Annotated in this window: 48 protein-coding genes; 33 read left to right on the forward strand and 15 right to left on the reverse strand. The window is 40.7% G+C overall.

Annotated features, from left to right (window positions below):
- The first annotated feature begins 328 nt into the window (after window positions 1-328).
- From BV372_RS10075 to BV372_RS10100, 6 genes are all read left to right on the forward strand, one after another.
- Window positions 329-547 (forward strand): hypothetical protein, encoded by a 219-nt coding sequence (locus BV372_RS10075; RefSeq protein WP_086686369.1) that lies wholly within the window; start codon window positions 329-331, stop codon window positions 545-547.
- Between the two features lie 281 nt (window positions 548-828).
- Window positions 829-1,878, forward strand: coding sequence for a class 1 fructose-bisphosphatase (gene fbp / locus BV372_RS10080; RefSeq protein WP_086686370.1), 1,050 nt, complete (start codon window positions 829-831; stop codon window positions 1,876-1,878).
- 322 nt (window positions 1,879-2,200) lie between these two features.
- Window positions 2,201-3,346, forward strand: a complete 1,146-nt coding sequence (tal, locus tag BV372_RS10085; RefSeq protein ID WP_086686371.1) for a transaldolase — start codon at window positions 2,201-2,203, stop codon at window positions 3,344-3,346.
- Window positions 3,347-3,465: 119 nt separating this feature from the next.
- Entirely contained in the window at window positions 3,466-4,995 is a 1,530-nt protein-coding gene (gene zwf, locus BV372_RS10090) for a glucose-6-phosphate dehydrogenase (protein ID WP_086686372.1), read from the forward strand.
- Between the two features lie 165 nt (window positions 4,996-5,160).
- The gene (gene opcA, locus BV372_RS10095; protein WP_086686373.1) at window positions 5,161-6,540 is read left to right on the forward strand and encodes a glucose-6-phosphate dehydrogenase assembly protein OpcA; all 1,380 of its coding nucleotides are present in this window, start codon (window positions 5,161-5,163) and stop codon (window positions 6,538-6,540) included.
- A 219-nt stretch (window positions 6,541-6,759) separates the two neighbouring features.
- The gene (locus BV372_RS10100) at window positions 6,760-8,253 is read left to right on the forward strand and encodes a cobyrinate a,c-diamide synthase (RefSeq protein ID WP_086686374.1); all 1,494 of its coding nucleotides are present in this window, start codon (window positions 6,760-6,762) and stop codon (window positions 8,251-8,253) included.
- 150 nt (window positions 8,254-8,403) lie between these two features.
- Here the strand turns inward: BV372_RS10100 and BV372_RS10105 are convergent, their stop codons facing one another.
- A complete protein-coding gene (locus BV372_RS10105) occupies window positions 8,404-8,847 on the reverse strand; it encodes a cyclic nucleotide-binding domain-containing protein (protein WP_086686375.1) in 444 nt (147 codons plus the stop codon).
- A 248-nt stretch (window positions 8,848-9,095) separates the two neighbouring features.
- Here BV372_RS10105 and BV372_RS10110 point away from each other — a divergent pair, with 248 nt between their 5' ends.
- The 3 genes from BV372_RS10110 to BV372_RS10120 all read left to right on the forward strand — a co-directional run bounded on the left by BV372_RS10110 (window position 9,096) and on the right by BV372_RS10120 (window position 13,839).
- A complete protein-coding gene (locus BV372_RS10110; RefSeq protein ID WP_086686376.1) occupies window positions 9,096-12,113 on the forward strand; it encodes a UPF0182 family protein in 3,018 nt (1,005 codons plus the stop codon).
- Between the two features lie 161 nt (window positions 12,114-12,274).
- Window positions 12,275-12,904, forward strand: coding sequence for a hypothetical protein (locus BV372_RS10115; protein WP_086686377.1), 630 nt, complete (start codon window positions 12,275-12,277; stop codon window positions 12,902-12,904).
- A 401-nt stretch (window positions 12,905-13,305) separates the two neighbouring features.
- Complete coding sequence (locus tag BV372_RS10120) at window positions 13,306-13,839, forward strand: CAP domain-containing protein (RefSeq protein ID WP_256973148.1); 534 nt, start codon at window positions 13,306-13,308, stop codon at window positions 13,837-13,839.
- Window positions 13,840-13,894: 55 nt separating this feature from the next.
- On the opposite strand, the gene BV372_RS10125 is transcribed toward BV372_RS10120, so the two are convergent.
- A complete protein-coding gene (locus BV372_RS10125; protein ID WP_086686379.1) occupies window positions 13,895-14,323 on the reverse strand; it encodes a hypothetical protein in 429 nt (142 codons plus the stop codon).
- Between the two features lie 777 nt (window positions 14,324-15,100).
- On the opposite strand from BV372_RS10125, the gene BV372_RS10130 reads away from it, so the two are divergent.
- Both BV372_RS10130 and BV372_RS37500 read left to right on the forward strand, forming a co-directional pair.
- Window positions 15,101-15,505: a hypothetical protein gene (locus BV372_RS10130; RefSeq protein ID WP_086686380.1), complete on the forward strand. Its 405-nt coding sequence runs from the start codon at window positions 15,101-15,103 to the stop codon at window positions 15,503-15,505.
- Between the two features lie 400 nt (window positions 15,506-15,905).
- Window positions 15,906-16,103: a hypothetical protein gene (locus BV372_RS37500; protein WP_086686381.1), complete on the forward strand. Its 198-nt coding sequence runs from the start codon at window positions 15,906-15,908 to the stop codon at window positions 16,101-16,103.
- 50 nt (window positions 16,104-16,153) lie between these two features.
- On the opposite strand, the gene BV372_RS10140 is transcribed toward BV372_RS37500, so the two are convergent.
- Window positions 16,154-16,654: a thioesterase family protein gene (locus tag BV372_RS10140; protein ID WP_086686382.1), complete on the reverse strand. Its 501-nt coding sequence runs from the start codon at window positions 16,652-16,654 to the stop codon at window positions 16,154-16,156.
- A 202-nt stretch (window positions 16,655-16,856) separates the two neighbouring features.
- Here BV372_RS10140 and BV372_RS10145 point away from each other — a divergent pair, with 202 nt between their 5' ends.
- Window positions 16,857-18,929, forward strand: a complete 2,073-nt coding sequence (locus tag BV372_RS10145) for a CHAT domain-containing protein (RefSeq protein WP_086686383.1) — start codon at window positions 16,857-16,859, stop codon at window positions 18,927-18,929.
- A 435-nt stretch (window positions 18,930-19,364) separates the two neighbouring features.
- Here the strand turns inward: BV372_RS10145 and BV372_RS10150 are convergent, their stop codons facing one another.
- The 3 genes from BV372_RS10150 to BV372_RS10160 form a co-directional block, all read right to left on the reverse strand.
- Window positions 19,365-19,709 (reverse strand): DUF1815 family protein, encoded by a 345-nt coding sequence (locus BV372_RS10150; RefSeq protein WP_086686384.1) that lies wholly within the window; start codon window positions 19,707-19,709, stop codon window positions 19,365-19,367.
- Between the two features lie 949 nt (window positions 19,710-20,658).
- Window positions 20,659-20,874 (reverse strand): DUF2839 domain-containing protein, encoded by a 216-nt coding sequence (locus BV372_RS10155; protein WP_086686385.1) that lies wholly within the window; start codon window positions 20,872-20,874, stop codon window positions 20,659-20,661.
- Between the two features lie 245 nt (window positions 20,875-21,119).
- Window positions 21,120-22,679, reverse strand: a complete 1,560-nt coding sequence (locus BV372_RS10160; protein ID WP_086686386.1) for a helicase C-terminal domain-containing protein — start codon at window positions 22,677-22,679, stop codon at window positions 21,120-21,122.
- Between the two features lie 146 nt (window positions 22,680-22,825).
- On the opposite strand from BV372_RS10160, the gene BV372_RS10165 reads away from it, so the two are divergent.
- Together BV372_RS10165 and BV372_RS10170 are read left to right on the forward strand one after the other, a co-directional pair.
- The gene (locus tag BV372_RS10165; RefSeq protein ID WP_086686387.1) at window positions 22,826-23,788 is read left to right on the forward strand and encodes a M48 family metallopeptidase; all 963 of its coding nucleotides are present in this window, start codon (window positions 22,826-22,828) and stop codon (window positions 23,786-23,788) included.
- A 187-nt stretch (window positions 23,789-23,975) separates the two neighbouring features.
- Window positions 23,976-24,386 carry a hypothetical protein gene (locus BV372_RS10170; RefSeq protein ID WP_086686388.1) on the forward strand — a complete coding sequence of 137 codons (411 nt, stop codon included), beginning with the start codon at window positions 23,976-23,978 and terminating at the stop codon, window positions 24,384-24,386.
- Between the two features lie 5 nt (window positions 24,387-24,391).
- Here BV372_RS10170 and BV372_RS38345 read toward each other — a convergent pair whose 3' ends face one another.
- Window positions 24,392-24,496, reverse strand: coding sequence for a hypothetical protein (locus BV372_RS38345; protein ID WP_373270758.1), 105 nt, complete (start codon window positions 24,494-24,496; stop codon window positions 24,392-24,394).
- A 311-nt stretch (window positions 24,497-24,807) separates the two neighbouring features.
- Window positions 24,808-26,439, reverse strand: coding sequence for a GUN4 domain-containing protein (locus BV372_RS10175; RefSeq protein WP_086686389.1), 1,632 nt, complete (start codon window positions 26,437-26,439; stop codon window positions 24,808-24,810).
- 400 nt (window positions 26,440-26,839) lie between these two features.
- Here BV372_RS10175 and lysS point away from each other — a divergent pair, with 400 nt between their 5' ends.
- From lysS to BV372_RS10205, 7 genes are all read left to right on the forward strand, one after another.
- A complete protein-coding gene (gene lysS / locus BV372_RS10180) occupies window positions 26,840-28,525 on the forward strand; it encodes a lysine--tRNA ligase (RefSeq protein ID WP_086686390.1) in 1,686 nt (561 codons plus the stop codon).
- 171 nt (window positions 28,526-28,696) lie between these two features.
- A complete protein-coding gene (locus tag BV372_RS10185) occupies window positions 28,697-29,101 on the forward strand; it encodes a type II toxin-antitoxin system RelE/ParE family toxin (protein WP_086686391.1) in 405 nt (134 codons plus the stop codon).
- Complete coding sequence (locus BV372_RS10190; protein WP_086686392.1) at window positions 29,101-29,811, forward strand: helix-turn-helix domain-containing protein; 711 nt, start codon at window positions 29,101-29,103, stop codon at window positions 29,809-29,811. The genes BV372_RS10185 and BV372_RS10190 overlap by 1 nt, the downstream gene beginning before the upstream one ends.
- A 14-nt stretch (window positions 29,812-29,825) precedes the next feature.
- A complete protein-coding gene (locus tag BV372_RS36160; RefSeq protein ID WP_179198039.1) occupies window positions 29,826-29,978 on the forward strand; it encodes a hypothetical protein in 153 nt (50 codons plus the stop codon).
- A gap of 398 nt (window positions 29,979-30,376) precedes the next feature.
- Window positions 30,377-33,121: a CHAT domain-containing protein gene (locus tag BV372_RS10195; protein WP_086686393.1), complete on the forward strand. Its 2,745-nt coding sequence runs from the start codon at window positions 30,377-30,379 to the stop codon at window positions 33,119-33,121.
- 153 nt (window positions 33,122-33,274) lie between these two features.
- A complete protein-coding gene (locus tag BV372_RS10200; protein WP_086686394.1) occupies window positions 33,275-33,970 on the forward strand; it encodes a hypothetical protein in 696 nt (231 codons plus the stop codon).
- Window positions 33,971-34,014: 44 nt separating this feature from the next.
- The gene (locus BV372_RS10205; protein ID WP_086686395.1) at window positions 34,015-34,494 is read left to right on the forward strand and encodes a hypothetical protein; all 480 of its coding nucleotides are present in this window, start codon (window positions 34,015-34,017) and stop codon (window positions 34,492-34,494) included.
- 308 nt (window positions 34,495-34,802) lie between these two features.
- Here the strand turns inward: BV372_RS10205 and BV372_RS10210 are convergent, their stop codons facing one another.
- A complete protein-coding gene (locus BV372_RS10210; protein WP_086686396.1) occupies window positions 34,803-35,399 on the reverse strand; it encodes a glyoxalase-like domain protein in 597 nt (198 codons plus the stop codon).
- A gap of 197 nt (window positions 35,400-35,596) precedes the next feature.
- Here BV372_RS10210 and BV372_RS10215 point away from each other — a divergent pair, with 197 nt between their 5' ends.
- Window positions 35,597-36,223, forward strand: a complete 627-nt coding sequence (locus BV372_RS10215) for an RNA polymerase subunit sigma-70 (protein ID WP_086686397.1) — start codon at window positions 35,597-35,599, stop codon at window positions 36,221-36,223.
- A 104-nt stretch (window positions 36,224-36,327) separates the two neighbouring features.
- Window positions 36,328-37,464, forward strand: coding sequence for a tetratricopeptide repeat protein (locus tag BV372_RS10220; RefSeq protein ID WP_086686398.1), 1,137 nt, complete (start codon window positions 36,328-36,330; stop codon window positions 37,462-37,464).
- Between the two features lie 58 nt (window positions 37,465-37,522).
- Here BV372_RS10220 and BV372_RS10225 read toward each other — a convergent pair whose 3' ends face one another.
- Together BV372_RS10225 and BV372_RS10230 are read right to left on the reverse strand one after the other, a co-directional pair.
- On the reverse strand, window positions 37,523-38,341 hold the full coding sequence (locus BV372_RS10225; protein WP_086686399.1) for a hypothetical protein: 819 nt from the start codon (window positions 38,339-38,341) through the stop codon (window positions 37,523-37,525).
- 615 nt (window positions 38,342-38,956) lie between these two features.
- Window positions 38,957-40,363 (reverse strand): cell wall metabolism sensor histidine kinase WalK, encoded by a 1,407-nt coding sequence (locus tag BV372_RS10230; protein ID WP_086686400.1) that lies wholly within the window; start codon window positions 40,361-40,363, stop codon window positions 38,957-38,959.
- Between the two features lie 268 nt (window positions 40,364-40,631).
- Between BV372_RS10230 and ppk1 the strand changes: the two genes are divergently transcribed.
- Window positions 40,632-42,842 (forward strand): polyphosphate kinase 1, encoded by a 2,211-nt coding sequence (gene ppk1 / locus BV372_RS10235; RefSeq protein ID WP_086686401.1) that lies wholly within the window; start codon window positions 40,632-40,634, stop codon window positions 42,840-42,842.
- Window positions 42,843-42,999: 157 nt separating this feature from the next.
- A complete protein-coding gene (locus BV372_RS10240; protein ID WP_086686402.1) occupies window positions 43,000-43,404 on the forward strand; it encodes a response regulator transcription factor in 405 nt (134 codons plus the stop codon).
- A gap of 157 nt (window positions 43,405-43,561) precedes the next feature.
- On the opposite strand, the gene BV372_RS10245 is transcribed toward BV372_RS10240, so the two are convergent.
- Window positions 43,562-43,744: a hypothetical protein gene (locus tag BV372_RS10245; protein ID WP_086686403.1), complete on the reverse strand. Its 183-nt coding sequence runs from the start codon at window positions 43,742-43,744 to the stop codon at window positions 43,562-43,564.
- A gap of 224 nt (window positions 43,745-43,968) precedes the next feature.
- Here BV372_RS10245 and BV372_RS10250 point away from each other — a divergent pair, with 224 nt between their 5' ends.
- Window positions 43,969-44,517, forward strand: a complete 549-nt coding sequence (locus BV372_RS10250) for a DUF2854 domain-containing protein (protein WP_086686404.1) — start codon at window positions 43,969-43,971, stop codon at window positions 44,515-44,517.
- Between the two features lie 59 nt (window positions 44,518-44,576).
- On the opposite strand, the gene BV372_RS10255 is transcribed toward BV372_RS10250, so the two are convergent.
- Window positions 44,577-44,837 carry a chlororespiratory reduction protein 7 gene (locus BV372_RS10255; protein WP_086686405.1) on the reverse strand — a complete coding sequence of 87 codons (261 nt, stop codon included), beginning with the start codon at window positions 44,835-44,837 and terminating at the stop codon, window positions 44,577-44,579.
- 1,492 nt (window positions 44,838-46,329) lie between these two features.
- Here BV372_RS10255 and BV372_RS10260 point away from each other — a divergent pair.
- Window positions 46,330-47,352, forward strand: coding sequence for a PleD family two-component system response regulator (locus tag BV372_RS10260; protein WP_086686406.1), 1,023 nt, complete (start codon window positions 46,330-46,332; stop codon window positions 47,350-47,352).
- Between the two features lie 113 nt (window positions 47,353-47,465).
- On the opposite strand, the gene BV372_RS10265 is transcribed toward BV372_RS10260, so the two are convergent.
- Window positions 47,466-48,671: a histidine kinase gene (locus BV372_RS10265; RefSeq protein WP_179198040.1), complete on the reverse strand. Its 1,206-nt coding sequence runs from the start codon at window positions 48,669-48,671 to the stop codon at window positions 47,466-47,468.
- A 127-nt stretch (window positions 48,672-48,798) separates the two neighbouring features.
- Here BV372_RS10265 and BV372_RS10270 point away from each other — a divergent pair, with 127 nt between their 5' ends.
- From BV372_RS10270 to BV372_RS10290, 5 genes are all read left to right on the forward strand, one after another.
- Window positions 48,799-50,313 carry a hypothetical protein gene (locus BV372_RS10270; protein ID WP_086686408.1) on the forward strand — a complete coding sequence of 505 codons (1,515 nt, stop codon included), beginning with the start codon at window positions 48,799-48,801 and terminating at the stop codon, window positions 50,311-50,313.
- Between the two features lie 126 nt (window positions 50,314-50,439).
- The gene (gene hpsE, locus BV372_RS10275) at window positions 50,440-51,438 is read left to right on the forward strand and encodes a hormogonium polysaccharide biosynthesis glycosyltransferase HpsE (RefSeq protein WP_086686409.1); all 999 of its coding nucleotides are present in this window, start codon (window positions 50,440-50,442) and stop codon (window positions 51,436-51,438) included.
- A 76-nt stretch (window positions 51,439-51,514) separates the two neighbouring features.
- Window positions 51,515-52,402: an LPS biosynthesis glycosyltransferase gene (locus tag BV372_RS10280; RefSeq protein ID WP_256973147.1), complete on the forward strand. Its 888-nt coding sequence runs from the start codon at window positions 51,515-51,517 to the stop codon at window positions 52,400-52,402.
- 109 nt (window positions 52,403-52,511) lie between these two features.
- Window positions 52,512-53,927, forward strand: a complete 1,416-nt coding sequence (locus BV372_RS10285; RefSeq protein WP_086686410.1) for an S-layer homology domain-containing protein — start codon at window positions 52,512-52,514, stop codon at window positions 53,925-53,927.
- Window positions 53,928-54,324: 397 nt separating this feature from the next.
- Window positions 54,325-55,461, forward strand: coding sequence for an SGNH/GDSL hydrolase family protein (locus BV372_RS10290; protein ID WP_086686411.1), 1,137 nt, complete (start codon window positions 54,325-54,327; stop codon window positions 55,459-55,461).
- On the opposite strand, the gene BV372_RS10295 is transcribed toward BV372_RS10290, so the two are convergent.
- Complete coding sequence (locus tag BV372_RS10295) at window positions 55,403-56,179, reverse strand: class II aldolase/adducin family protein (protein ID WP_086686412.1); 777 nt, start codon at window positions 56,177-56,179, stop codon at window positions 55,403-55,405. The genes BV372_RS10290 and BV372_RS10295 overlap by 59 nt on opposite strands.
- Window positions 56,180-56,249: 70 nt before the next feature.
- Between BV372_RS10295 and BV372_RS10300 the strand changes: the two genes are divergently transcribed.
- The gene (locus BV372_RS10300) at window positions 56,250-57,293 is read left to right on the forward strand and encodes a M42 family metallopeptidase (RefSeq protein ID WP_086686413.1); all 1,044 of its coding nucleotides are present in this window, start codon (window positions 56,250-56,252) and stop codon (window positions 57,291-57,293) included.
- Window positions 57,294-57,671 lie beyond the last annotated feature (378 nt).

Here is a 57,671-nt window from a genome sequence, read left to right on the forward strand (position 1 = left end):
ATGATTTTTTCCCCTCAACACTTGCAATTTTACCTGTTTTAGGGAATGAAACAGCCCTGCTTTTCAAGGGGGGTAGGGGGGATCTAAATGTGCTTAAAAACACTACAAACCACTTTTCAAACAACCTCTAATCTCTGCCAGCATTATGAGCGAATGACGCAGCTATTTTTTGGCGATACTGAGTTTCATAATGGCAGCGCTTGATTACCCATTTCTTAGCGCTTCAGCAAGTATTTGTATAGTTTACTACCAATAACCTGATATTACTTTCCAAGTTACGATCAATAAAGAAGTAATAATTTTCTAAGGCAACACTAGGAGAATTTTAATGTTCATTGATGAATTGTCACCAATCTTTAAGGAATTTACTCAACATCCAGTCTCATTTTTGGGTGGATTGTTTTCGGGTGTGTTTCGACTCAACCTTGCAGACGATCCCGTAAAAAGCTGGCTAGATAAACAAACAGGTTCAACCAGTTATACTTCGGCTGCAACTGAGGCCAATAATGGTAAAGCTGCTGGCCCTCAACAAATTGCGATTGAGTAATAGTTAGATAGGTTTTAGTAACTTGAAGGTCTGCCGCTCATGGGCAGACCTTTATTTTTAAAATAAATGTACCAATAATCCTAAGTAGATTTGCTCAAATGTATTACCGTAACTTGGCGATTACCCTAGGCATAACAGCCATAAAATATTCATTTCTTTAGTTTATCTAAAAACACATCTAGGTTATCAAATTACCTTTCTAAGATAGAGGCAGCGACCATCATAAATTGCCATAAACGGCATCAGCAGAACCAACACACAGTCCTAGGGAGAACAACACAATGACTCAAGCGCCTGAATCTTTAAATTTGTCTAACAACTACGCTGGAGATAAGACTTTAGATAGAGATTGTACAACGTTATCCCGTCACGTCTTACAGCAATGTCAAAGTTTTTCCTCTGAGGCACAGGATCTGAGTGCCCTCATGAATCGAATTGGTTTGGCAGGCAAACTCATTGCACGTCGCCTTAGCCGTGCTGGATTAATGGAAGGTGTTCTGGGTTTTACAGGGGAAGTGAATGTGCAGGGAGAATCCGTCAAAAAGATGGATGTTTACGCCAATGACGTATTTATTGCTGTTTTTAAGCAAAGCGGCTTAGTTTGTCGCTTAGCTTCTGAGGAAATGGATAAACCTTACTACATTCCAGAAAACTGTCCCATTGGCCGCTATACCTTGCTGTATGACCCAATTGATGGCTCCTCCAACACCGATAACAATCTCAGTTTGGGTTCGATTTTTGCCATTCGGCAGCAGGAAGGCAACGATACCGATGGCAAGGCTGTTGACCTGCTCACTAATGGACGCAAGCAACTTGCCGCAGGATACATACTCTATGGTCCTAGCACAATGCTGGTCTATACTATAGGTAAGGGCGTTCACTCATTTACCCTTGATCCCAGCTTGGGTGAGTTTATTCTCACAGAAGAAAATATAAAAATTCCCAATCACGGCTCGGTGTATAGCGTGAACGAAGGAAATTTTTGGCAGTGGGAAGAATCGATTCGGGAATATATCCGCTATGTCCATCGCACAGAAGGCTATACAGCTCGCTATAGTGGGGCAATGGTGAGCGATATCCATAGAATTTTGATTCAAGGCGGAGTGTTTCTCTATCCAGGTACAATTCAAAAACCAGAAGGTAAATTGCGCCTGCTTTATGAAACTGCTCCCCTAGCCTTTTTGATTGAGCAAGCAGGGGGTCGTGCCACCACAGGATTGGTAGATATCTTGGACGTAGTACCGAAAAAACTGCATCAGCGCACACCTCTAATTATTGGTAGCAAAGAGGATGTAGCTAAGGTGGAGTCTTTTATTCAGAACGGTCACTAGTACCGCTGTGCGGAGTCAAAAAGCCTATTTCATCAGCTTTTCATGGATTTTGAATAGGAGCTTTATTTCCGCTCTGCTGCACTAGTAAGAGTCACAAAGGTATCAAAAACGCTGTGAGCATCCGCCACTAAGTAAGTAAAAGTTAATTACGGCGATTGGGAATGCAGAATAGCTCTTTTGGAAAGTGAAATAAACATTATCTCAGCTGGTCGATGCAATAAGTGATTGGCAACGCCACAATTCAAAAGTCACCATCAACATTTGATGGGTTTTGCCAACTTCACTTAGAAACATCATTAACAGGAGTGAAATAAACTTAGCTATGGCAACCAATCATCTATTAGAGATTAAACAATACGGTCAAAGTATCTGGATGGATAATTTGAGCCGTGACATTATTCAATCAGGCGAACTCAAAAATCTAGTTGAGAATCAAGGAATCTGTGGGATTACTTCCAACCCAGCCATTTTTGAAAAAGCGATCGCTGGTAATGTGATTTATGATGCCGATATAGAAGCTGGAGTTCGCGCTGGCTTACCCACATACAAAATTTATGAATCCCTAGCTTTTGCAGATATCCGCACTGCTTGTGATATTTTACGCCCTGTATATGAAGCCTCGAATAGACTAGATGGTTATGTGAGTATCGAAGTCCCACCAACCATTGCCCATGATACTGAAGCCACAATCAACGAAGCCCGCCGCTATTTCCAAGAAGTTGGGCGGGAAAATTTGATGATTAAAATTCCTGGTACAGAAGCTGGATTGCCAGCAGTGGAACAGGTGATAGCTGAAGGCATGAATGTCAATATCACACTGCTGTTCTCAGTAGAAAGCTACATTAACACAGCTTGGGCTTATATTCGCGGCTTAGAAAAACGGGTCACAGCAGGTGAAGACATCAGCAAAATAGCTTCAGTAGCTAGCTTCTTCCTCAGCCGAATTGACAGCAACATTGACGCTAAGATTGATGCTAAGTTGAAAAAAGGCGTTGATGATATTGCCGTAGAGGCAAAACTAAAAGCTGTGAAAGGGAAAGTAGCGATCGCTAATGCCAAGATTGCTTACCAAGAATACAAGAAAATTATCAACAGTGAGCGTTGGCAAGCCTTAGCCGCAAAAGGAGCTAAAGTACAGCGCTTACTTTGGGCTAGCACTAGCACCAAAGACCCCAGCTACAGCGACGTTATGTATGTCGATGAGTTGGTTGGCCCAGATACTGTCAATACCCTACCACCAGCAACAATTACCGCCTGTGCAGATCACTGCGATGTCGCTAATCGTGTGGAAACAGGTGTAGAAGAAGCTTACACGCTGATAGAAAACCTCAAAGATCCTGACATCAATATTGATATCGATACCGTGATGGACGAACTGCTAGTTGAAGGAATTGATAAATTTGTCCAGCCCTTCCAGTCATTAATGAACTCTTTAGAAGACAAAGTCAAGCTATTGTCACCAGTGTAGGGATTAAGGATTGGGGGCTAAGGACTAGGAACTTGTGAAGAGTTTTCTCAATACCTAATACCCAGTACCCAATCCTCGATCTTCAGTCCAAAATCCAACATCTCAAATCCAACATTGTTATGGTCAGTCTGCTAGAAAATCCCCTGCGCGTTGGTCTACAACAGCAAGGGATGCCCGAACCCCAAATTATAGTTATCTTTGGCGCTTCTGGTGACCTTACCTGGCGCAAACTAGTACCAGCACTGTACAAATTGCGACGAGAACGCCGCATTCCACCAGAAACTACTATTGTCGGTGTGGCACGTCGGGAGTGGAGCCACGACTACTTCCGCGAGCAGATGCAGAAGGGCATGGAAGAGGCTCATAGTAGTGTCGAGCTAGGCGAACTCTGGGAAGACTTCTCTCAAGGTCTGTTCTATTGTCCTGGGGACATAGACAACCCTGAAAGCTACCGGAAACTGAAAGACTTATTGAGCGAACTCGACCAGAAACGTGGCACAAGGGGAAACCGGATGTTCTACCTTTCTGTCGCTCCTAACTTCTTCCCAGAAGCTATTAGGCAGCTAGGGGGAGCGGGAATGCTAGACGACCCATACAAGCACCGTTTGGTGATTGAAAAGCCTTTTGGTAGAGACTTAGCTTCTGCCAAGAGCCTTAATAAAGTCGTACAGAAATACTGCAAAGAAAACCAAGTTTATCGCATTGACCACTACTTGGGTAAAGAGACTGTTCAGAATTTGCTAGTGTTTCGCTTTGCCAATGCGATTTTTGAGCCTTTGTGGAATCGTCAATTTGTTGACCATGTCCAAATTACTGTGGCAGAAACCGTAGGAGTTGAAGACAGGGCTGGGTACTACGAAAAAGCCGGGGCACTGCGGGATATGTTGCAAAACCACCTGATGCAACTTTATTGTTTGACCGCAATGGAAGCACCGAACTCAATGGATGCCGACAGTATCCGTACCGAAAAAGTAAAAGTGCTTCAAGCTACTAGACTTGCAGATGTGAATAATTTGTCCCGTTCCTGTGTGCGCGGTCAATATAGCTCTGGTTGGATGAAAGGGCAACCAGTTCCAGGGTATCACCAAGAACCAGGAGTTGATCCTAACTCGACAACACCCACCTATGTGGCGATGAAGTTTTTGGTAGATAACTGGCGCTGGCAAGGTGTGCCATTCTACCTGCGAACTGGTAAGCGGATGCCCAAGAAAGTTAGTGAGATTTCCATCCACTTCCGCGAAGTCCCATCTCGGATGTTCCAATCTGCCGCACAACAGCGGAATGCCAACATTTTAGCGATGCGAATTCAACCGAATGAAGGGATCTCCCTGCGTTTTGATGTCAAAATGCCTGGGGCAGAATTCCGCACCCGTTCCGTTGATATGGACTTTAGTTATGGTTCCTTTGGCATCCAAGCAACTTCCGATGCTTACGATCGCCTATTTCTCGATTGTATGATGGGCGACCAAACATTATTTACACGGGCAGATGAAGTGGAAGCCGCTTGGCAGGTAGTAACACCAGCCCTTTCCGTTTGGGACGCACCCACAGATCCAACTACCATTCCCCGGTACGAAGCAGGTACTTGGGAACCAGCAGAAGCGGAACTCTTGATTAATCAGGATGGTCGTCGCTGGCGCAGACTGTAAGTATTAGTCATTAGTCATTAGTCATTAGTCATTAGTCATTAGTAAAAACCTCAATGACAAATGACAAAGGACAAATGACAAAGGACAAAGCGCAAAGTCTGAGCGGAGGCGTCCTCCGATCAGAACTTTGTAAGAGAGGACAAATGACAAAATCCAAAATTGACTATGACTTCCCAAGCTCCTACGATTTTCTCACTGCAAGCACCAAAGGATATTTCGCTGACAGAGATAGAAGCGGAACTTAATCAAATTTGGCAAAGCTACGGCATTGCCGGTGATGATGGTGCGCTTCCCGCGGCAACTCGCGCCACTACTTTTACCTTAGTGGTTTACGAGCCAGAACAAACCCAGTCTTTATTGGCGGCTTTAGGCTTTTACAAGGGACCGATTGACGGAATTTTAGGACCGCAAACGAAAGCGGCACTACGGGAAGCACAGAAAAAATATGAACTGCCTCAAACCGGAACCGCGACTCCAGAAACCCTCGCTATCTTGCGAGAAAAATTTGCCAAAGGTCAACGAAACGGATCTATTGCGGAAAGTAGTGCTAGTAGTATGCCCTATGGTGTAGATGCGGCTAGCCCCCGGATTGCTGATGAGATTGCTATCCGCAACCCGTGCCGCATTATTGCTCTGTGTCCTATTGTCGGTGAAGATGAAGGTGTTAAAGCTCAAGTTTCTGCTTATTGCCCCATCCAAAAGCAATCTTCAAGTACACTCATCTGCTGTGAATACATAACCCTGTCTGGAACTCCCAGCGCCTTAGAACGGATAGGAGGAATGATTCCAGCATTGTTGATTGGTGGCTTGCCAAAGTTTCTCTGGTGGAAGGCAACACCAGACCCCAACAACTCTTTATTCAAGAGACTGGCTGCTGTTTGCAATAATGTCATCGTAGATTCTTGCAACTTTAACAAGCCAGAACACGATCTACTAAGCCTACAAGAGTTAGTAGAAAATGGTATACCTTTAGCTGATTTGAACTGGCGACGCTTGGCCGCGTGGCAAGAATTGACAGCTCAAGCCTACGACTCACCTCATCGTTGTGGTGCCCTTAAAGAGATTGATCGAGTTAACATTGATTACGAAAAAGGCAACCCCACACAAGCGTTGCTGTTTTTAGGTTGGCTGGCAAGTCGATTGCAATGGCTACCAATTGCCTATGAAAAAGAAAGCGGAGATTACGAAATCGCTAAAATTCGCTTTGTTTCCCAAGATCAAAAGCAAGTAGAAGCTGAATTAGCAGGAGTTCCAGTTGCTGACGCGGGTGAAGTGGCTGGCGATTTAATTGCTCTACGCCTGAGTTCTACCAATCTCAACGCAGACTGCGGTACAGTGATTTGTACTGAGACTGGTGGTTGTATGCGGATGGAAACACATGGTGGTGCCCAGTCCGCAGGTTTGTTTCAACAAGTAAGTTCTCTTTCGGAACAAAAGGCAGAAGCATTGTTGAGCCAACAGGTGCAGCGTTGGGGTCATGAGGCACTTTTTGAAGACACCTTGGCAATCACAGCGCAATTATTAAAGTTAGGAGAGAAGAGTTAGCTCAAGCTAGCAACAAGAAAATTTTCCTAGACCAAGAAAATACTTCAATCGCCTCCAGATTTTAAGATATTGTTATCTCAAGTCTGGAGGCATTTATCTAAACTGTTATTTTTTAAATAAAACAATTCTAGTGCTTCTAGCGAAACTAGAAATTTGCAGATGTTGTTGAACATTCAATAATTTTACTAATTCAGACTTTTTCAAGACCTGTCTTTTTTTATGGCTTTAGTAATTGCCGGAGAACGTAGTGGGGTGGGCAAGACAACAGTTACGCTCACCCTTTTAGCATCTTTATGTCGTCGCGGTATCGCGGTGCAATCTTTTAAGGTTGGCCCGGACTATATCGATCCGATGTTCCATCAGCATGTAACTGGTCGTGCTTGTCGGAATTTAGACCCAGTGCTAACTTCTGAAGCTTATATCCAGCAATGTTTTGCTAAACATAGCCAACAGAGTGAATATGCTCTGGTAGAAGGAGTAATGGGCTTATTTGATGGAGTATCGTCATTGGTCATTGGTCATCAGTCATTTGCAAAGCACAAAGGACAAATGACAAATGACAAAATACCAATAACTGACTTTGCTAGTACAGCACACATTGCGCGATCGCTAGATTTACCTGTGGTGTTGGTAATTGATTGCAGTCGTTTGTCTGGTTCTGTGGCAGCGATCGCTCATGGTTATTGCTCTTTTGATCAGAGAATTAAAATAGCTGGTTTAGTACTCAACCGTGTAGGCAGCGATCGCCATCTTTCTTTACTGAAAAATTCTCTAGAACCATTAGAATTAACCATTCTCGGCGTGTTGCGGCGTCAGGATAACATTACAATTCCCGATCGCCATTTGGGTTTAGTACCCACAGCAGAACTCCCGGAACTGGATGCTGTCATCAATCGCCTTGCCGATTTAGGTGATGCTTGCTTCCACTGGGAACGCTTATTACCTCTGTTGCAGAGTCGAGATGAGGGGGACAGAGGAGAGAAGGGGGATAGAGGAGACAAGGGAGACAAGGGAGACAAGGGGGACAAGGGGGAGAGAAAAGAATGTTTTAATTTATCTACTACCTCTGTAGTCAGGATTGCAGTAGCTCGCGATCGCGCTTTTAATTTTTACTATCAAGATAATTTAGACTTGTTGCAACAGTTGGGTGCAGAACTGGTTTTCTGGAGTCCTCTAGCTGATAGTGAATTACCAGAAAATGTGCAGGGAATTTATTTTGGCGGAGGTTTTCCAGAAGTTTTTGCCCAGCAACTTGCAGACAATATCAGCGTCCGTAACGCAGTGAAAACAGCAATTTTGCAGGGAATGCCAACAATTGCTGAGTGTGGCGGATTGATGTATTTGTGTGAGCAAATTATCGATTTTGCAGGTAAATCTTGGTCGATGGTAGGAGTGTTACCCACATCTACTCAGATGGGAGGACGCTTAACTTTAGGTTATCGTCGTGCAATCGCTTTACAAGATAATCTACTAGTATCAGCAGGTACAAATGTTTACGGGCATGAGTTTCATCGTTCGCGTTTAATATCAGCACCCAAGCAGCCGTTGTTTGATACTTACCGTTACGATTGTGAGGAAAATATGGGATATGAAGGATGGGATTTACCTGCGAATCTTCACGCCTCTTATATTCATTTACACTGGGGAGCAAGTGTAGAGATCCCGCAGCAGTTTATTAAGAAATGTCTGGAATTTCAAATAGATTCACGATGATCGGTAGAACGCAGATGGCAGAAGGGAAAAACTGTGAATTCTATCCACCTACTTAAAAGCCTATAGCAATCTATATTATTTGTAAAAATCCCGCTAACCTCAAAGAACTAACAACGCCTAAAATCCTTACCAATGACAAATGACAAAAGACTAATGACTCTGAGAAGTACCGACATTAATGTTTTCATTTAGTCTGCGAATTAGACGCGATAGCTCACGAATGATATTGACTGCAATTTCGGGAGTTTCTTCAATGGCGTCATAAAGTTGCTCTTGTGTTAGTTCCAAACAATCACAAGGTTCCAAAGTTGTTGCGGAAGCAGAACGGGGCTGTGTATCAAAAACTGCCATTTCGCCAAAGTACTTTCCCTTATCTACCTCTGCCAACTTTTTATCGCCAATGTGAACTTTGACGCGACCAGACACAACAATATAAAGCGATCGCCCTTCTTCTCCTTGCCTAAAGATGGCATGATTAGAGGGAAATGACAGCTCATTCATCACAGAAGCAAGGCGCACGATAAAATCATCCCGCAATTCCTTAAAAATGGGGACTCGCCGCACAAATAATAAACGGTCAACGCTGGTTAGCATGATTGCAAGTTAAAAATCAAACATTATTTTAGGTCATGTTTAACAGTTAGTTAGTAGGATAGCACCTGTGAAACCCTGCAACGCTGCCAAGATGTACTGTAAACAAAATATATCTTTGGATGATGGTTTACTTATACATACTCTGGGAGCAGTAGAAATGCGATCGCTCTGCCGCTAAAAATGGTTAGCTAGGAGCAGGGGAAAATAATTTATAGCTGTAATTTAGCGAAAAGGTTGGCTACCAAGGAATGTTCTGGAAATGGTGCTTGAGACTATTAATAGTATTCCTAGGGCTGTGGCTACTCTTGGATATAACTTCCCGTTTAGGAGTAGAAATTTTCTGGTTTCAGGAAGTCGGCTATTTGCAAGTATTTCTGTTAAGACTGGTAACTCGGGGCGGTTTATGGGTAGCCGTGGTAGGCATAAGTGCTGCCTATCTATTGGGAAACCTGCGATTAGCACAACGGTTAAAGTATCCTCGGCTTCTGAAAATTGCGCCAGTTAGACGTGAGGAAGCAGAACTTAGTAGTGAGTTAAAAAACTTTCTCAGTCCTCAGTATCCCAGAGGCGATCAAACCCAGGCACCTAATACGCAACGCTTCATACAATTAAGATTGCGCTGGCTGCTACCGTTAGCTTTGGGATTGAGTTTGTTGGTAGGGTTGATGCTGGCTCATTACGCTGAGATTATTTGGTCGTATTGGTCTGCTGACGTTAACAAGGCTAATCTACCTGTTAGCGCTGTGTTCCAACTAGAGAACATTTGGCATTTAGGAAGAAAAATCATTTCCCAAGTCTGGTATCTCGGTTTAGTTGGAGCAATAGCGATCGCTCTATTAATTTATCCGCAATTTTTGCTCACGGCGATCGCTATTTTGTTCAGTTTCCTATTTGGACTAATAGGTTACCAAAATTGGGCAAAGGTGTTGGAATATTTCCATCCCACTTCCTTCAACAGCAGCGATCCGCTATTTGGTCGAGATATTAGCTTTTATGTATTTTCCCTACCAATCTGGGAACTTTTAGAACTCTGGCTGATGGGATTATTTTTGTATAGCTTCCTTGCTGTTACCCTTACCTATCTCCTATCAGCAGACAGTCTCAGCCAGGGAATTTTTCCTGGGTTTTCACCACCACAGCAGCGTCATTTATATGCTTTGGGTGGTGGATTCATGCTAGCTGTTGCCTTCAGTTATTTGTTGAGTCGTTATGAATTAGTATATTCATCCCGTGGAGTAAGTTACGGTGCTAGCTATACCGACGTGATGGCACAGTTGCCAGCTGACAACGTTTTGTTTGTTCTGGCGGTGGCGATCGCCTTCTACCTATTGTGGCAAACGATTTTCTGGAAACCAAAATCCCCACATCGCCGATTCGTGTTTTATGGATTAGGAATTTATCTGGCGCTGACGGTAGTAGGTGGTTTTCTCATCCCCACTGTGGTGCAATATTTAGTGGTTGAGCCTAATGAATTGCAACGAGAGCAACCCTACATTCAGCGTACTATTGCTTCGACGCGGCAAGCATTCGATTTAGAAGCGATCGATGCTAGAACGTTCAACCCTCAAGGTCAATTAACTGAAGCTGATCTGAAAGCAAATGACCTAACAATTCGTAATATTCGCCTTTGGGATCAGCGGCCATTGTTAGACACTAACCGTCAGTTGCAGCAAATTCGACCTTATTATCGGTTTCCTGATGCTGATATTGACCGCTACACTCTGCAAACAGACGTAACTACCAGCCGACCAGCCGCGCCACCACCAAATCCTCAACAAAAACCCGTAGTTAGAACAGAACAGCGGCAAGTACTTATTGCTGCACGCGAGTTAGACTACAGTGCCGTACCACAGCAGGCTCAGACCTGGGTTAACCGCCATCTAATTTATACCCACGGTTTTGGTTTTACCCTTAGCCCAGTTAATACAGTTGGGCCAGGTGGTTTACCTGAGTATTTTGTCAAAGATATTAGCGGTGATAGCAGCGCCCTCACCACTTCGAGTAAAGCCATTCGCGACAGTATTCCTATTGGCCAGCCACGAATTTATTACGGTGAAATTGCTAATAATTATGTAATGACTGGTACAAGAGTTAGAGAACTGGACTATCCCAGTGGTAGCGACAATGTTTACCACAGCTACGATGGACGAGGTGGAATTACTATTGGTGCAACCTGGCGGAAGTGGCTATTTGCCAGGTATTTGAAGGATTGGCAGATGGCGCTAACCAGAGATTTTTTACCAGATACAAAGGTTTTGTTGCGGCGAAATGTGAAGCAACGAATTCGAGCGATCGCACCTTTTTTAAGGTATGACAGCGATCCTTATTTAGTTGTTGCTAATGCCAATCTTGACAATACTAATCCAGATTTCCCAACTAATCAAAACTATCTTTACTGGATTGTTGATGCCTACACAACAAGTCATCATTATCCTTACTCAGACACTGATAGCGATGGCATTAACTATATCCGCAATTCCGTCAAGGTCGTAATTGATGCTTACAATGGCACTGTTAACTTCTACATTGCCGATGCCACTGACCCGATAATTGCTACTTGGCAGAATATCTTCCCTCAACTATTTAAACCTTTGAGTGCGATGCCTGCAACTCTCAGCAGCCATCTTCGCTATCCGGTAGACTTTTTCAAGATTCAATCTGAACGTTTGATGACATACCACATGACCGATAGTCAGGTATTTTACAATCGGGAAGACCAATGGCAGATCCCTAACGAAATTTATGGCAGTGAAGCCCGTCCCCTAGAACCGTATTATTTGATTACCAGCCTACCCAACGTATCCTTAGAAGAATTTGTCCTATTACTGCCCTACACTCCTAAACAACGGACTAACTTAATCGCTTGGCTAGCAGCGCGATCGGATGGTAAAAACTACGGTAAGTTGTTACTGTATGTCTTTCCTAAAGAACGCTTAGTTTACGGACCAGAGCAAATTGAGGCGAGAATTAACCAAGATCCAATAATTTCTCAGCAAATTTCTTTATGGAATCGCCAAGGTTCAAGAGCTATTCAGGGTAATCTCTTGGTGATACCGATAGAACAATCCCTGCTTTACGTCGAGCCAATTTATTTAGAAGCCACACAAAATAGCTTGCCCACCTTAGTGCGGGTAGTCGTCGCTTATGAAAACCGAATTGTCATGGCACAAACCTTAGAACAGGCATTACAAGCAATCTTTCAACCACAAGTGACACCAGCCCCTGCAATTATCCGTCCGCTTGAGGAAGCAACTCCACCCAGTTAGTAGCAGATTTGACGAAAAAGTAAGGTTTCCTCAGGTTCAGGAAGCAGGACGATAGTTAAAAATATTGCTTGGCAATTTTGAAATTTGGCATATAATCTTTAAAAAATTAGGCTTTGCCCCGGTTTTCTGAGTTTATTTTCATATTTCAAAATCTCCCAAAAATGAAAAACTTCATCCCATTGTTACTAAGTGTGGCTTTAGTTAGTAACACTGTTGCTTGTAGTAAGCCAAACGATCAAGTTGCGACTAGTACTAATTCTACTAAAACTAGTAATCCTCAAAATTCACAAGTATCCATACCAGCAGGAACAAGTTTTGATACTACCCTTCAACAAGGGTTGTCGACGGGTAAAAATAGTAATGATGAGGGCTTTAGTCTCCGAGTAAAAGACTCTGTAAAGGGCGTAAAACCTGACTTAAAAGATGCTCAAATTCAGGGACATTTAGAAAATGTAGTCAAAGCAGCTAAAGGTAAAAAAGCTACTTTACGTCTAGTTTTTGATGAAATTACGTTCAAAAATGGTGAAACTTATCCCATTGATGCTGCTTTAGTAAATACTCAGGTAGAATCAAAAACCAAAGGGAAATTTATCCAGAATGCTGGACTGATTTTAGGCGGAGCAGTTGCAGGTCATTTTGTCGGCAAGAAAACTAATGTGAAACATGGTGGTTTAGCAGGTGCTGCTGCTGCGACTGCTTATGTTCTATCTAGTCCTGGGGGTGAAGTAGTCCTCAAAAAAGGCACAAAAATTAAACTAAAACTCAAATCTGCTCTTGGTAGTACACAATAAAATGCATTGAGTAGTTACTGCTGGCATAAAATTATGGTTTCTCTAACAAACTTTTGGTAGTAAAATGATTTAATATTTATTAATAACTACCAAAATTGCCAGCAGTTAGAAAATAAACTAATTATCGAAATTTTATATTTGCTCGAATTCTATTGATATTTGGATTCTATTAGTGCTAATTCTAAGTTGCTTCCTAAGTTAATAAAGTTCGCACCAGAGTAATAGCAACCTACCTATTTTGGAATAATTTTGTGAACAGTCCGATCGCATTAGTTTAGTTTTGTTACATTTGAGTTTGAGATTGGACATCAAGCAGCAAAAATAATTCAGTGACTAAGCACCTTTACCAGCCAACGCTGTTCCATTGGATAAATTGGAGAGGCAAACGCCACTTATCTAAGATAATTGGGGCAGGATGGGCAGCGATCGCACTTTGCTTAACAGGATGTGAGCAAGTGATGGAGTATTTGCCACCGTTGCCGAGAATTGAAATACCATCAAATCAGCCGCCACAACCGCTACAACTTGCCCAAACTCCACAAACTGCCCAAATTGAGGCACAAGTTCGCCAACAAATCAACCAAGTGCGCCAAAAAAATGGACTTCAACCCTTACAAAACAATGAAAAATTGGCGCAAGTTGCTCGGAAATACAGTCGGCAAATGATCGAAAAAAACTTTTTCAGTCACACTGGATCGGATGGTAGTACTCTCAGCGATAGAGTTCGCGCTGGCGGAATCATATATTGGATGGTAGGAGAAAACTTATTTAGAAGCAAAAATATTCCCCAGCCTGTATCAGCAGCAGTTGCGGGTTGGTTAGCAAGTCCTGGACATCGAGAAAATCTTCTCCGTCCGGTATTTAGAGAAACGGGTGTCGGAGTGTGGCGCAAAGGCAATACCTACATCATTACTCAGTTGTTTTTGCGGGGTTAACAACTTCGCTGAAATATTGGAATTGGTTTTTACAATCCGAAATCCAAAATAGGAATTAGTATCTGCTACTAGGTAAAACTAGAATGTCTACCATTTCACCTATTACTAATCCCAATACTGCTAAAACGGTTAAAACTAAAAATGAATCAAATTTACTCAAGCCTGCAAAACGCATTTCTAAATCAGCTAAAAATGTGGTTGCTACTGGTATAAGAAACAGACTGAATAGTAGCGACCAAGTTGCGACTAGAGCAATTGATAGACTTAAAAATAAAATAATTATTACGGTTTGAGAGCCAAAACTAAACAATTGCTCTAACCAAGTGATACTTTTTCTAGCTATAGCTAGAGCCACAGCAGTTATAAAACCTCCCGCTAACCAAATAATGTGATGAGCAGCGAGATACCATCCTAGCAGAGTATAAGCTAGCCAGAGTAATGCCAAAGGCATCCAAGGAATCCTGTTGTGAAAATCTATATTCATAATTTTCAAAAATCCAACGTAACTAGGTTTTGATTTAATCAAACATTGGGATTCTATGGCGCAATTTAATCTAGCTATAGAAATCCTATAGGAATCCGATTTGATTAAAAAATTTCAGTATCTGTAGGAGTGGGCAGTGCCCACCCTACGTCCTATAGACCATTTATCAAAAACCTTAAGCAGTGTAAAGTGGGACGTAGCCACTAAAACCCAGATATGATGGGTATTGCCCACCCTACGATCTATTAAAATTCTAGCTTTTAAATATAAAAATAATTATTGTGAAAGGACATATTTAAAGTTTATAAAAAAATACTGATTTTTTATAATAGGTGAACTTTATTATGAAATGAACTTTTAAAATTAATTTTTAACTAACGTAAATACTATTAATATTTAATTTTAAGTCTGTAGCTGTCGCTATTTAATATGCGCATATATTTTATCATAAAGACTTTTTTTTGCAAGGTAAATCATTAATTTACTCCTTTAGATATATAACTGTAATTAACAAGCAAAACTCTCGGCAGATATACGATAACTTTTCTTTTGCTAAACCTATAATTGAAGCTTTACATTTCTGAATTTCACACAAGCCAGTACAAGATTTATAAAAATTATTTTCACTTGCCAGACAATTTTAACTGGTTGCCAAAAATATGCTGGTCAAAATGTACTGTCTGTTGACATGTCAGCGCTTCGCATATGTAATGCTATTTACCATGTATCAAATATTACAGATGCCAAAAGTTAATATAATAGCCAAAGGTAAAGAATATGTCTATTGAGTTAATACTGCAAAAGGATCTGGTTGCAGATGAAAATATTCCTCAAGTAACGCGGCATGAGGTCAAATATGAACAAGCAAAATCCGATCAATTTACCATACCTGATGTTGCTATATCTTTAACTCCTCTGGCGTTGCTCATCAGTTGGATCGTTTTCTTTCTAATTTTACGCAAGAACCAAACATCTGTAGACAATAAAAGAATTTTTATCATCAATAGTCTACATAAAGTTCCTTGTAAAAACTGTAAGTATTATTCAAATAATCATTATGTTAAATGTGCAGTACAACCTTCTATCGTGATGACAGAAGAAGCTAAAAACTGCTCTGAATACTCAGCACATAAGAGCAAATTTTCCCCTAGAAATATGTTTGACAGGGATGAGAATTCTTAGTAATTTTTTAGTTTTGTGGCTACAGCATAATTCAGAGATCAAACAGGCTATATGCCTAGCTTTAAACCCTGGTTTGTGTACTTTACCAAATTGCAATCGGCTGTAAATACAGTTGTAGGTGAATTTGGCGATCGCGCTTGCTGCTTCTCTAGGTTGATCGCCTGGTAGCCTACTTTCTAGCTGTTTGCTACCTCTGAGTCCAAAATATTTGTGGCAATTTTGCAAAAATTATTATATTGAATTTAAATTATTTCGCTACTTTCTGGTATAATCTTCGCAACCATTCGCATAAAAAGCTAGATTCTAGCTTTTGCAGTCGTAATTGTTAGCACAATGAAAATTTATCCTTTTTGAATTAAGACCCTTTTAGCTAAGGGGAACTGTCAAGCAATTTATACTTATGATTATTACCCTAATTTTAGCTTGGATCGTATTTGCAGTATTGTGGAAAATTTTGAAAACGACTGTAAAAACTGCATTGACTATAGCTGCGATCCTAGTTTTATTACAAATAGGTTTTGGCATTACTCTCCAGGATATTTTGTATCAAATAATTCATTTGCCTGACACCTTATCTCAGATACGTAGCGGCAAATAATCAGAATGAAGGATGAAGTGACAAAATTTTCATCCTTCATCCTTTTTCAATCAATTATTGTGTAATGTTGAAAACTTTGCTAAAGCATCCTTGACAGTTGCAGGTAGCTGACGCATGATTTTACCTCGCTCACGATCTAATGCTACTAAAGTCACTTTGGCAGTTACATACAATTGTTGTCCATCGGTTGAGACAATAGCGTAATCCCAATTGATCCGCACACCAGTCACATCAGCCATGCGGGTTTTAACTACTACTGCCATACCTAATTGGATAGAACGATGGTAGCGTACAGAAAGTTCTACAACTGGTAAGTCGCAACCTAATGCCACTAAATCGGCATATTCAATGCCAATAGAGCGCAAGCATTCTATCCGTGCTTCTTCCATCCAAGCTATATAGGAACCATGCCAAACAACGCCTATATAATCGGTATGGTGAGGTTGTACTCTGACAGGATAGGCAAACCAATTGTCAAATGCATGATTTAATGGTCTGTCAATGGCACTAGTTGGTGGGAGTTCAGGTTGACTTGGTTTTCCTGGTGACATCTTGCAATTTCTGGGTAACTATAAATTTCTTCCTTTGAAATAGCATAAAAATTAGTTACCGAGAATTGGGAGTGCTCATCCAAGAATCCTATAACTTCTCATAAAACCAAGCGCAGCTATGGTTTCATAGTTGTGGGGAGTGTCAAATTGTAGAATTTACAAATTTTGCATTGACGCTGCCAAAAATAGGAGGTGTTTTGTTATGCTGTTTTATATTCAGCGTTTCAGTGTTTTTTTTATTACCAACCTTGTTTTTTTTGTTTCTGGGTGTAGCCAGCTAGAGAATCAACAGGTAAATCCAAATGTCAGGGCACAGCAAAACTCCCTAGAAACAACTCAGCCATCACCTGATAACCAAAAAGACTCTAAAATCAGAATCCTCAACGAAGAGGCTATTAAAATATCTGAGCAAGGTCAATTAAAAGAAGCTTTGCAGAGATTAGAACAAGCTTTAGCCACTAGCAGAGATTTGGGAGACCGTTATTGGGAAGCTGTAACTTTAAACAACATTGGCAGGATCTACCAAAAACAAGCCAATTACTCCCAAGCACTCCAATCTTATCAGCAAGCTTTATTAATTAATAAAGAACTTGGCGATCGCGTCCAAACTGGTAAAACCTACAGTAATATCGGTTACTTGTTTGATATCCAGAACCAACCAGAGTTAGCAGTTTTTTTCTACAAGCATTGTTTGATTAATCGTGAGATTGCGCGGCTGAATCCATCAGTGCTTTCAGCATCGCAACCAGAGGCCTACAGCATCACTGTTGCCCAAACATATCGCATTTTAGGTGACAAACTGCTGAAACAAGGACGTGTGGCAGAAGCACAACGAAGTATAGATCTGCTCAAAGTTGAAGAAGTACAGGGATATCTTCAGGGGGTGCGTGGTAATGAACGGACTGCTAAAGGCATTGATATCATCCCTGAAGAAAAAGCCACTAAACAAAAATTAGATCAAACGCTAAACAATGCTGTAGAACTGGGTAAAGAATTAACAAAACTACGTCAAATTTCACCCGAACAGCGATCGCCACAACAGAAACAACGTATCGAGCAACTAGTAGTAAGTCAACAGCAACTCTTACAACAATTTAACGATTTTATTACCAGTCCGCCAGTTAGGTCACAGTTGGAGCAAATTAGCCGCACAGCAAAGCGGCAAAGTCTGGACTTGGAAAGTATTAACGAACTTCGGGATAATTTAGCAAAGTTACCTCAAAAAGCTATCTTAATCTATCCATTAGTTTTACAAGATAGCTTGGAATTGGTAGTAGTAAGTCCGGAATCTGTGCCAATTCATCGCACAGTTGCAGTAACGCGAGAACAGCTAAACCAGGCAATTGCGGCTTTTCGCCAAGACCTACAAAATCCCCGTAGTAATAATGCCAAAAAAGCTGGCAGCCAGTTGTATGACTGGCTGATCAAACCAATAGAAAATGACATTAAAGCTTCAGGTGTCAAGCATCTGATTTACGCACCAGATGACCAGTTACGCTATATTCCTCTAACCGCTTTGTATGATGGCAAGCAATGGCTACTCGAGCGCTTTAGTGTCAATTACATTACTGCTGCTAGCTTGAGTAACTTTAACACCCAACCAGCATCGAAGTTGAAAGTTTTAGCTGGTGCTTTTATCAAGGGTAACTATCAAGTCGAGGTAGGTAATCAACGGCTGGCTTTTGCTGGGTTACCATTTGCAGGCCAAGAAGTAGAGAGTTTAGCCGCTACTATTCCCGGAACTCAAAAACTGATCGACGAAGCCTTCAGCCCCCAAGGTACTATACCGCAAATGGATGATTATACAATTGTTCATTTAGCGACCCATGCAGCCTTTGTGGTGGGTAAACCAGAAGATTCATTTATTTTATTTGGCAACGGCGATCGCGTTAATCTTAGAGATGTAGCTACTTGGTCTTTAACCCATGTAGATTTGGTAGTGTTAAGTGCCTGTGAAACTGGTTTGGGAGGTCAATTAGGTAACGGTGAGGAAATTTTAGGGTTTGGCTACCAAATGCAAAAAACAGGCGCTAGAGCAACTATTGCTTCCTTGTGGTCTGTGGATGATGGTGGTACTCAAGCATTGATGAGTGCTTTTTACACCCTGTTATCTTCAGGAAAACTAACAAAAGTTGAAGCTCTGCGACAAGCACAAATCGCATTAATTACTGGGGACTCGAAGGTCAAAAATAACAATATTCCCATAGCAACCAGCAGTGGTCTCAGCCATCCCTACTATTGGGCCCCCTTTATTCTGATTGGTAATGGGTTGTGATGATTTATGGCTAGAGATTCAACAATTTACTGCTTAAAGCAATTGCCAGATTTCTAAATTATTTTTTCAGAGCAAAATTTAGATGGCAAGCCTATTTTACTTCTGATACCAAATTGGAATAGGAATTATTGTTGAAGATTTTTGGAACTGTTTAATGATAAAAATTTTTCATCCAAAATCTAAAATCCATCTAAAATCCAGATTTGGTATGACTTATGACTTCTGCTGTAAATCACTGCATCAAGCAGCATCAAATGTAGCTTCCGTGGAGAAAATTTTCTCAAAAGATATGGTCAGCCAGTCATAGAGAAATCAATTAATGGGAATGGTGAATAGGTAATAAATGAGTGAAAACTAACTCATAATTACCAATTCCCAATTACCCAATAGCCCTTTGGTACTTGTTTTGGAATACCCCATTAGATGCAAGAATCCTTAAAACTTCTTGGCGAGGGTTTTATTCGCTGTACAGGCTGGTGCGGGTTGCTTGACAATATTAGCAAGCTCTTGTAACTGATTAATCGCCTCCGCACCTTCTAACTTCATTAATTCGCGGTCATCCCGCATTTCTGTCCAAGTAATTCCGTAGTCGGATACTAAAAACCGAATTAAGTGATTATCTCCCAAGCTCACCATAAATGAAGCACTATTCATTTGGTCGCCGCAGGTATAACAGGACGCAGGATATCCGCGTCGCTCCAGTACAATTGCTAAGGCTTGCAGGTTCATTACCAAGTCTTGAACGAATTGCCGATGTTGATGCGCTAGTCTCAGAAACACTTTTGTCCTCCAGACACCACAGTCGTTTGAGTTTCTTTTATATTTTCTTTAGATTTTCTCATCCACTGGTATTGTAAACTATTCATTACAATAACCAAATGTTTACGTAGACTTTTGTTGACTACCTTGCTTAGGGTAGTGGATAACGGTTTTGAGTACCGTATCAAATTATTCAGTTTGTAAAGTCAAAATATCAGACAGAATTGCTAAATTTAAGATTGTCTTTATGCGCTTCTGTCTGTTTAGATGCTTGCGAGAAGCGATCCGCTTTAAGAGTAACTCAAATTTGTCACTAGTCAACCATATAAAAGATACAGATTGGGTTTTTATTGACTAATGCAGCAAATATGTTGTCAGTAAAGGATTTCGGACTACTTTTTGTAGCCTAAACAACATTGGCTGGCTTAATGAGCCAGTTTATTCTTTAACATCTGCTTGGTAGTGCCCAATTACTTGATACTCCGAGTCACATTCTCCCCAATCTATGGCGTTTGGCAGATGACCTTACAACTTTGAGATTTGGTATTTCCCACGGCTAGCTTATCTAGCCGATTTTCATTATACATTCGGTGTACCGTTAACCCGATGCCAAATGTAAAACCTCAAATCAAGAGATTTAATACTGAGAATAACTTGACGAAGAAAACCTATGTTGCCATTTAGGCAAGATTTTCAGACCTTTTGAAATCATAGCGAAAATGTTGCATAAGCTACTAAAAATTTATTGGTAATGACAGTGAAAAGTTACATAAAATACAGAAAAGTTCATACTCGGTCGTAATTATGCTGTTTATCGACCATATTAGTTTTCGTTTTGATACATACAGATGAGGGGCACAATGTGATTGTGCCCCTCATCTGCAATTCAATATTCACTCGGCTTGAGTCTCCGTATGGGTTTCAAAATTAGTGAAACCCACCTAAGCAACGATCGTAGCGGTTGGCAGTGTCAAGAGACGATTTGCCACCAACCAAAAGCTGGACCGATAAAACGGATAGTTACCCAGGCAACAACCATAGCTCCAATACCAATCCACGCACCGCGAGTAGTCCAACGGATAAATAGTTCAGATTGGGTTTTTGTAATAGGAACCCAGGGTAAGATCCGAGCCTCTTGACCGTATTGTTCTCCCAATGTCTTTTTACGACGCTTTGCTTCACCCATAATCAGCAATTTAAAATTCTAATTTCATTTAAGTTCTTAGTTTAGATTGGCCTCGATCGCCAATACAGCAGAGCCAGTAATTAATTTGATCGTTGGTGCCAATGACATACGTGACAGCCTAAGCAGCACAAAATGCCTGAATAAGCTGATGATAGCGTTTGCTGTGAGGCGATCGCGCTGCGGTTGACAAAACGTAAATAGTCATTGGTCATTTGTTATTGTGTCAACTGTTCACCAAATACAGACTAAGCAGAATTTTCTTCATTGGCATGGGAGAACAGACTCGGATCGAGATAGTTAATCCGCGCTAGAGGACTCAGAGCAGCGAGAATTTGCGCACCATAGCTGCGATTGACTACACGCCCATCAAGTAAAGCCACAATACCTTGACTTTCTCGCACTGGAGCTACTGCTCGTTGCAATTCATTCAAAGCTGTGGGCAATAAGTATAAACGAAACCAATCTTGATGCGATCGCTTATAGTGAGCTACCCTACCAGCCACTAGGGGACTTTCTAAAGATGGCAAGGGTAAAGTCGCAATAATTAACAGATGAGGTGCAGGTAAGACACCTTGATGTTCTCGCCAAAATTCCCAGCCGCTAATTAAAATCCCATTTTCATCCAAGCAAGTTTTTTCCACCTGCACTCGCGAACCAAACTCAGAAGCCAGAATTGCTCCTACTTGAGCTTTAAGTGGCACATCCCCAATTAACACAACTGTCAATCCTGGTGCAGTAGCGCTCAGACATAGCAGTGTCCTAACTTTGTGAATAAACGCCGCTTGAAATTCTGGAGTGTTTGGTAGGGGCAACTGATAGGGTACATACAGTTGAATGGCATCTGTTTGGCTATCAGCAGAGAACTTCAGGCAAGTTACATCCTCCAACCCCAAGCGCTGACGGAACAAAGGAGCCTCAGTTTCTGGTTCTAAAGCACTACCAATGAAAACCACAGGTTGTCGCTGCCAAATCGGTGAGATTATTTTCCCTAACTCAATGGGAGCACAGTGTAATGAAAATAAACCTTGCCGACGGGCAATAGTTGCCCAGAGTAGAGGCGGGGGGGAGACAGGGGAAGCAAGATTGTCATTTGTATATTGAAATTCCTGCCAGAAATTTTTCCAAGCATCTGGAAGTTCCGCTTGATCTAACGCCAAATAGAGCTGCTGCAAAACCTCTATTTCTGGTTGGGAAATGAGATAGCACTCATAGGGATTAGCTGGGTGTTGGAAAAATTCTTTCGTCAGTTGCGCTCGTGCAGAGCGAATTAAATCAGCTTGACTAGGACAAGCAAGCATAAGTTGCTCCCAATCCTGGGGCTGAATATTTTGGGTAAGTTGATGACGTACCCAATCTTCCAAATCGTCTACCCCATCAATAATTGTGGGAATCCCCACAGGAAAATGTTCTTTATCTGCTATTTGTCTGCGTAACCAAGCTGCTGGGGTAGTCAGCAGTAGTCCTTGGAACTCAGAACCAGGCCAATCGTCACCAGTTCTAATCGGTTTTCTGGTTTGCAGCCACTGCTGTAGTCGGGGAATTTCGACGTTTAACAAGCGTTGCTGCACTGCTTCAGGAGCCACAATAATTACAGGGCCGTGCCACATCAATGCCGAGGCCACAAAACTAGTGCGATATCGTCCTTGATAACCACAAACAGCCCCGACTTGAATTAAAGCGCTACGTCCCAAGCGCAAGGCGCGTGCTACCAACCTTGCCATCGTCAAATGATGGGGCCAGGAAGGAAAACCCGCCTGCGATCGCAAAAAGTTATGTAGTGACAAATGAACTTCTGCCTCAATCACACGCTTCTAATCCCATATAAAACGATTTTTACTTCCGAATAGCCCCATTTCTATTATCTTGTCACTTAGTCATTTGTCCGTTGCCAGTTGTTTTCTTACTGACGACTAACCACTGACTACTGACCATTTACCTATTTCCCTGAATTATGCCAACTTACACAGGAATTTCCAGCGAAGCCTTCAGGCATCCACTGGATCGCCAAGCCGAGCAAGCTTTACGAAGTTTACCGGGATTTGATTTAATCGCCCGTAAATTTGTGGAATTTCTCTACGAACGCCCGCAGTTAGTTTATCTAATGGGTAACACCATCCAAGTTGGGCCGCGTCAATATTCCACTATTTACCAGATGTTTCGAGAATGTGTGCGCGATTTGGATATTTATCCAGAACCGACACTGTTTGTCTTGCAGAATCCCCAGGCCAATAGCTATGCATTGGGGCAAGAGAATCCTTACATAGTCATAAATACAGGGATACTAGACTTACTAGACGAAGTCGAAATTCGGGCGGTGCTAGCCCATGAACTGGGGCATATTAAATGTGGTCATACTATTTTAATTCAAATGGCCATGTGGGCGATGAGTGCTGCCTCTGCCTTAGGTGAATTAACCTTTGGCATTGGAAATTTTGTGACTCAAGCTTTGATTTACGCCTTTTTTGAATGGCGGCGCAAAGCGGAGTTGTCGTCGGATCGCGCGGCGCTATTAGTGTTGGATGACTTGAATCCAGTCATGTCTTCGATGATGAAAGTCTGTGGCGGTAGTGCCAAATATGCCAATGAATGTAGTTTACAGGAATTTATCCGTCAGTCAGAAAATTATCAAGCATTGGACGCCGATGGACTCAATCAAGTGTACAAATTCCTGATGTACAATGGCGCTCAAGGAATGATGTTGAGCCATCCTTTTGCTGTGGAACGTTTGCGCTATTTACGGGAGTGGGCAGTATCTGAAGAATATCAGCAAATTCGCCGAGGCAACTATCAGCGATCGCCTGCATCTGGAGCCGTAAATGTTGCATCTCAAACTCCCGAAAATGATGCAGAAACTTTGCGTCGGCAAATTGAAGAATTACAACGAGAAATTAATAGAATGAAAAATTCTGAGTAAATCTTGATTAGGGTGTAAAGTGCGTTATCCGTACTCCTACGGTGAAGCAAGCTACGCGTAGCGTCTCTTAGAGAAGGCTTTGACGGAGCCATCGCGTCATGCACCCTAATCTTGACCCTATTGCTTATTGCCTACCTCTAAGAGTAAGTTCAGAAATTGAATAGGAGTGCTATGGAAATTTCTGAACATGATAAATAAATTTACAAAAATCATCTTTGTATTAGTTACAATTGTTACCATAGTCTTGTTCATACCTGCGATCACCTTAGCAACACCAACTCAACGCGAAGGTATCCATACAATAATTCTTGCCCAAGGTGCCACTTCATCCTTAGAGCTTGACCTGACTCCCCAAGAACGCCAACAGATCCAGGCTGTGCATCAACGCAGAAATAAGGAAATTACGGCTATTTTAGACTCATCCCAACGTGCCAAGCTTGCTCAACATCTGCGACATGGTAATAACTTAAATCAGGCTTTAGAAAAACTAAATTTGCGATCAGAACAAAAGGATTTTGTCAAAGCAATTATGCAATTGACTAACTTGAAAATAAAAGCAATTTTATCGCGGCATTCGCTAATCATAGGCAATAAATAACGATTTTAATCACATCGCCAAATCTTGATAGTTTTGTCACCACTAGCAATTGTCTGCCTATCTGGGCTGAAGGTTACAAAATTAACATAGGAGTAAGCAATATATCCAATATAGTAGGGTTTACAAACATATCTATGTTAGGGGTTCAGCAGAATCCGATAAGTTTGGTTTTATACAAGATTATGTTGTAACCACTCACGAGAAAAAGCGTCATTGTGAATTTTGCTGTTGACAAAAGTCTCGTGCGGGGTTTGTGAGGAATAAAGGACTCAGGAAATAGTTGACTAATTTGAACTTCAATTTCTCATACTCAACTAATAACAATACTTACCATAGCAATCCCACATAATTCGTGAAAAAATCTATTGCCTAATGCCTACTTCTATGACTAAGTTCAGAAATTAAATAAGATTGCTATATTTTATAGTTCGCAAGTTTGCAGGCGATAGTAAAAATTGTACCAACAGCCCCAATTGTTCACCTCATTTCTTGGAAAAAATTTTGTAAAAGCAAAAGGAAGATGACCTATAGGAGCATCAAGCCCATAGATTATTTGCTCCTGGTTGCTGCAATTGCTATTCACAAACCAGCCAACGCGCTCAACAAAATTTTTACAGTTCAAGTTCACATCTGCTTGGTTTTGGCTGATTGTTTGCCAAATACATGTTTGAGTACTAAAGCCGAAATGAGAATTACTGTAATTTAACCAGAGCTTATCAATGATACGAAGATCTTCACAAGGAAAATTATTAATACATTCACTAGACAAAACTAGCTCATTTGTTATTGTTTGTTCAAGCTGTAAGTCTTTTGTGTATTGAGTCGCAAGGTTGAGCATAATTTTGCTAGTTTCTTCATCAGCTTCTTTCCAGTTCTTTTCTGATAGTAGATAACGCAGCTTAGAGTAATAAATACCTGATTTAGTACTGAGGTTATGAGTCTCTTCTTCACTCATTCTCCAGTCTTCGCCTGTAATATTCAGCTTTTCTATTTCGTTTCCTTGCTCTCCTGCTTCTGCATATTTATCATCACTAACGGGTTGGAAATTTTCCTCATATCCTTGCTTTTGCTGTAAATAAATATCCTTAATAGTATCAATATATGGCGTTAGCAAATCTGATGACCATCTGCCTAATGCAAACTCTGATTCTAAATGAAATAGCTGTGGTTCATAGGTATGATTGAGATGTAGATAATACCAATCTGTAATAAACGCTGCTAGCAGTTGGTGAATTGTCACAATGATTTGCCGGATAGTACGAATAGCTCGGATATCATCATGATCTGCTGCTTCTAAAGATTCCTTGACTTCTTCCCAATTCCAAGCCGGTAGCGAAATTCTGGCAATGTTACTATTTTGGGGATGCCAAAAATTTACATGGAAATAAACTTCGTAATCAGTGATTTTGCTGTGTAGCACTACTGTAGGGACAGGAGCTAAAATTTGCTGTAGCTGGAGAACATCTGGATTACTAATTGAACGGAGAAAATAGTCGCCATAAAATTCGACTGGGCATAAGTCACTATTTAAAGGATAATCATTATGTAGAAAAGCTTTTAACTTTTCTGGCAATTCTATTGGTAAGTCATGTTGCAAAGAAGATGGACAATTTGGGCTAACGTTTGGCGGAGAAACTAATACCAATAAACGGTACCTTTGTTGCCCTTCAGTTAAAATATTATAAGTTTCTTCTCGACTAAAAATAGTTGCAAGATTTTTTTGTTCAAAGACTTTGCGGATATCTTTTAATTTGTGCTGAATTTGATTAGCTTGCCATTCGAGCAATAGCTCTACAAGTTGTTTGCTAAATTGCGATCGCAACTGCAAGGGTAGCTCGTTAAACTTATTGTCAGCTGTTTCTTGATATTTTATTAATGCTTCTATATAGCGGCTGTCATCATTCACAGTAGATGGCAAAAAAGTAGAAGTGCTGTAGCCATTGGCTATTTCTCCTAGTTTCCGTGCAATGCTAGCAGCAGTATTTTTCAGTAAGTTTGAAAGAATATTATCAATTGAAGCAGCTAAGGGTATAACTTTTGCAGAGTTCGCCATAAAAAAGCAGATATTATTTCATCCCAGAATCCACTCTGTTGTAGCCTGTCATCAGTAAATCTGTCACTAATTCTTTTTCGGAAATATCACCAAATACTGAAAAAATTTAATATTTTAATACGCAATCTTTTAGACATTAAAAACAATGATAAATATCGAAAATATTTATAAAGATATGTGTTTTTTAAAAATAGAGAGTAATAAAAGATAGATAATTAAGAGTTTTGGAATACTAGGGACACAATGATACCGATACCGCCAGCTTTGACCTGAGAAATGAACAAGTTCATAGCTAAAAGGCTAGCTGCCTCACGCTTCATCGCCAAATATTCAATCCTTGAGAGTCTCGGCTACTTTTACAGCATCTATAATTAATCTTGCCCTATGAGCGTTCGTTACCATGTCGGAAGAAGATATCCGTGCCGCGAGGCTGGAAAAAGTAGACCAGCTAAAACAGCTAGGGATGAATCCTTATGCCTATCGTTGGGAATCTACCCACCACGCAGCGCAATTGCAAGAAAAATTTGCTGATTTACCCAGCGGTGAGGAAGTTGATTTAGAAGTCGCCATTGCCGGACGCATCTTAGCGCGTCGTGTCTTTGGGAAACTAGCTTTCTTTACCTTGCAAGATGAAACAGGCACTATTCAGCTTTATCTAGAGAAAAATCGCATTCAAGAAGGCATGGCAGAAGTTGATGCTGATGCTTTCAATCATCTCAAGCAACTCTCAGATGCAGGTGACATCCTGGGAGTTAAAGGCACTATAAAACGGACTGAAAAGGGCGAGTTATCGGTCTACGTCAAACAATACAGCATCCTCACCAAATCACTTTTGCCTCTACCTGACAAGTGGCACGGGTTGACTGATGTAGCAAAGCGCTACCGTCAGCGTTATGTTGATTTGATTGTCAACCCTGAAGTAAGGCAAACTTTCCGCCGTCGCGCCCAAATTACTGCGGGTATTCGTCGCTATTTAGAACAGCAGGATTTTCTAGAAATTGAAACACCTGTTCTGCAAAGTGAGGCTGGGGGTGCGGATGCGCGTCCGTTTATCACCTACCACAACACCTTAGACATGGAGTTGTATCTGCGGATTGCCACAGAACTTCATCTTAAAAGGTTGATTGTAGGTGGTTTTGAAAAGGTATTTGAGTTAGGGCGAATTTTCCGCAATGAAGGAATTTCGACTCGACACAATCCTGAATTTACGACGATTGAGGTTTACCAAGCTTATGCCGACTACAACGATATGATGGCGTTGACAGAAGGGATTATTACCACTGTCGCCCAAGATGTACTCGGGACATTGCAAATTACCTACCAAGGGGAAGCTGTTGATTTGACACCACCTTGGCGGCGGGTAACAATGCACGATTTAGTTAAAGAACATACAGGCTTGGATTTCAATTCGTTCCAAACATTAGAAGCAGCCAAAACAGCAAGTAAGGATGCTGGGATTCCTGGTGTAGATGAAGCTCAATCGATTGGGAAGTTACTAAATCTAGCCTTTGAAGAAAAGGTAGAAGGCAATTTAATTCAGCCTACCTTTGTCATAGACTATCCTGTAGAAATTTCACCCTTGGCAAAACCTCACCGTTCTAAGCCTGGTTTGGTAGAGCGATTTGAGTTATTTATAGTTGGGCGAGAAACTGCCAACAGTTTCTCAGAACTTACCGATCCTATAGATCAAAGAGAACGTCTAGAAGCACAAGCTGCCCGCAAAGCCGCTGGCGACTTGGAAGCCCAAGGTGTTGATGAAGACTTTCTGACTGCCCTGGAATACGGAATGCCACCTACAGGCGGATTAGGGATTGGGATTGATCGGTTGGTGATGTTATTAACTGATTGTGCCAGTATTCGAGATGCGATCGCCTTTCCTCTACTCAAGCCTGAAGGCAGCTTTCTGAAGGAATTTCGCTATGATCCAACAACTCAAACACTGACTATTGAATTTGATAGTGGAAGTGTTTACGAGTATTTCAAAGTACCTCCTGGTGTCAAGGAAGACTTAGACAATGCACCGTCTAAAGGCCAATATTTTAACAAGTTTATTAAAGGGAAATTTAAGTATGAACAATTAAGTTGAGATAGTAAGTGCCATTCAAGAGTAGGGTGCGTTAGGCAAAGCCATAACGCACCATTTTTATAGTTCAAGCTTTTATTATCTTAGTTGCGCTCACTTATTCTATGTAATATTCCTTATAAAGAATAATATCTTGACATTCCTTATAAGGAATACTATATTGTGAGGTAGGAAGTGACCTGGACTTGGGAACTTTATCAAGATGTTAATAGAGACATCCCCAAAGATTTGCTTGCTTTTTTCATTAGGATGATTCCCGAAGAGGAACAACCAGAAAATCCACCAAAGCCTTTATTGACTGCTTCCGAAACCAGGCGTTTGCAAGTTAACCTTGGCTACCTGTGCAACAAAGGACTAGCATCACTCACCAGTGGCATTTTTGAGAAGCTGGAAGATGACCTGTATGAGTTACGTATGACCAAGAGCGAACATAATCCACGGTTTATCTTAACGGCTGCTACCCCTCAGCGATTTGTGGTGCTACACGCCTTTATGAAAAAATACGACGGCGCTATCAAAGAAAGAGACAAAGCGCCTGCAATAGATAGATTGCGGGAATTGCAGCAGAGGGAACAGTAATGAAAAAGCCTAATTTTCAAGCTTGGTTACAGCAGCCGATCAGCGACGATCCAGAGGTGATTTTGGCGGGGAAGCTAGAGTATTTACGTCTCTATCTTACCGATGCTATGCGGGAAATACGTAATAAAGCAGAATTAACTCAGGCACAGTTAGCCGAAAAACTGGGAGTAAAACAAGCGGCGGTGTCCAAATTGGAATCGGCGTTAAAAGACCATGAATTGGAATCAGTGTTGCACTATTTACATACCTTGGGTGCAGATTTGCTAATAGCCGTCAAACAAGGGGATGACTTATATCAAGCCAGCGATAACGATGGTGTGTTGCTGGTAGATGTACCAGATGTAGTTTCACAAAAGGCATTAGCGGCAAACATGAACCTGCGGGAATATGTTCGGGCAGCGATTGAGAAGTTTTCTAGCGAAGATAATAGACTGAGAACAGCTTTAGTAAAACTGCTGGAAAGTGATGAATCGGTAGCAGTTAAAGTAAGAGAGCTTTTAATTACAAAAACAACACAGGAAATTGTTGTTTATCTGGAAAAATGTCTGAGTTTACCTGAAGAAGACCGGATTTTTGCGGTTAAAAATGTCTTAGCGGGTAGTGTGGCGGTTGCAGAAAGTAATCGCGGAACCAGTAATGAAATTAATGAACTTGAGTTGTTGGATTTAGCTGAGGAACTGCTGGAGAAGTTGGCAGAAATTTTAGGATGACAAAGTGAGTTCTTATGGAGCGGGAAAAACAATCTGACCATCAACAGAGATTAGATAACTTTTTACAAGCTGTAGAAGCTGCTCAAAAATTACAGGATGACATCATGAAGTATGGGCTTGAAGCCGCCTATTTATATTGTGAAGATGTTGATGGAGATTGGCTATAAACATGGGAATAAGAGGAAAATGGACAGCAAATTTCTGTATAATTAGTGACTAATTTCCTGCAAAGTGATGACTTAGTAGCCGTGAAGGGAAGAAAGCAGCTAAAAGATAAATAGCTTCAAGAGATTGCTATTGATTTAGAAAAATGTCTGAGCCTGGTGGATAAAAAAAAGTATTCTTGCTTTGAAAAATCTCTTACCTAGTAATGTCACAGTTGGAGAAATTATTTGTGAACCAGCAATGAAGTTAATGAAATTGACAATATTGAGTTGTTATATTTTGCTGAAAAATTACTGTTAATTTGGTAGTAACCGTAATTAATATTACTAAAAAATGCCTTTATTAGAGCTAACAAAACACAAATAAATAATCTAAAAAAATAGATAATATAAAATAATTCATGAAGGCAGAATTAATAGATTTTTTGATGGAAATAGTGCTAAAAATGTCGCAAAGTAATTCTGATGATAAAATAATTTATCCTTTACTGCAAGATAATTTAGATAAACTAAATTTGAATTTTGCTGAATCATTGCGTCATTGGGCTAAAAATTACTTTGCTGGAGAAAGCTCATATGAGGCTCAAGCACTAGCAGGTATTATTGGTAATTTTGGTGTATTAATTGCACAATTCCCACATGGAAACATAGCTGACAATTTAGATATTGCAATTGCTTGTTGCGAAGTTATTGAAGCCATTTTTAATTGTGATAAATTTCCCAAATTTTGGGCTACATCTAAATGGAATTTGGGAAATGCCTATGGAAAGCGTATATATGGTGATCCGGGAGAGAATTTGGAAAAAGCTTTATTAGCTTATGAGGATGCTTTAAAAATTTATACTTATGAAGAATTTCCTTTAGAATGGGCAGAAATTCAAAATAATCTGGTTTCTTTTTACGTAAAAAAGGCTAGAACTACAAAAACTAAAGTTATTTATTATGAAGAAATAGAGAAAATCTTAAAAATTTGTAATCTAGTAGCAGATATTTTTAAAGAAAATAAATTAATTGAAAAATGGGCTATTGTAAAAAATACTCTTGCATATGCTTACTGCGATCTTTCCAATGATAATCAGTCAGAAAAATGGGAATTAGCAATAAAGATTTATAATGATGTCTTAGAAGTAATCAATCAAAATACATTTTTTGGAATATGGGCAAATACTCAAATGAATTTGGGTATTGCATATGATAAAAGGGTTCAGGGAGATCCACAAGAAAATTTGCAATTAGCTGTTCAAGCTTGCCAGAATTCTTTAAAATTCTATAACAGGGAAAATTATCCATTTGCATATGCCATACTTCAGAATAATTTGGGCAATACTTACCGAGACCAAGGTTTAATCACTTCAGCCATAGCACATTATAGATTAGCCCTAGAAATTCATACACCTGAAATATATCCTGCTGAAGCATTTAGAACTGGTCGCAATATTGGAAACACTACTTTTAAATCAGGAATTTGGAAAGAAGCTATTGATGGCTATAGTACTGCTATTCAAGCAGTAGAGATTAGCCGCATTTGGGTAAAGTCTGATTCTCGTCGTCAAGAAATATTAGAACAAGCCATTGATGTTTATCAAAAAATGGTGCAAGCCTGTATAAATGCAAGAGAAATAGAAAAGGCCTTTGAATACGCCGAGCGATCGCGCTCTAAACGCCTGGTAGACTTAATGGCAAGTAACGATCTCTACCAAAGCGGCGAAATTCCCGCAGCAGTCAAGGAATTATTGCAGCAGTATGAAGAACTGCAAAGGCAAATTGATCATGAACGCGATCGCACCAAATCCAACGATAACCGTAGTCAAACACGCGCTGCTTGGGAAGCTTATAATGAAGCGATCGCATCCTTAGAAGCAGAAAAATATCAAGTTTGGGAAAATCTCAGACGCGAAGATCCTGTATTAGCTGGAGAAATTCAAGTTAACCCTCTCAGCTTGTCAGAAATTCAAAACCTAATTGACCACACCAATACAGCTATCCTCAGTTTATACACTACCAACAGTGACACCTATATTTTTGTCGTCCAGAAAAACCAAATTACTCTCCACAGCTGCATAGGGCAAGGGTTAGATACGTTGCAAAGCTGGATTGAGCAGAATTGGTTATTGGCTTATAAGAATGAACGCAAAAAATGGGAAACTCAAATTACCAGTATTCTCATCGAACTGGCTCAACGCTTGCAACTACCTAAACTGATTTCCCAACATCTAGAAGGTATTGAAGAACTAATCCTTGTACCGCACTTGTTGCTGCACCAAATTCCCTTCGCTGCTTTACCTATTGGCAATAATCAATATTTAGGAGATCAGTTTCTCGTTCGCTATACTCCTAGCTGCCAAATCTTGGAATTTTGTCAACAACGGGAGAAGATAGAAAGCTGCGAATCATATGGTACTGTCGAAGATGCCACAGATGATTTACCCTGTGCAAGTTTTGAAGGTGAACAACTTGCCAAACTGTACAACATTCCTCACTCTCAACGCCTTAGAGGTAGCAATCAAGCTACTAAAGCTAAATATCGCCAGCTAGCTGAACAAGTCCAGGTACTTCACTGCTGTCATCATGCTGAATCCCGTCTTGACAATCCCCTCGAATCATATTTGAAATTAGGGGATGGCAATATCACGTTAGGGCAGTTGATGACACCAGGATGGCGTTTACCCAATCTCTCTGATGTTTTTCTTTCCTGCTGCGAGACTAATTTGGGTAATCCTTCCCTAACTGATGATATTCTCACCCTCTCGACAGGCTTTTTGTGTGCTGGTGCTAGAAGCGTTGTCAGTACTCTGTGGGAAGTAAATGATTTAGCGACAGCACTTTTTTCCATTTTCTACTACCAGCACCGACAACAAGGTAAAAGCCGTCCTGAAGCTTTACGACAAGCCCAAATCTTCTTACGCAGCTTAAGGAAAGAGGACGTTAAAGAAATCTCCCCAGAAGCACAAGCTAGAGAAAAGGCACTAATAAAAGCTAGAAACCAATACAGCTCTAATACCGTAGAATATCGGGAATGGAAGCGTGAATATAAGATGTATGACAGATTTAACCGATTAATTCAAGCAATCGAAAGTTCTACAGAAGAGTTTCCCTTTGCACATCCTCGTTACTGGTCTGGTTTCATCTGTCAAGGGTTAAGATGATGCGCGATCGCACTTACTAAATAATGGCAATTGTATAACTCAAAAAACCTGTCAAAACGTTGCTTTTGCGTTTTTAGAAGTTCTGGCTTGAGAATGCTATAAAATAATCTTAAAATTCCGGCGACTCACTCCAGTTTTGAGGTTTAGCATTATTTGCAAGCAAACGATATTAAAAAACAGTTAAAATTGCTCATTGAGGAAGCATCTGTAATAGATCCTAGTTTGGCGAAAAGATTAGAAGAGATCAATCGCTGGGTTAAAGATGTTAAGCCTGGTTCCCTAACGGCTAAAAAATTTGTACTTTTTTTTCTGCAACAGTTAATTAAAGATGCTCTAATTTGGCTGGATATTCAAGCCCTAGCATCACCAGAGGAGCAGCAACAGTATTATGACCGCATGACGCCAACGGAATATTATTGGTATAGGTATTTATTTCCCAAATGGATAAATCAACCTGATCCAAAGTTTTCTATATGGAAACAAAAATTAATGGCTGGAGAGTTTAATCCGGCTGATACTCATGTTCTGCAATTGATTGCTTCTGATATCGTCCATCGTGAAGGGACTTTTTGGCAGTGCTATATCGCAGACTTCTCAATGGCAACTGATATAATTGTTAGTAGTAGGCACAAAGAGCCACTATGCATTCAGATCACTAGCCTCTCTGATGAATTTTCTCAAGAAAAGTCTGATAATTGGGAAAATACTTTGCAACGCTGGGGCATAGATAGAGGTTTATTCTTAAGTTACAATCCCCACATTACGGATTTTGTCAATCAAGTAGTGAATATATCACTGTATAACAGCGATCATTTGAAAACGGGCGTTTATTTAAAATTTAGTTTATAGTTTCAGGTCATTTTCCTTCACTGTCTTAACCAAACTACATCATTATGGGGAAACACAGTTCAGTTGAAGCTCAACAAAGATTGGAAAAATTTTTAGAACATTTAGAAGCAGCCAGAGAATTACAAAGAAATTGGATGACTTATGGGCTTGACTGTGTAAACATCTATGTTGAAGATGTGGATGAAGACTGGTGGGAAAAGTGGGCAGAAGAAGAACACCAAAGTTTTGTAGACTCAGTTATAGAGTTTCTCAAAAGTGATGACTGGCTTGCGGTAAGAGTACGTAAGCAGCTAGCAAACAAACCAATCCTAGAAATTGCCGAAAAGCTAGAAAAATACCTGAGTTTCCCAGAAGAAGAGCGGATTTTTGCTATAAAGAATTTTTTAGCAAGTAGGTTTACAGTCGAAGAAATTAACCGAAATATCAGTAATGAATCTGAGGAAATGGAACTTCGGGATTTAGCCGCAGAACTTTTAAAGAAATTGGTAGAGATTCAAGGAAACAATGTAGAGGAATTTCGGTAATTTTCCTCCGGTGCTGAAAATTAATTTATATGAAGTCTGCTAATTACTTGTCATTACGTAGGCGCGGCCTTACCGTTTGGCGAAGTCTTTCTCGTAGGGTGTTTGACAGGAAAAGAGTAGGGTACTAAGTGAATCAATCGCAAGATTTGAAGATTGCTACCTTGGGAAAGTTAGTTTGTGTCTACCTTGGACTTGCAATGAAAAATCAGTAAGTAATTAACCTAACTTGATATTACTTGATCGGGAGAAATCTATCAAAAATGAAGAGGGCGCGTTATCGATTTACTGAACGCACCCTCAAATAATGGTTAATTGGCAACTTCAGCCATTTCAATAATTCGCCCTTCATAATCTTTCACTAAAAAATTTAGGGGCTTCTGATTCCGAATCTTAAACTTCAAACCGCGTGTTTCGACTCGCATTAGAATCATTTCGAGGCAGTCACGGTCAAAACAAACATGGCGTTGCTGATTTTTTGTCCCCAAACTAGCGCCAGTAATTACGTGCAATTGGGTATTTTTCTTAAGCTGATACCACAAACCATCGCTAGCATTATTCATCATTCTGCCAGAGAAACTAGGGCCTGTGGACATATAAAGTGGGTCTATGCCTGTTGCGCCTATGGTTTGTTCGTAGTTGTAGTAGTAGTGCAAAGGCACTTCAGCCGCAGGTAAATCTAGCAGCCCTTCATACAACTGTCGCGCAATCTCCAAATCCGACACCATTACAGTATGTACTTTTGGGGCACTGGTGAGGAACATCCACATCGCACCAGCATAAGCCGCCAGTAGCAACACCATAATGCCTTGAGTAGAGAACAGGCTATCCAGGGGCAGAGAAGGTAAAAAAGAGCCTAAAGTCAAAGGACTAAGTAGGAAGGGTATCACACTAGCTGCTATAACCATGAACAAGTCAAATATTGTATAAGGGAGCCGCTTTTATTATTGTCGATTAAGACTAAAATTAAGTCTTTGTTTATAGTGTATCAATAACTCTAGTGGTCTGAAGTCTGAAGCAAAACAGACAAACATGAAGATATTGTGCGCTTAAATGGGAGACTAACATCCCATACATATTTTAACAACTATCAACTCCAAGGCTTGTGCAAATACCCCACTTTCCCGAAGCTAACCACCCGCTAGTCAAGTCACTGTTTCATCAAAGTGACCAAGAACTGCTAACTTCCTTTCAAATCTCTCCGGATACCGGAAAGTACTTTACAGCGATTTTTTGTCGCTATAGCCCGATAGTGTACACATTGATTCGCCATTCGGCGCGATCGCCTGTGCAAGCAGATTATTTGTTTGCCCTCACTTGGCGGCATATCTATTATGAACTTGGTGGACTAGATTTAAGCAAAAGTTCTCAACCAGATCAAGAGTCCTTAACCCTGCAAAATTGGCTGATCAATATCACAGCCTTCTGCATTAATGAGATTGAACTACCTCCAACAGAAGCAATTCATTATTCTCTCAAGGCAACTTCGCCTGCTTTATGGTGCTACGTTGAACAGGCTTTAGAACAGCTATCACCGATTTTACGGTTTGTGGTCTTAATGGCTCAAACTTTCCGCTGGAGCGAAACTCGAATTGCTGCCTATCTCCAAGCCGAAGGAGAAAATATTACGCCGCTTGAAGTAGCCAATTTTCTTCAAGAAGGATATCGTATGTTAGAGGCCAAATTACCTGGAGATATTCGCGCCATTTACTTGGGTGAAGATTTAGCTTAATCACGACTTAAGTATAAACGCGTATATTTTCTACCTCTATTTTGGAAATTTAACACTCCTTCTTAGACTTTGTACTTAAAAGCGAAATTTCCCGGGTAAGTTTTATGAAACAACGGTATTTCTTACCAGAGGGTAGCATTCTGGATTTCAATCCCACCCTCAGATCTGGACGCTATGGGTTGGAGATTTTGGATTTTGCTATTCTAGCCTCGCGCCCAAATGGTAAATTCCAATTTTTGACTTCTTGCTTTTTAATGTTGGCTGTTTTTTTTAGCCCCCTAACGGCTAATGCTGCTGACATTACGCAACAACTGCACCGCCCATTAAATAATTCCTCGTTGCGAGAATCAAGAGATCAAGCAGACACCTTACTGCGTATCGGTGAGCAACAACAAATTTCCGGTTATGCTGATAAAACAATTGAGTCTTGCTTGCAAGCACTAGAAATTTATCACGCCCTTGGTGACTACAAAGCCCAAGGTATGACTTACGATTTGCTAGCTAAAGCCTACATCGAGCTCAATCGTTTTCAGGATGGGGAAGATGCGTTGCGGCGACGCTTAGCGATCGCTCGCGATACCAAAGACTTTCAGGCTCAGATTTTCGCACTGAATAATATTAGTACTGTGCTGCTGCAAAAAGGAGAATTTACCCCAGCTGGTAAAACCGTTGAAGAAGCACTGACAATCGCTCACAATGTCCAGAATAGTGCAGGTGAAGGACTGTCTTTAAGTAATTTAGGGTTAGTAAACGCCAGGTTAGGCAATTACAATAAAGCAATTAAATTGTATGAAACTGCTTTATCTTTCCGCCGTCAAGTTGGCGATATTCTTGGTGAAACCAATACCCTAAATAACTTAGGCGAGGCTTACCTAGCAGTGGGAAATTATCCCGATACAATTGCCACCTATGGAGCAGCTATGCGGATAGCCAAAACTACCCGCGATCGCACTAACTATTTACGCGCGATTGATGGTTTAGTTATGGCGCATAGTTCTGTAGGACGTTATGAGCGAGCTTTTGACTTATTAGAACAACGCTTAGTAACTGCTAGAGAATTGCAAAATCTGCGGGAAGAATTTAAATCTTTTATGACTTACGGTAATTTGTACGAGCAGTTAAATAATTATCTAACTGCCCGTAACTTTTACGAACGAGCGCTTGTGTTAGCAAAAGCTCTGGAAGACAGCAAACAGGAAGTATTCTTAGTTGATAAGCTGATTAAATTACCCAAACGTTAAAGGCAATCTTTCGCTAGGTGGGCATTGCCCACCTAGCCTTAGGATTTTTGATTCTTATCTAATTCAAATACACTGAGCCATTAGATTGAATTCTCATGGCTTTTTTATCTTGGGCTACGTTTGTGGTTTCCTTTAATCTAACTTCCAATAATCCTGTTTCTGAAGAAGGCTGTGGAGTCACTGACAGCAATCCGCCATCTTCTCGTTGAAATGTCACTGTTACTGGCGCATGTAAACCCTGTAATATTACATCAGACTTGCCGCTTAGCGATCGCTGGTCAGTATCGCCAATGACTTGGTAAGTCACATTAGCTCCAGTATCATTCACTAGCCTGACATTAACATTGCCATTTGCGAGTGCCACTGTAGTAACCGGGGTTTGTCCCTGTTGTTGTAATGACGGTTCAGTTACAGAATTTTGTTGTGTCGGAACCTGCTGAGGCGTTGTGTAGGTAGTTGAACTATCAGGCTGTGAAGGTTGCTGGGAGCGATTGTAGGGCCGTTCGTTTAAAATGCCAGGATTGGGGTTAACTCCTGAGTTAGTTGAGTTAGTAGTCGTTGAAGGTGTTTCTCCACCTACACCCATTCTTGTTTGATCTGCCGATGGCGCAGCAGGAACGGAACCAGAAGGAAGCATTCCTTGGGACTGCATTCTTTGAGTTAGAGCATTGGGAGGACATCCTTGAGGAACCAATACACGATTAGTGTGTTGAGGTTCGTAAAAAATACTTGGGCAGGGATTGACTTTAGCATTAGCAGAACTAGGCTGCTGTGTTACTGGTGTTTGAGCAAATGCTGGAAAACTCATCAGTAAACCGCCACAGATAGCAGCCACTAACTCAGCCGACTTACGAAACTTTGGAGAATTGCTCTTCATTGTTGACTCCTGAAAAAATCTCAGCTTGGCTTTTTGAAAATTTTCTAAATTAGCAAATTATTTCAGGTAATAAATTTGTCAAAAATTACCCTCTGCCATTGAATTTATTCGGCTTTTTACTACTATTATTTAGATGATATTAATTTATCGATTAGCTGAAGTTTTTGGATCTAACTATAGGTTTGAAAATTTATGCAAGCTAAAGCAATGGTATACTTCCTAAGTAGGATTAATATAAATCATTAGTTATAATCCAATAGTTAAAAATAAGTATTGCTGACTACTTTGTTTTCTTTAGGTAAAGGAAAAAATTAAAATTTATTACTTTATTGAAATAATATTTAGCTTATCTAAACTATCTTTAATTCTCATTAGGAATAGAGGTTCAATATCTGCTCAATTTGCTGATAACATCAGCATTTAGATAAGGAATTTATATAAATGTAATATTTATATAGGTGGAGTTTAAGCTATCGCTATCAAGCTTAAAAATACCAGAACCTTTCTACTGTTAGCTGTTAATAGATAGCTCAAGACTGTAAGTTTTGCTATCTAAGTTATTAAATAAACTTGTTTATATTCATCTGTCACAGGAAACAAATATCGAGGACAGAATTAAGGATCAATAGTTACTGGTAAAGTAATTGTGAAAGTAGTACCTTTGCCCAAGCTGCTTTCAACTTGAATCTGACCTTGGTGATGTTCGACAATAGCTTGAGCGATCGCCAGCCCCAATCCTGAACCAGTAGAAATATCTGTAGCTGTATTCCCATTGTTATGGGTACGTGCTGGATCTACCCGATAAAAGCGGTCAAATAAACGTGGTAGTGCATCTCCTGGAATACCAATCCCTGTGTCGCTCACCTTAACTTGTAATTGAGCGCTACTGTAGCGTAGTCCAGAAATGCGATCGCTACCCTCTAGACGCGCCAACTCGACAGTTACCCGTCCTTGAGATGGAGTGTACTGCAAAGCGTTACCAATCAAATTAGTGAAAAGTCGCACCAGCTGATCCCAGTTGCCTACAAGTGTGAACCAATTGTCAAACAATTCCGGGCTAGTTTCCGCAACGGGAGGATTTACTAAGTCTAAAGCAAGGGTAATTCTCTTTTCAGTCGCTAACAATTGCTGTTCTTCTAGCACTTCCATCAGTAAAGCGTCCATTGGACAAGATGAAAAGCTATCTTTACTTATTCCACTATCTTGCCTAGCGAGAAACAGTAAATCATTGACTAATCTACCCAAACGCTGGGTAAGTCGTTCAACTAATTTTAACTGTTGGCGATAATGTAAAGAAGTAGTAACTTCTACCTCTGCTAACTCTAAATCAGCAAGAGCAACTTGCACATTAGTTTGAATCAAAGTAATCGGATTTCTGAGTTCGTGAGAAGCATCAGCAGTAAATTGTTTGAGCCGTTGGTAAGAGTCGCCTACTGGTTCCATTGCTTTACCAGAAAGAAACCAACCGCTTGCGCCTACAGAAATTACCATCAATCCCGTACCCAGCGCCAAATCCACAATTAACTGACGGCTGGGTTTGGTAACTTCAAACCAGGGATGGCTAACACGCAAATAGCCTAAGACTTGCCGTCCTACTTCTACCCGTTGTGTTACCTGGCGTAATAACACTGCTGATTTTCCCCATCCCTCTTGTGCTACGCGTACAGTTTCACCAGTACGATTGGCATGAATGGGGATATTGAGAGGTGTGGATAAAGTTGACCACAGTAATTCACCAGTGGCACTAAACCATTCCAAATCAATGTGATCGTCTTCTACTGTGTCAGCATTGTCGCGAAAACTAGCTTCTACATTAATACGTAATGTCTCACTACCAGTGTTGACAGGCTCAATTACCAGCGATCGCTCTACTACTTCCACCACATGATTGAGAGTATCGTCAATCCGCTCAACCAGCGTACTACGGACATATAAATATACTCCACTCGCAAATAATAATAGTAATACGGCCGTTACGGCAGTGTACCAAAGAGCGAGACGGCGGCGAGTAACTTGAAACATAGACCTTATTTGTTAATAGATTTGTTTGTATTAAGCACTTTAGTGTGTAAAAATCTAGGACTAATGTCCTGTCTCCAAACTTATTCTCCTCTCAAAATTAATGAGATAAAGCACTAGCGCACGTTAGATATTGTTAACACTATTGCGATTTTCTATATATAGAAGCGCTGTCAGATAACAAGCTGCTTCGCGCCCAATACACTATTTCATTTACTATGTTTATTATTCGACTGTTGAATGGGCTGCAACTATCCGCCCTAAGGTGATTATGGCAAAATCCAAGAAGAGCGCTACTCCCATCAATCTGAGCGATCCACAATACTACATCAACCGAGAATTAAGTTGGTTAGAGTTTAATAGCAGGGTGTTACATGAAGCCTGCGACCAGCGAACGCCACTCTTGGAAAGACTCAAATTTTTGGCTATTTTCACCTCAAATTTAGATGAGTTCTTCATGGTACGGGTTGCAGGTTTAAAGCAACAAGTAGAGGCAAAAGTTACCCAGTTAAGTCCTGATGGTCGCACACCGCAACAACAATTAGACGATATCAGGTTTACCTTGAGTCCTCAGGTAACTAAACAGCACCATCATTTTGAGCAAGTACTCCGACCCCTGCTGGCAAATCATCGGATACACATCCTGGATTATATAGATTTGTCAGAAAAACAGCGGAATTATCTAGATAATTACTTTGAAGAACAAATTTTTCCCGTTCTGACTCCTCTGGCTGTTGACCCTAGCCATCCTTTTCCCTACATTTCCAATCTCAGTCTAAATTTGGCAGTGGTGGTCAAAAACCCAGAAACAGAGGAAGAATTTTTTGCCAGAGTCAAAGTACCAAAAGTCTTACCGCGATTTTTACCTTTACCGCCAGAGTTAGGAATTCACCATAACGGTCAACCTGCGCACTGGACTGGTGTACCTTTGGAACAGGCGATCGCGCATAACTTAGATTCTTTATTTCCGGGAATGAATATTCAGGAATATCATCCCTTCCGGATTACCCGTGACGCTGACTTGGCATTAGAAGAGGATGAAGCCGACGATCTGCTGTTGGCGATCGAACAAGAATTGCGAAAACGTCGCATTGGTGGAACTCCGGTACGGTTAGAAATTCAATCTCAAACTCCCGAAGCAGTGCGATCGCGTTTGTTACAAGATTTGGAATTAACCGAAAGTGATGTTTACGAAGTAGATGGACTTTTGGGACTGCGGGATTTAATGTACTTTATGGCGTTACCGCTACCAGAATTCAAAGATCCACCACGACAATCTGTAGTACCTTCGCGCTTGCAATGGTTGCGAGAACCCAGTGTCAGTTCCGATATACCAGAGGTAGACGAAGGAAAAGACTTTTTTGCGGTCATTCGGGAAAAGGATTTACTAGTACACCATCCTTATCAATCATTTTCCACAACAGTGGTGCGCTTTATTACTCATGCTGCCCACGATCCGAATGTGCTAGCCATCAAGATGACCCTTTACCGGACTTCTGGAGACTCGCCCATCGTCAATGCCTTAATTGCTGCTGCCGAAAATGGTAAGCAGGTGTCTGTATTAGTAGAATTGAAAGCGCGGTTTGATGAGGAGAACAATATTTACTGGGCAAGGCGTTTAGAAAGAGTTGGAGTTCACGTTGTTTATGGTTTAGTCGGGCTGAAAACTCATTGTAAAACTATTATGGTCGTGCGCCGAGAAAAAGACCGGATGCGTCGCTACGTACATATTGGTACTGGCAACTATAACCAAAAAACCGCACGACTTTATACAGATTTAGGATTATTTACCTGTCAAGAAGAAATCGGTGCTGACATCACCGATTTGTTTAATTTTTTAACAGGCTACTCGCGGCAAAAGTCCTATCGAGAAGTACTAGTTGCCCCTGTAAATATGCGCGATCGCTTTTTGGCACTAATTAATCGTGAAATCGAAAATGCTAAAAATGGATTTACCGGGCGGATTGTTGCCAAAATGAATTCCCTTGTCGATCCGCAAATTATTGCTACTTTATATGAAGCATCTCGTGCCGGAGTCCAAATTGACATAATTGTCCGAGGTGTTTGCTGTTTGCGCCCAGGGCTGAAAGATATTAGTGACAATATTCGTGTCATCAGCATAGTTGGTCGCTTTTTAGAACACTCCCGTATTTTTTATTTTTATAACAATGCTCAAGAGGAAATCTATATTGGCAGTGCTGATTGGATGCGTCGCAACTTAGATCGCCGAGTTGAAGTAATTACTCCTATCAAAGATCTAGACATTGCCAAAGACTTGCAAGAAATCCTGGGAATTATGCTGGCAGACAATCGGCAAGCTTGGGAGTTGCAAGCCAATGGCAGCTACATCCAACGCCATCCATGCGACCATGCCCCAGAAGCTAACTCACAAAAAAGTCTCATCAATATGGCATTACGCTCAACTAGTATTGCCTCAACTCTTATTGATTCAAAAAAGAATTCTTTCTATCTTGACAACTAGCTCAATATCTTCTTTTAGAAAACTTTAATTTTTCCTCACAAAATCTCAATTATTTGTCCTTGCTAGAAACTAGATTATTCAACCATAGGATAGAGTAATTTCTAGCGCTTGTTCCCATAAACTATAAAAGTTATTGTATTTAGTCTTTTCCTAATAAATGTTAATGCTGTCCTGTAAGTCTTCTACCTTACGTGTTCTAGTTGTTGACGATCACGAACTAACCCGCTTAACTCTACAATTAGCTTTTTCTTGCCAAGAAAATATTCAAGTAGTCGGTTTAGCTAAGAATGGTCAAGAAGCTATAGAAATGGTGAAGCGCTACCATCCCGATGTGATTGTTCTGGACTTGCAGATGCCAGTCATGGATGGTTGGAGTGCATCTGGTCATATTAAAGCTATCTCTCCTCATACTCAAATCCTTGCTTACTCTTCAGTAGAAGATGCTAGTTTGCAACAGACAAAAGCCATGCCTAGCTTTGATGATTTTTGCAGAAAGGATGTCCCCACAAGCGAACTCATTGCTCTGGTTAGACAGTTAGGAAACCGTGCAGGAGATGACTGAGTTACTAAATTAATGATGCAGCAAAGTTGCTCGATAAATCCAGGTACAGTTAAATTCTGGGGGCTGAGGGACATTTTAAGCCTTAAAAGCGTCGGTAGACCGGATAATTAACGGTGTACCGACGCAATTTTGATCTTTGCTAATGCTTTAGATAGGCTTAGTTACTTCCTGTCTCCGGAATAGTGCGTCTAAATTCGTCTACTAAATCATCCAATTCTTCCAAAGCCTGATTCACGTCAATTCTCAAAGTTCCTAGATTGGGTTGTTCTAGTAGACTCAGTAGGTATTGGCGTTTGCTCTCAACTGCGGCAATTCGTTCTTTTATAGTCTGTATATCCATTGTTTTTTGCAGTCCTTAACTATCTTCAAGTTTAAAATTAACGCAAAAAAAGGCTAGGGGGAGAATTTACTGGTTAATCTAGGTAGGTTGAAAAATAAATTCCGGTTTTGCCAGCGCTACACTTACTGATTAGCTTTACTTTAGCTAAGACTCTTCCCTTATATGTTACTCATATCAGATGATAGTAAAATTAAGGTTTTAAGAATTTATAGTAACCTCAGCTCATGCTACGCCAAATTTCTTTGGGAACACTCGGTTTAACAGTCGGCGGTATCTTAACCATTGTCGGCTTTATAGCTTATGCCGCTGATAATGCCACACTCAATCTTGCCGGATTTTTTTACGGATTTCCTCTCTTGCTAGGAGGATTAGCGCTTAAAGCTAATGAACTCAAACCTATACCTTTTAGCCAAGCTACTACACCCGCAGTTTTGAGATTGCGCGAACAACAAGCAACTGTTACCCAAAATAAAATTCGTAAAGACATCACCCGATTTTGCTATGGGCAAGATGCCCATTTTGATAGGGCACTTTCTTTTCTCGGTCTAAGTCCGACGGATGAAGAAAGACCAATCATTACAGGATTACAAGAAAAAGAAATTAATGGGGCTTACGCTTTAATTTTAGAATTTGATTCACCCTTGATCCCAATTGATGTTTGGCAGCAAAAGCAGGAAAAAATGACTAGCTATTTCGGACCTGGAGTAGAAGTCCAAATCACACAGCCTAGTGAAAATAAAATTGAATTAGCATTGATTACTAATCAAAAATAGGTATTAGTCAATAGTCAAGAGTTATTAGCTCAAATACTAATAACTCTTGACTGAGAAATTCACTTTTCTAAGCGGACTGCGTACCACTGTAAATATTTCCCAGGCCCTAGATCCAACTCGCAACTCGTATCGATTAAATACTTAGCTCGCTCTCCTACAGTCTCAATTTTTTGCACATCAGGCGGTAGATCGCCAAAATTTAAATTTTGCAGAACTAATTTGAGTTTTTCTAATAACTCGGAGACAGTGAGAAATTGTTCCGGTTGGTTTGTTTCTAGGACAACAAAGTAGTCCTCTGCATACATTAAGGAATCGGGCATTGAGATTATGTATAGGTTCTTGTCAAGATTTTAATGGCTTTTAGAGAAAGGCGTTCTTAATATGAAATAATTGCACAAACATTAAGAAAAATTCTTTATTAAGAGAACTTTCTTTGGTTGAAAATTTTAAATTTATAATATTATTGTAGCTATCAAATTTATGAATTTTCATAAAAGCCAATTGTGTTTGGCAATTTAGGCTGATACCTACTTAGTACATAACCAATTATAAAACTTTTATAATCTTTCTACTTTATTGTCAAGATAGTGAGCATACCCAGGCGGAATACAGCAAAAAATTTCAACCCATAATGCCAGGGTGTATTTTCAAGCTCGTCATCTCCTCAATTAGATTATGCGATCGCAGGGCGAGTGATGAAACAAGGATACTTCATTAAGGAGCCTGGGAAGGTCTGGAACCATTGCTACTTCTACTAAAACCCCGAACATATAAAAAAATAACATTTATTGTGTCTTTTCCCAATACCCTCTGGACACAAGCAGAGTTTTCTTGAAAGCTTGCGAATAGAGATAGAGTAGTAGCTCAGTTTTATTCTCAGGGTTTTCACTTAACTTATGAATTTAAGAGTTACTTAAAAACAAAGTATTACTATTTACTATTCCTTTACTCAATGTCATGAGCCTACAACTCTGAAAAGCTTGCCTATGGCAATAAATGGGTTAAATCTAAGCGCTCATTGGATTTATAGCTAGATATTTATTTAGCACATTTTAGCTATTACATCACCTATCTTTAGTGTTAAAAATCACCGTCTAACAAAAAAAGCAAGGTTAATATTTGAAGTTTTCCCGGAAATGACAATTCGACTTTAGCAGTAGGGAAATATAAATAATACGCCTGATGTGAATGAGAAAGGTCTTTTACCCCATAAGGGTTTCTAAATTAGCCCAAAATCATATTTTTGTGCCTATCTACGAAATTACAAGGGTTTCAAGACTTTATTCACATTAAACGTAGATAAAACATTTCCTACCATGTCCTTAACTAGACAAGAAGGTAAAAATTGCCTTTGTGTTTCAAATAAACTGTCTATGCAACCTAGTCATCTACCGTTTGCTTGGCTGAGAATAATTGCGCATTTTATTTTTCAATTGCTGGATAGCCTTTTGCGGCGAGTGTCGGCATTCAACAGGGAGCAGTCATCCCTATTGCTTGGGAGGAGAACCGTTTTTCTAGCTACTCCCAAAGCTCCCCGCCTAAACAAATTGTTCAATCCAAATATTTACATTACTGCACAAAAAATCGGTTCATCAGTAAGCATATCTTTGCTTGCTAGGAGAAATCCAGTTAAAACTGGGCAATCATTGTACATACAACACATGTGTTGCCTAGGTATCTTCTACCAAATTGCTTGTTCAGTAGGATTGTGACTAAGGCAAAAAACTTTTACTTACAGGCGATTTGGTTAAGGGGGCAAGTTTTCCCAGGTTCGCCCTTACCGATACTCTCATTTTCTGTGGAACGCAACTCATGTCAGGCATAAGTCCATTTTCTGTTTCCAAGCAACCGCCACTAATTTTGGTGGCTGATGATGACAAGACCATGCGAGTGCTGTTGCGTAAAGCTATGGAACAAGAAGGCTATCGAGTGGTCGAGGTCAATGATGGTCAGCAATGTTTAGATGCTTACGATACTATTAAACCGGATATAGTGTTGCTAGATGCGGTAATGCCTGTGATGGATGGCTTTACATGCTGTAAGCAATTACTTAAAATTGCTAGAAATAATTTGATGTCAGCACTTGCAAGTTTTGATACTGACTCTGCTTTAGGTAATACTGTTATTTCTAAACTATGGGAGCGGACTCCTATATTGATGATCACATGCTTGGACGATGAAGAGTCCGTCAACCGTGCTTTTGAAGCAGGGGCAATGGATTACATAACCAAACCAATTCACTGGGCAGTTTTGCGCCAGCGTTTGCGACGGTTGTTGCAACAAGCACAAGTATACAAACAGTTAGAGGCAGCAAACCAAGCTTTGCAGCATATCGCTAACGTTGATGGCTTAACAGGGTTAGCTAATCGTCGCCGCTTTGATGATTATCTGAATACTCAGTGGATTAATTTAGCCCAAGAAGAATTACCTCTATCACTGATTTTGTGTGATATCGACTTTTTTAAATTTTATAATGATAAATATGGTCACCCTGCTGGAGATCTCTGCTTACAGAAGGTAGGTGCTGTCTTAAGTCATACGGCACAGAAAAATCAAGATTTAGTGGCACGTTATGGTGGCGAAGAATTTGCTGTAATTATGCCTAATACTCATGCATTTGGTGCAGTTCACGTTGCTGCTGCTATGCAAGCTGGAGTCAGAGATTTAAAAATTGTTCATGATGGGTCACAGGTGAGCCAATATGTCACCCTGAGTATGGGCGTGACAACTATCGTTCCTACTTGGGAATCTTCACCCTCAGATTTGATTTTGACCGCAGATAAGGCACTTTACCAAGCAAAGGCGGAGGGGCGCGATCGCATTATCCTCAAATAATTAATAAATATTGTCCGAGTCAATTCAAGATTTTGGCTCTAGGATTTAAGCTTAAAATCAAAATCTAAAAATCAGAATTTTAATAATCGGTTTTCAGGTAAAAAGTCAGGTGACTAAGAGGGATAAACTGGCAATGTAAAGTGGAACCATGCTCCAGCATTGGGAACAGAGTCAACCCAGATTTGACCATAGTGCGCCCGAATGATCCGTTGGCATACACAAAGTCCAATGCCGTACCCTTCTGTACCTTCATCCCGTTGCAGGCGGAAATGATTTTCAAAGATCCGATCGCGGTTTTCGTAAGGAATTCCTGGACCAGTGTCACCAATACTAATCTGAACTTTTTGAGTAGTGCGGTGTAATCCGGCAAGACTAATCTTGCCACCAGCAGGCGTATATTTAATAGCATTGTCCAACAGATTAACCAGCACTTGGTGTATGCGTTCTGGATCGGCATACACATAGGGTAAGTCCTGAGGGACATCTGTTTCTATCTGTTGAGATTTGGCGGTGTAGCGATCGCGCAATTCTTCGACTACATCTAGACAGAGTTTGCCGATTTCCATTTTTTGGGGTACGATTGGTAGCTCAGTATCATTGCCCCTACCTACTTGCAAAAGATCAGTAATCATACGGTCAATTGTCTTAGTTTGAGTACGGGCTTGTTTTAATAAATGCGCCGTCATTGCTGGTTTAAGGCGCTGGAATTGCCCTGTCTCTATGTTGTAGTTAGATTGGAGAGTTTCTATAGCGATCGCGGCAGCAGTTAAAGGATTGCGGAGGTCGTGGGCCAGCACAGCGATCACCCTGTCTTTAAATTGCAACTGCTCTTGGAGTTTCTCTTGTTCCTGTTTTAAGCGAAAAATTTCGTCCGAGAGGCGTATAAGTTCGGCGGAAACAGCAACTGAACTAATTGTAGATTTGGGTGATACCATCCGAGCATTTTCGTCTAGACGTTCTTGTAAGTCTTCTTGTAGCTTCAAATAAGCATCTACAGAGGCTTGCCAACGGGGCCACCAGTTTTTTAGTTGACCGATGATATTACTCCCCGCAATGATTTGCCTGGGTTCCGGGTGGATTTTAATTAAAGCTGGCGTAGCCACTAATTTAAAGTGTTCCGCCATATAGGGTTGTTGCCCGACATCAATAATTTGAAGTTCAAAGTGATACTCAGTCTGCAATTCTTTCAAGTAAGCACGTATTCGCTGTACTTGTTGTCGGGACTTGGGACGTCCATCGACAAACAGCAATAGCTGGAGCGGAGCATCAGAAGAGATCGGCTGATCTTGGGAAACTGGCATGTAATCGTGTTTCAGCACTGGTAACAACCCGGTCGCGCTTGACAGAAAGTTTAAGATGGACTGACGCTTGTCGGTGGTCGTTGTTTCTTTTAAATTTAATATCTATTTTAGATTTTTCTACACCTATCAGTCCTGCATTTTTCATATGAGATACATCTTTTTCAGCCTTTTGCTCCCTTTTAGCTTTGCTTCTGTTCCGGGTAAGATGCAAATTCTTGATCGTCAGTTTACATCTTCTCCGAATCAAAATTTGGCGGCGGAACCAGCCAATGAAAGCTTTTATACTTCAGCCAGCCATCTGGTACAGCAACAGATCAATCTGATTGCCCGCATTGAGCAAGCTATCATCACACCCGATGCTAATCAGATGCGATCCGTTCTAGGGCAATTAACTGTCCACACGAAGTCTGTAGACGCTTTCTTGAACCGTCAAAGCAAAAGTCCCAAAACTTTATGTACCTCAAGAGTGGATTTCACTCAGAATTTCCCTTTAGCCGAGCAATTAACTGGGTCACAAATAAAAATTTACTGCTCTTTGTATACTTCTAACCAAGAATTATTAAAACTTTCTCCAATATTGGATCGTTTGTTATCTCGGCGGGGGGAGCTAGCTTTAGTCCGAAGCCTACCCCTTGTGACTGGCGAGCGACAATCAGATCCGGCGCTGGCTATTGCGCCGATACAGCATCCTCAACTTGACAAGCTTGCGACACCTTTTTCGACACAAGAACCGAACGTACTTTCACCATCCCTACCAATTATTGGTAGGACTGCGAAAACAGCCATAGCTGACTATGTATCACCCATACAACCTGCGATCGCAGCACCTCCAGAAGCGCTCACTACGCTTGCATCTGCCAAGAAATTCTTGAGCGCAGCACAGGTAGAATTCCCCTTAAAAAATCAATTTACAAATCCTCAGGAAACTACTGCGATACTAGACCGCTTTACCTACGACATTGATCCCCAAGAACCGCAAACTTACGCTAACTTTCTGAAATTGCCTCATACTGGCATTTTCCGTGTGTTACCTAACTTGGCTTACCAACGTCCGCTGAATACGCTCGAGAATCGATTGCTATCAGGTGTCAGTGAACGCTATCCTTTCCCCTTATTGGGCGATCCTAAAGGAGGATTTACTCCTACTCTAGCACTTCAGCTGGTTGGCGGTCGCTTTGGGCTTGGCTATCAAGGTGTAGATTACAGCTTCATGGTAGATTTGGGCGATGTTCCTCTAAACAAGTTAGAGCCGAAGTTACAAATTGTAGCACGGTCAACACGAGAATTTTTTCTCAACTACCAGCCTCCCAAACAATTAAATGAATTACAAGTAGAGCGGCGGCGGTTCCTAACTGGCAAAGACCAGATTTGGAATTTAAATCAAGTTATTTTAGCTGATGCTAAAGCTGAATTAAACCATACGTATTTAGTGCGATCGCTACAATTTAAACTGCCAGATATGATTTTGAGCGGTAGAGCACTTTCCCCACAAGAACGCCAATCTTTAGGGCAAATACAACAGTTGGGCAGCAGTGATATCCTGCTTGCTTTTCGACCAGTGCGTCGCCGTTCTGATGGTAGCTACACAATTCTTTGGCGAGTTTTAACTCAGTTTCCCGAACCACAAATTAAAGACTTGGAAACAGCTGTAAATTCTTGAGCGTTACTCTCGTATTTCCGCGATCGCAAATAGTCATTCAGTGTTTCTGCTGGTGACATCTATAGCATCAATCAATATCATTTTAAGAAAAGATATAATTTTCTTTAATTTTTACTTATTAAAAGGATGATTGATTTTAGTGTAGCTATATGTACATTTAATGGAGAAAAACGTTTACCAGATGTTTTAAATAAATTAAAGGAATGCTGTGCATATACTAGGCAATTAGCAATTGATGCAGAGTCAATAAATTGGGAAATTATTGTTATTGATAACAATAGTAAAGATAATACAGCAAAAATAGTTCAAGAATATCAAGCAGATTGGCCCGCAGCGTACCCTATTAAGTATTTCTTGGAATATAAGCAAGGATTAAGCTTCGCTAGAGAGCGTGCTATTCAAGAAGCGCAAGGCATATTTGTTGGGTTTCTAGATGATGATAATTTACCTACTCATAATTGGGTTGCATCTGCTTATAATTTTGGAAAAAACCATCCTCAAGCCGGGGCTTATGGTGGAATAATTCACGGTGACTATGAAGTTACTCCCCCAAATAATTTTGATAAAATCAGCCTTTTGTTAGCTATTGGAGGCGGAAAAACAACTTTCTGCTATACTTTTCCAGAAAACATTTTATTTTATAAAAAAATGCTTCCACCAGGTGCTGGAATAGTAGTTTGTAAACAAGCATGGATTGAAAATGTTCCTAACAATCTGTTTTTTAAAGGTCGAGTTAATGGCTCCTTAGTAGCTGCTGAAGATATAGAAGCCTTGATTCATATTAAAAAAGCTGGCTGGGAAATTTGGCACAACGCCGAAATGGAAATTTATCACCGCATTCCCAAACAGCGTTTAGAAAAAGAGTATTTGTTGAAATTGATGCGTAGTATAGGTCTGAGTCGTCATTATACTCGGATGTTAGACTTACAAATTTGGCAACAGCCCTTTGTGTCTATGGCTTACATGGCTAATGATATCCGGAAAATGGTTATGCATTTGCTTAAATATCGTATGGTTGTCAGAACCGATATTGTAGCTGCCTGTGAAATGGAACTTTTAATTGGAGCTTTTTTCAGCCCTTTTTATATTTGGAAAAGAGCTTTCTTAAAATTAAACAAGAGTTAAAACTTAATATTTGATGATGTCTGGTTTGTCTGAAATTAAATTTTTATCAGAATTATTTCAAGAATTTCATTAATTTATGCAACTTGATCCTGGGGAAATTAAGACTCTTGAGACTCTTACCAAACATGGACTTACTACAAATTACCTGGTTGAGTGTATTAGCAGAGTCTTGATTATTGCTTATAAAGAATCAACTCAGGAGCTTGAAGAATTATTAACTAGTCAAGGGTTCGATATTGAAGTTTTGAGGCAGGAAGCCAAACCAGAATATCAAAATTTTTCTCGGAGTTATCTTTGCCTGATGAACCATTGCAGAGCTTGGGAAAGAGCGATGCAAGAAGCTCAGCCAACGATAATTATTGAAGCAGACTTTGTGCCAGTAGTTGATTTTGGTGAGCTACCTCTACCTTTCAATCCTAACCAAAATGATGTTGGGATTAGCTGGCTCTACACTTGTGCGCCGCAAGTATACCACGTTTCATCTGATGGTTATGCTGAAGGGTTTTCCACTTCAGCTGTTGCCTATATTGTGACTCCTCAAAGTGCCTGTTACTTACTAGAATTGGCAGAGGAAATCCGAGACAAAGTTGGAGTAACTAACTATTCAACTTGGGATTCCACCATTGATTCCTTTCTCCGCCACAAAAAGCTGAAGAACTACATTCCTTGGCGAAACTATGGTGAACATGGAGGTTTACCTAATCCTGAGCATTACCAAAACAAATTAAGTAAAACTCACCGTGCTGATGTTCTCTACGGTAAGCTAGCTTTTACCCCCTTGTATGCTGTTGGTAAAAATGGTGGGAATTTGAGGTTATTGTCGGTAAGGCTGTGGGCACGTGTTAAGGGAATTGCCCGTTTGCTCACTGGACGCTTTCTCCGAGTAAAAGTGCTCCAAGGTTCTAATTCTCCTATCAGGCTACTCAGTTTTGCAGTTCTTAGACAGTTGACCTTGAATTTGTAAATAACCAAGTCTCAAACATGATTATCCTTGAAACTTCTTACTTGAGGCTTTAACTTCAGTTGACAGTCTGCGCTAGGGTAGGAATTGACACTAGATTTGATAATTTCCTGTGCTGCCCTGTAAAAACCCAGCTGTATTTCTGAGTTTGGCTGTTTTACTCTCTTCGTTAACAGCCTGTGCTAACAGTCCCGTCGCCAAAAACCTTGAGCAGTCTGTGGCGGCTGATCCTCAGTTGCAAACTAACCCAGTTGTGTTTGGAGAAGCTAAAGATAACCAACTGCAAGCACAGCAAAACCAATCCACAGTTAAATTGCCAGCTGATTTTCCCCAAGATATTCCGTTATATCCTAATGCCAAACTAGAAGAAGTTACACCAACTAGTGGTACAGAAAACAGAGTCTCCACTCGTTGGCTAAGTTCTGACCCTAGCAATTTTATTGCCGGTTTTTACCGTAACCAGTTCCAAGCAAATAATTGGCAGATTTTACAAAAACCAACAGATGATGTGGGAGGCGTTTTTGAGGCGCAACGCAATGATCTGTTGGTGAAGGTTTCTGTTCAAGCTCAATCAGTCACCAACCCAACACCCAATCAACCACAAACAGCCACTCAATTACTAATTGAGTACTCACCTTCTAGCACTACAACGGCACAACCTACGCCAACTACCAATCCGAGCGAAACTACTAACGCCCAAACGACTAACGAGATTCCCCAACCAGGCGATCCGGAATTTATTGGTCCTGTATTACCTGAAAATGTGGCAACACAGCCAGAAACTACATCTGAAAGTCCATCAGCCGCTACAGCTACAGTGGCTTCTCAAGAATTTAACGATTTGAACAAAGCACCTCAAGAACTGCGACAACACATCCAAGACTTGGCAAAATTAGGTGTTTTATCTACGGAACCTCAAGTAACTAAGAGCAACTCGAATAGTACAACTAATCAATTTGCACCAAGTAAAACCATAACTCGTCGAGAATACGCTCGTTGGCTAGTGGCTGCTAACAATGCAATGAATGTTAACAATCCAGCAAAGCAAATTCGCCTAGCCTCCGAAACTGCCCAACCTGCTTTTAGTGACGTATCTTCAAAAGATCCTGATTTTCCAGAAATTCAAGGTTTAGCGGAAGCGGGATTAATTTCCAGTTCGTTGTCTGGCGATACTACAGCAGTGTTATTCCGCCCTGATGCGCCCCTAACGCGGGAGCAGTTGGTACTGTGGAAATTACCTTTGGATACTCGCCAAGCCTTACCCGCAGCTAACTTAGATGCTGTAAAACAAACCTGGGGTTTCCAAGATGCGGGAAAAATTGACCCCAAAGCTTTAAGAGCAGTATTAGCTGATTACCAAAATGGCGAACAATCTAATATCCGCAGAGTATTTGGTTATACAACACTATTTCAACCCAAAAAACCAGTTACTCGCGCTGAGGCGGCAGCAGCGTTGTGGTACTTCGGAACTCAGGGTGAAGGAATATCGGCTGTTGATGCTTTAAAGTTAAAGCGTCCACAAACCTAATTTTGGAATGGTTAGCTCATATTTCACTACATTTAAGTTAAAGGTAGCGATCGCTTAAATGCTGATTAGCTTATCTCAACCGTATTGATTCTATAGTTAGCAGTAGAGTAAGTATTTCAACTTACTAATTTTTGAGAGCCACCTCTGTAATTTATTTGTAAAAAAGCTGTGGTTTGTATATAAAAATTCAGTAAATTTAGGCAGCAACAGTGATCTCAGCTTAATATGTTATTGATAAATATTTTCCTATTAGCTCATTAGAAACACGCAAATAATTTTGAGAATTTAAGAAAATATACTTTTTTTGCAACAGACCAAAAGAAAATCACTAAGTATATTTATTCTCTTAAAGCTTTTTAGGTTAATAAGCATCAAATAATACTAGGGTCAGATAATCATGAAAAAACAATTTGTAGCAGCAGGATTTATTCTCTTCTCTTTCATGTTGCCGCTGAAAGCTTCGGCTGCACAGTTTAGTGGACTTTATGTATTTGGCGATAGTCTTTCTGATACTGGTAATGTATATAACAGTAGTCTAGCTCTAACAGGAGTTGGATCTCCGCCTCCTCCCTATTACCCAGGACGCTTTACCAATGGACTTAACTGGATAGATGAGCTGGCCCAGAAGTTGCAATTAAGTACTTCTCCTACTCCCTATACTAATGTACTTCCAGGTACTATCCCTCAAAATGGTATTAACTATGCCTTTGGAGGAGCTACTACCACATTGGCAAATACAATCTCGCCATTATTACCTGGTTTTCAGCAGCAGATTGGGGCATTTACAGCCCCATTTTTGCAAAATAAAAATGCTGACGCAAATGCACTCTACATAGTATGGGCTGGTGCGAATGATTATTTACCCACCAATGCTGACCCCAATTATTTCACGCCTTTTACCGAGCCTACACAAACAATTAATAATTTAAAAACGGCGGTTGCATCTCTGGCGTATGTCGGTGCTAAAAATATTCTGCTAGTGAACTTACCTGATTTAGGCCAGCTCCCTCGCGCTAACAATCTCGATCCTAGTTTTCCTGTAGCTCCAGGCACTTCTCAAGCTCTCACCACTTTAACCGAAGACCATAACTCCGATTTATCAGACGCGATCGCAGATTTAAATAAAGTCCTAAATCCTGATGTCAAACTAATAAGTCTTGATGTTAATTCTCTATTTACAGATGTCATCGGAGATGCCAAAACGATGCAGGGGGTTAAATATGGTTTCAAGGAAGTGGACAAACCTTGTCTATTTGACCCTTCCTGTGTATTCGATGCTGGCAAACAAAATGAGTACTTATTTTGGGATGGGTTCCATCCCACAACTGCTGCTCACAAAATTTTAGGAGATTACGCATATCAACAAATTGAAAAATCAACTCAGTCGGTTCCCGAACCTTCTACAGCATTGGGAACATTGGCAATTGGCGCTTGGGGTGCAGCAGTACTAAAGCGTAAACGCAAAAAGTTACTGGTTACGACAGCAAGTCTGGTTCCTGATGGACAATCAACTCGTATAAAGGTTGAAAACTAAACCAACCTAAATCATGTCCTCCTACTTGCTGATGTGCCACACTAGCAGATTCTGGTTTGATCGAGTTAGGTTTACCAGCGGCCTCAGCAAGTAACTGGGCTTGACAAGAACGCTCCATAGTGATGAACCACCAAGCAGCTTCATCAACTGAATGACCAACTGTCAGCAAGCCATGATTCTTGAGAATCATGGCTTTATTACTGCCTAATGTTTGGGCAATCCGCTTACCTTCTGCTAGTTCTAAAACCACGCCTGTATAGTCATCAAAAAGGCTATGGTCTTGATAAAAAGCACAGGCGTCTTGAGTAAGGGGGTCGAGGAGACGACCAAGGCTAGACCAGCTTTTGCCATAGATAGAATGGGCATGGGCTGCCGCTACTACGTCGGGACGAGCTGCATGAATTTGGGAATGAATGGCAAAAGCTGCTGTGTTTACTGGGCGATCGCCTTCAATTACTTCACCTTTATGATTTATTAAAATCAGGTCACTGGCTCGAATTAAACCGAAGTGTTTTCCCAATGGGTTTACCCAAAACTGCTCCGAGTGTTCTGGGTCACGTACAGTGATATGACCTGCAATACCTTCATCAAATCCAAATCGCGCGAATAGCCGGAATGCTGCTGCTAGGCGTTGCTTGCGATGCAGACGTTCTTCTTTCAACGAAGCAAAGGTTGGTTGCTGAAAAAAGTTTGGCTTTGTTGTGGATATAGCTTGCATATTGCCCTGAAGGTGTGTGATTTTCAGTAAAAATCTTTATACTTAATTGTTAACTTAAAATCATATATCTATGTGGGATTACGAGCAGTTATTTAAAATTATTGAAGAATTAGTGATGCACCATTCTCCAAGTGGTGTAGAAACTGAAATTAACCAATTTTTGCTCCAGCAATTTACTAATCTGGGTGTGGAAGTTTGGAGCGATCGCGCTGATAATGTGATTGCCAAACTTCCTGGTAAAAATCCTGACAGAGCGATCGCAATTACTGCTCATAAAGACGAGATTGGTGCAATTGTCAAAACTATTGGCGATGAAGGTTGTGTTGAAGTTCGTAAGCTCGGTGGTTCTTACCCGTGGGTTTACGGTGAAGGTGTTGTAGATTTATTGGGTGATAACGAAACTATTAGCGGCATTCTCAGTTTTGGTTCTCGTCATATCTCCCATGAATCACCTCAAAAAGTCCAGCAGGAAGATACTGCTGTGAAGTGGGAAAATGCCTGGATTGAAACAAAACTTACCACTGCCGAACTTGAATCTGCTGGCATTCGCCCGGGAACGAGAATGGTGATTGGCAAGCATCGCAAGCGCCCAGTCAGGTTAAAGGATCATATTGCCAGTTACACTTTGGATAACAAAGCCTCTGTGGCGATTCTCCTAGCGCTAGCTCAACAAATGAAACAGCCAGCAGTCGATGTTTATTTGGTGGCGTCAGCAAAAGAAGAAGTCGGTGCAATTGGCGCACTATTTTTCACCCAAAATCAGGTATTAGATGCATTGATTGCTTTGGAAGTTTGCCCGCTATCAAGCGAATATCCCATTGAGGATGGTAAAAGCCCTGTAATCCTTTCTCAAGATGCATATGGAATGTATGATGAAACGCTAAATGGGCAACTACGCCACTGTGCTAAACAGAGAGATATACCAGTGCAACTCACAATCTTGAGTCAGTTTGGTAGCGATGCCTCGATTGCGATGAAATTTGGTCATGTGGGTCGTGCTGCTTGTTTGGCATTTCCTACACAAAATACGCATGGTTATGAAATTGCGCATCTAGGGGCGATTTCTAACTGTATAGAGTTGTTAAGAGCTTTTTGTCAAACTGAGTTTGAGTGACTCACAGTGAAGAATTAAGCTCTAGATAAAATTGTGAGTGTAAACTGCGATCGCTTCTCTACTAAAGCATTATTCGTTATTACCACACAACTAGGGTTAACTACGAGATATTTTGTGTCTTGCATATTCAATTAACTTTTAATTTCTACCCTTCCCCTTTTTCTGATTAGAGTGTATGCATTTTAGACTATTGAAATTTTTTCATTAAGTTAGTTTCAGAATCCACTAATGAAAAAGGTGGCATCTGGGTGATAAAGCTATAGCAATCCGATTTGATTACTGAAATTATTTACGTAGGGAGGGAACAGGGAACAGGGAACAGGGAAGAAGGAATAAAACTGTACTGAGTTTTTTTCAAAAATCAAATATGAGTCCTAT

The organism is Nostoc sp. T09 (genome assembly GCF_002154695.1).
Taxonomy (GTDB): Bacteria; Cyanobacteriota; Cyanobacteriia; order Cyanobacteriales; family Nostocaceae; genus Aulosira.

What these genes read in the sequence shown, in the direction of transcription:
- BV372_RS10075 (WP_086686369.1), top strand. Translation starts at nt 329, where the DNA reads ATGTTCATTGATGAATTGTCACCAATCTTTAAGGAATTTACTCAACAT.
- fbp (WP_086686370.1), top strand. Translation starts at nt 829, where the DNA reads ATGACTCAAGCGCCTGAATCTTTAAATTTGTCTAACAACTACGCTGGA.
- tal (WP_086686371.1), top strand. Translation starts at nt 2,201, where the DNA reads ATGGCAACCAATCATCTATTAGAGATTAAACAATACGGTCAAAGTATC.
- zwf (WP_086686372.1), top strand. Translation starts at nt 3,466, where the DNA reads ATGGTCAGTCTGCTAGAAAATCCCCTGCGCGTTGGTCTACAACAGCAA.
- opcA (WP_086686373.1), top strand. Translation starts at nt 5,161, where the DNA reads ATGACTTCCCAAGCTCCTACGATTTTCTCACTGCAAGCACCAAAGGAT.
- BV372_RS10100 (WP_086686374.1), top strand. Translation starts at nt 6,760, where the DNA reads ATGGCTTTAGTAATTGCCGGAGAACGTAGTGGGGTGGGCAAGACAACA.
- BV372_RS10105 (WP_086686375.1), bottom strand. Translation starts at nt 8,847, where the DNA reads ATGCTAACCAGCGTTGACCGTTTATTATTTGTGCGGCGAGTCCCCATT.
- BV372_RS10110 (WP_086686376.1), top strand. Translation starts at nt 9,096, where the DNA reads ATGTTCTGGAAATGGTGCTTGAGACTATTAATAGTATTCCTAGGGCTG.
- BV372_RS10115 (WP_086686377.1), top strand. Translation starts at nt 12,275, where the DNA reads ATGAAAAACTTCATCCCATTGTTACTAAGTGTGGCTTTAGTTAGTAAC.
- BV372_RS10125 (WP_086686379.1), bottom strand. Translation starts at nt 14,323, where the DNA reads ATGAATATAGATTTTCACAACAGGATTCCTTGGATGCCTTTGGCATTA.
- BV372_RS10130 (WP_086686380.1), top strand. Translation starts at nt 15,101, where the DNA reads ATGTCTATTGAGTTAATACTGCAAAAGGATCTGGTTGCAGATGAAAAT.
- BV372_RS37500 (WP_086686381.1), top strand. Translation starts at nt 15,906, where the DNA reads ATGATTATTACCCTAATTTTAGCTTGGATCGTATTTGCAGTATTGTGG.
- BV372_RS10140 (WP_086686382.1), bottom strand. Translation starts at nt 16,654, where the DNA reads ATGTCACCAGGAAAACCAAGTCAACCTGAACTCCCACCAACTAGTGCC.
- BV372_RS10145 (WP_086686383.1), top strand. Translation starts at nt 16,857, where the DNA reads ATGCTGTTTTATATTCAGCGTTTCAGTGTTTTTTTTATTACCAACCTT.
- BV372_RS10155 (WP_086686385.1), bottom strand. Translation starts at nt 20,874, where the DNA reads ATGGGTGAAGCAAAGCGTCGTAAAAAGACATTGGGAGAACAATACGGT.
- BV372_RS10165 (WP_086686387.1), top strand. Translation starts at nt 22,826, where the DNA reads ATGCCAACTTACACAGGAATTTCCAGCGAAGCCTTCAGGCATCCACTG.
- BV372_RS10170 (WP_086686388.1), top strand. Translation starts at nt 23,976, where the DNA reads ATGATAAATAAATTTACAAAAATCATCTTTGTATTAGTTACAATTGTT.
- BV372_RS10175 (WP_086686389.1), bottom strand. Translation starts at nt 26,439, where the DNA reads ATGGCGAACTCTGCAAAAGTTATACCCTTAGCTGCTTCAATTGATAAT.
- lysS (WP_086686390.1), top strand. Translation starts at nt 26,840, where the DNA reads ATGTCGGAAGAAGATATCCGTGCCGCGAGGCTGGAAAAAGTAGACCAG.
- BV372_RS10190 (WP_086686392.1), top strand. Translation starts at nt 29,101, where the DNA reads ATGAAAAAGCCTAATTTTCAAGCTTGGTTACAGCAGCCGATCAGCGAC.
- BV372_RS36160 (WP_179198039.1), top strand. Translation starts at nt 29,826, where the DNA reads ATGGAGCGGGAAAAACAATCTGACCATCAACAGAGATTAGATAACTTT.
- BV372_RS10195 (WP_086686393.1), top strand. Translation starts at nt 30,377, where the DNA reads ATGAAGGCAGAATTAATAGATTTTTTGATGGAAATAGTGCTAAAAATG.
- BV372_RS10205 (WP_086686395.1), top strand. Translation starts at nt 34,015, where the DNA reads ATGGGGAAACACAGTTCAGTTGAAGCTCAACAAAGATTGGAAAAATTT.
- BV372_RS10210 (WP_086686396.1), bottom strand. Translation starts at nt 35,399, where the DNA reads ATGGTTATAGCAGCTAGTGTGATACCCTTCCTACTTAGTCCTTTGACT.
- BV372_RS10220 (WP_086686398.1), top strand. Translation starts at nt 36,328, where the DNA reads ATGAAACAACGGTATTTCTTACCAGAGGGTAGCATTCTGGATTTCAAT.
- BV372_RS10225 (WP_086686399.1), bottom strand. Translation starts at nt 38,341, where the DNA reads ATGAAGAGCAATTCTCCAAAGTTTCGTAAGTCGGCTGAGTTAGTGGCT.
- BV372_RS10230 (WP_086686400.1), bottom strand. Translation starts at nt 40,363, where the DNA reads ATGTTTCAAGTTACTCGCCGCCGTCTCGCTCTTTGGTACACTGCCGTA.
- ppk1 (WP_086686401.1), top strand. Translation starts at nt 40,632, where the DNA reads ATGGCAAAATCCAAGAAGAGCGCTACTCCCATCAATCTGAGCGATCCA.
- BV372_RS10240 (WP_086686402.1), top strand. Translation starts at nt 43,000, where the DNA reads ATGTTAATGCTGTCCTGTAAGTCTTCTACCTTACGTGTTCTAGTTGTT.
- BV372_RS10245 (WP_086686403.1), bottom strand. Translation starts at nt 43,744, where the DNA reads ATGGATATACAGACTATAAAAGAACGAATTGCCGCAGTTGAGAGCAAA.
- BV372_RS10250 (WP_086686404.1), top strand. Translation starts at nt 43,969, where the DNA reads ATGCTACGCCAAATTTCTTTGGGAACACTCGGTTTAACAGTCGGCGGT.
- BV372_RS10255 (WP_086686405.1), bottom strand. Translation starts at nt 44,837, where the DNA reads ATGCCCGATTCCTTAATGTATGCAGAGGACTACTTTGTTGTCCTAGAA.
- BV372_RS10260 (WP_086686406.1), top strand. Translation starts at nt 46,330, where the DNA reads ATGTCAGGCATAAGTCCATTTTCTGTTTCCAAGCAACCGCCACTAATT.
- BV372_RS10270 (WP_086686408.1), top strand. Translation starts at nt 48,799, where the DNA reads ATGAGATACATCTTTTTCAGCCTTTTGCTCCCTTTTAGCTTTGCTTCT.
- hpsE (WP_086686409.1), top strand. Translation starts at nt 50,440, where the DNA reads ATGATTGATTTTAGTGTAGCTATATGTACATTTAATGGAGAAAAACGT.
- BV372_RS10280 (WP_256973147.1), top strand. Translation starts at nt 51,515, where the DNA reads ATGCAACTTGATCCTGGGGAAATTAAGACTCTTGAGACTCTTACCAAA.
- BV372_RS10290 (WP_086686411.1), top strand. Translation starts at nt 54,325, where the DNA reads ATGAAAAAACAATTTGTAGCAGCAGGATTTATTCTCTTCTCTTTCATG.
- BV372_RS10295 (WP_086686412.1), bottom strand. Translation starts at nt 56,179, where the DNA reads ATGCAAGCTATATCCACAACAAAGCCAAACTTTTTTCAGCAACCAACC.
- BV372_RS10300 (WP_086686413.1), top strand. Translation starts at nt 56,250, where the DNA reads ATGTGGGATTACGAGCAGTTATTTAAAATTATTGAAGAATTAGTGATG.